This is a genomic window from Pseudomonas sp. WS 5071 (assembly GCF_012985765.1).
Classification (GTDB): Bacteria; Pseudomonadota; Gammaproteobacteria; order Pseudomonadales; family Pseudomonadaceae; genus Aquipseudomonas; species Aquipseudomonas lundensis_A.
The window spans coordinates 114,633-172,303 of the sequence record NZ_JAAQWY010000004.1 but is presented as its reverse complement, the minus strand read 5'-3'; the positions used below and the strand labels follow the sequence as shown (position 1 = coordinate 172,303).

The window sequence follows — 57,671 nt, the reverse complement described above, 5'->3', positions numbered from 1 at the left end:
ACACGGGTATCAAACTGGCGACCAACTGCTGATGGCTGTGGCTGATCGGCTGCGTGCACACAGCGGTCGGCTGGGCGCGCTCGCCCGCCTTGGCGGTGACCAATTTGCCCTGGTGCAGGCCGATATCGATCAGCCCTATCAGGTCGCGGAGCTGGCGCAAAGTATTCTCGACGACCTCGAAACCCCGTTCCTGCTGGCAGAGCAATCGATCCGGCTGAGGGCAACCATCGGTATCACGCTCTTCCCTGAAGACGGCGACTCCAGCGAAAAACTGCTGCAAAAAGCCGAACAAACCATGACCCTGGCCAAGTCGCGTTCGCGCAGCCGCTATCAGTTCTACATCGCCAGTGTCGACACTGAGATGCGCCGTCGACGCGAGCTGGAAAAAGACCTGCGTGACGCCTTGCAGAGTAACCAGTTGTACCTGGTTTACCAGCCGCAGATCCGCTACAGCGACCATGAGGTCGTGGGTGTTGAAGCGCTCTTGCGCTGGCAGCACCCCATTCACGGCATGGTGCCGCCGGATTTGTTTATCCCGCTGGCCGAGCAAAACGGCAGCATTATCGCTATTGGTGAATGGGTACTGGATCAAGCCTGTCGCCAATTGCGCGAATGGCACGATCAGGGGTTCACCGAGCTGCGCATGGCGGTCAATCTGTCGACCGTGCAGCTGCACCACGCTGACCTGCCGCGAATGGTCAACAACCTGCTGCAAATCTATCTTTTGCCACCCCGCAGCCTTGAACTGGAAGTCACTGAAACCGGCCTGATGGAAGACATCAGCACGGCCGCGCAACACCTGCTCAGCCTGCGTCGCTCCGGCGCCCTGATCGCCATTGATGACTTCGGTACCGGGTATTCATCGCTCAGTTACCTCAAAAGCTTGCCACTGGACAAAATCAAGATCGACAAGAGTTTCGTGCAGGACCTGATTGACGACGACGACGATGCCACCATCGTGCGGGCCATCATCCAGCTCGGCAGAAGCCTGGGCATGCAGGTAATTGCCGAAGGTGTCGAAACCGTTGAGCAGGAAATGTATGTCATCAACGAAGGCTGTCACGAGGGCCAGGGCTACCTGTACAGCAAACCTCTGCCAGCGCGGGAGTTGAGCATTTTTCTGAAGCAGGGCCAGCGCAACAATGCCGCCATTATGTAAATCCATATTTCAGGATTCGCGGTGTAACCGGGTTAGAAAGACGTAAATAGGAAATATTTACAACGCTAACCCTTTACACAAAATGCAAATCTTTCGCATCATGTCGCCATTGTTTTGTGCACTCGCACACGTGTCCCACCTCTCGAAGCAGGATGTTCGCCATGATTCGTTTGCCTCTGGCCTCCGCCAGTTTGCTGGCCATTGCTATTTCACTCGCCGGTTGTGGCGACAAAGACCAAGAAAAAAACACAGCAGCCCCAGCCCCTGCCGCGGCGACGACTCAGGCAACTCCCGCGGCTGACATCAGCGCTGTGAAAATCGACGAAGCGGCGGCCAAGGCCGTGGTTGCCCATTACGCCGACATGGTTCACGCCGTGTACAGCGACGCTCAAAGCACCGCAAAAAAACTGCAAACCGCCATTGATGCCTTCCTCGCCAACCCTAACGACGACACCCTGAAAGCCGCCAAGGCTGCGTGGGTAGAATCGCGCGTGCCTTACTTGCAGAGTGAAGTCTTCCGTTTCGGTAATACCATCATTGACGACTGGGAAGGTCAGGTGAACGCCTGGCCGTTGGACGAAGGCCTGATCGACTACGTTGACGCCAGCTACGCACACGCACTGGGCAACCCGGGCGCCAACGCCAACATCATCGCCAACACCCAAATTCAGGTTGGCGAAGACAAGGTCGACGTCACCGAAATCACCCCTGAAGTATTGGCCAGCCTGAATGAACTGGGCGGCTCGGAAGCCAACGTGGCCACCGGCTACCACGCCATTGAGTTCCTGCTGTGGGGCCAGGACCTGAACGGCACCGGCCCTGGCGCTGGCAACCGTCCTGCCTCTGACTACCTGGAAGGCGAAGGCGCCACCGGCGGCCACAACGACCGTCGTCGCGCTTACCTCAAAGCCGTGACCCAACTGCTGGTTAACGACCTGGACGAAATGGTCGGCAACTGGGCACCCAACGTGCCCGACAACTACCGCGCCTCGCTGGAAGCCGAGCCAGTACAGAACGGCTTGCGCAAGATGCTGTTCGGTATGGGCAGCCTGTCGTTGGGCGAATTGGCGGGCGAGCGCATGAAAGTGTCGCTGGAAGCCAACTCCCCTGAAGACGAGCAAGACTGCTTCAGCGACAACACCCACAACTCGCACTTCTACGATGCCAAAGGCATTCGTAACGTCTACTTGGGTGAGTACGTGCGCGCCGACGGCACTAAAATGATCGGCCCAAGCCTGTCGTCACTGGTGGTCGTGGTTGACCCTGCGGCTGACGCGACACTGAAATCAGACCTGGCTGACACTGAAGCCAAAATTCAGGTCATGGTGGATCGTGCTGCCAAGGGCGAGCACTACGACCAGTTGATCGCGGCAGGCAATGAGTCCGGCAATCAGGTGGTGCGTGATGCCATCGCCGCTCTGGTCAAGCAGACCGGTGCCATCGAACAGGCAGCAGGCAAACTGGGCATCAGCGACCTGAACCCGGACAACGCCGATCACGACTTCTGATCCGAAGGCTTTGCGCGCAAGACATAAGGCGACCTTCGGGTCGCCTTTTTACTGTCCGCCAGACCTTTGAAACGCTTTATGCCGCTCCCTTTTCCAGCTAGAAGACGCATTGACTGCCGCACGTCAAACCAAACGCTAATTCCTCTTATTTCAATTCTCCTTCCCTGCTAAACTTTGCGCCCTCGATTTTGCTCGTAGAACTGGACGCTGATGCCTTCGTTGCCTCTTCGCCTGTCACTGCTGCTCGTGGCCCTGAGCCTGGGCGGTTGTGATGATGCCCCGCGCTTTACCAAACCCGAGCCTGGCGAAGCCCGCTCCGGCGGGACCACGACGGTGCGCAAAACCGACCACAACGCCTTCTCCATGCCATCCGCCAATCTGGCGCCAAGTCGGCGTCTGGATTTCAGTGTCGGCAACAGCTTCTTCCGCAGCCCGTGGGTAATCGCCCCGTCTACCACCACGGCGCGCGACGGGCTTGGGCCGCTGTTCAACACCAATGCCTGCCAAAACTGCCACATCAAGGACGGTCGCGGCCATCCGCCAGCTCCCGGCGCCAAAAACTCAGTGTCGATGCTGGTTCGCCTGTCGATCCCGAATGAGCCGACGTTTGCCACGATGATCGAGCAAGCCGGGATCGTGCCCGAGCCCACTTACGGCGGCCAGTTGCAAGACATGTCGGTTCCGGGCGTCGTACCGGAAGGCAAAGTACGGGTCGAATACACGACAGTACCCGTCCGGTTCAAGGACGGCACCCACGTCGAGCTGCGCAAGCCCACCCTGCAGATCACCCAGTTGGGTTATGGCCCGATGCACCCCGACACACGCTTTTCTGCACGGATTGCCCCGCCCATGATCGGCCTCGGACTGCTCGAGGCCATTCCCGAAGCGGCGATCCTGGCCAATGTCAAAGACGACACGGCGGGCGGAGTGTCCGGGCGTCCCAATTGGGTCTGGGATGACGCGCAACAAAAAACGGTGTTGGGCCGATTCGGCTGGAAAGCCGGCCAACCGAACCTCAATCAACAAAATGTTCACGCCTTTTCTGGTGATATGGGGCTCACCACCTCGTTGAGACCCTTCGATGATTGCACCCGGTCGCAAACGGCATGCCTTGAAGCGCCCAACGGCAACGGCCCGGATGGCGAGCCCGAAGTCAGCGACAACATACTGCGTCTGGTCGAGTTCTATACCCGCAACCTCGCCGTGCCTGCGCGGCGCGATGTCGGTGCGCCCCAGGTGCTGGCCGGGAAGAACCTGTTCTACAAAGCTGGCTGTGTGGCGTGCCATACCCCAACATTCACCACCGCACACGACGCCGCCGAGCCTGAACTGGCCAATCAGGTCATTCACCCCTACAGCGACCTGCTGCTTCACGACATGGGCAAAGGCCTGGCCGACCACCGGACCGAGTTCACAGCCAGTGGTCGCGAGTGGCGCACACCGCCCCTGTGGGGGATTGGTTTGACGCAAAAAGTCAGTGGCCATACACAGTTTTTGCATGACGGTCGTGCCCGCAATCTGCTCGAGGCCGTGCTGTGGCATGGCGGCGAGGCCGAACCGGCGCGCCAGCAGGTTTTACAGTTCAATGCCGAGCAGCGCGCTGCGTTGCTGGCGTTCCTGAATTCTCTTTAAACGCCTACACGATCGGGGACCCCGACATGTTTCGACCCAAGTTGTTGTTCACCAGCCTTGCCGCCCTTGCCTTGGGTGCGTGTGCGCCCCAAGACCCGCAAGCTGTCACCTCGGCTGCGATCGCCAAACAGGTGATCCTGCCCACGTATAGCCGTTGGGTAGACGCTGACCGTCAACTGGCCGTCAGTGCTCTGGCTTATTGCCAAGGCAAGGAAAGCCTGGACACCGCGCGTGCCGACTTCCTGCACGCTCAGAAAGCCTGGGCCGAACTGCAACCCTTGCTGATCGGGCCGCTGGCTGAAGGCAACCGCTCGTGGCAAGTGCAGTTCTGGCCCGATAAAAAGAACCTGGTTGGCCGTCAGGTCGAGCAGTTGGTGATCGCCCAGCCGCAGATCGATGCGGCTGCGCTGGCCAAGTCGAGCGTTGTGGTGCAAGGGTTGTCCGCTTATGAGTACATCCTGTTCGACAGCAAGATCGACCTCGCAGACGAGACCACCAAAGCCCGTTACTGCCCCCTGTTGACCGCCATTGGCGAACGTCAGAAGCAACTGGCCGAAGAGATTCTCGCGAGCTGGAACAGCACCGACGGCATGCTGGCGCAAATGAGCAAGTTCCCGAACCAGCGCTATGCCGACTCCCACGAGGCCATCGCTGACCTGTTGCGGGTTCAGGTCACGGCACTCGACACCTTGAAGAAAAAACTCGGCACCCCGATGGGCCGTCAGAGCAAAGGCATCCCGCAGCCCTTCCAGGCAGACGCATGGCGCAGCGAGTCGTCGCTCAAGAGCCTGGCCGCCAGCCTCGCTGCGGCGCAGACGGTGTGGGTCGGTGTCGATAACAAGGGCCTGCGCGGCCTGCTGCCTGCCGATCAAAAGCCGCTGGCTGACAAGATCGACGCCGCCTATGCGGCCTCGCTCAAACTGTTCAATGACAACACCCGGTCGCTCAATGAGCTGCTCGCTGACGACGCCGGTCGCGCTCAACTGGATGCGATCTACGACAGCTTGAACGTGGTTCACCGCTTGCACGAAGGTGAGCTGGCCAAAGCACTGGGCATCCAATTGGGCTTTAACGCCAACGACGGCGATTAATGAAGGAAGGTTCGATGATGCGCAGGCAAGCTCTGAAACTTGGCGGGTTACTGCTCAGCGCCGTCACGCTGGGCGGTTGGTCGCTGTTCAAACAGAAAGGCCAAAGCCCGCTGTTGCTCAGCGCCCGGGACGATGTGGACGGCAATCACTTCGCTGTCGGCTACACGCTCGACGGCACGCAGGTGTTCAATACCCAGGTCAAGCAACGCTGTCACGACATCATCAACCACCCGACGTTACCCATTGCGCTGTTCGTCGCCCGTCGGCCCGGCACCGAAAGCTACCTGATCAGCCTCAAGGACGGGGCACTGCTGCAAACCGTCACGTCGCTGCCCAACCGCCACTTTTATGGCCACGCCGTGATTCACAAGGACGGTGAATGGCTCTACGCCACTGAAAACGACACAACCGATCCGGGCCGCGGGTTGCTGGGGGTTTACCGCTTTGCAGGCGACCGGCTGATTCACAGCGGCGAGATCCCGACCCATGGCGTCGGCCCGCATCAAGTGTCGTGGATGCCTGACGGCGAAACCCTGGTAGTGGCCAACGGCGGAATTCGTACCGAAGCCGAAAGCCGTGTCGAAATGAACCTCAACGCCATGGAACCCAGCCTGGTGCTGATGCACCGCGACGGCACCCTCCTAAGCAAAGAGACTTTGAGCCAGCAGATGAACAGTGTGCGGCACTTGGGTATTGCCAGCGATGGCACCGTGGTGGCCTGCCAGCAGTTCATGGGTGATGCCCACGAGTTGTCGGAGTTACTGGCAATCAAGCGCCCGGGCCAGCCATTTGAGCCTTTCCCTGTGGCTGAGCAACAGCTACGCGCGATGGGCCATTACACGGCCAGCGTGGCGGTGCACAGTGATCTGCGGCTGGTGGCATTGACGGCGCCGAGGGGCAATAGATTCTTTGTCTGGGATCTGGACAGTGGCGCGGTGCGGCTGGATGCACCGTTAGCAGATTGCGCGGGTGTAGCGGCTGTGAAGGACGGGTTTGTAGTGACCTCGGGGCAAGGACGGTGCCGGTTCTATGATTGCCGACAACCCCAATTGACTGCCAAACCGCTGGATCTACCGGCCGGGCTTTGGGACAACCACCTGCACGTGATGTAACGCAGGCCCGGTGTAGCAACTGTCGGAGAGAGCGTCGCCGAAGGCCGGTCCGGCGACTGCTATCAAGCCCTCTGACATGTTTTCAACCCTGTGGACGTAAACCCTGGGACATACCAAACATGAACAACAGCAGGTCATGATCGGGCGTGGCCACGTTTTGAACCTTGGCCACCCTCGGCAACGGGCAATGATTGCCACTGAGGGTAGCGCTCAATACCTGTGGCCTGGGCTGCTCCCAGGCGGCCAGCGCCACTGACGCAATGGCCAGTGCCGCCAGCAAAAACAAACCTCGTGCAATTTCTCGCTTCATCACCGTAACCCTTTGATGGCGCTGCCAAACACCGTTTCGTAAAAGTAGATGAGTTTGCGCCAGTCGGTATCGCTCCACGACGAATGGCGTCGTAACTGTTTCAGATCGTGTGAGGCAGCTTTATAAGGTGTCAGACGTTGCCTGCATTTCTCCAGATCAAGCAGAGCGACATCTACCTGTGCAGCCTGGGCGGTGCCAGTGACCCGCACAAAAACGTGTTTGATATACAGACAGCCATGCTGCCAGCGCCCCAGGTGCATACGCGCAAGGTTCTGTGCGACTGCTTCCAGTACACGCTCATGTACGGCTTCACCGAACCGTTCACGACCGCCCGCGGCGTACCATTTTTCAATTTCGATATAGCCGTCCAATGACGCCGTGACCAACAAGGCACGCCATTGTTTGTCGCCCGCCTGTTTCGCGCCGCAAAACACCAGCTCGGGCACGTTTACATTAAGTTCGCGCAGCCCGAGCAATGCATCACGTTCTCGCAGCACTGTCGGCCGTCCCTGCGGGTACCGCCAGCTGCGGTAAATATGACCCACTTGACGCTTGGCATAGAGCAACTTGCCGCCTTCATAAATCCTTTGTACGCCACTTTCCCCGCCCCGCCGCTGGTTGGGCTCTTCAACCCATTCACCTTCCTGGCGCCAGTAATGTTCAAAACAATCTTCAGTGGACATCGGGGGTTGCTGTACAAAATCAACAGTCATGAGTTATCTCTTGCGTAGTACGTAAACCCGCCACATCGCGTACAGCGGAATAAAATCCAGATGTTTCTGGATGGTGAAACCAGCCTTTTTAAACTCTTGCTCAACCGTAACAACGGGTAACACAAACCGATTTTGGTAACCCTCCTGCACAGTTGAAGCGCCGCGCCGATGCTCAAGGCGCTTACGTCTCCACGCCTTGAAATTGCCATCGACCCACAGGGAAATAATCACACTGTCGCGGCTGACACGATGAAACTCCCGCAATAGAGCCATCCGGTGACTTGCGTCACCGATATGGTGGAGCAGGCGCATGCAAAAAATGCTGTCGACTGCGTTATCTGGCAGGTCGATATCAAAAGCAGAGGTCTGCAAACGGCGTACCCGTTTTACCACCGAGGCGGGCTGCGCATTTGAAGCCACATCAAGCATAGACGCCGAATTGTCCGCGCCAATGATTTCGCGATTATGTCTTTGTGCCAGCAGCGGCCAGAAACGCCCCGCACCGCACGGCAAATCCAGCACCACAGCAAGCTCACCGGCCAACGCCAGCGCATGGCGAGCCAGTTGCTCATCCCGGGCATGGGACAAGCGGCGTGCCAAACCGTTCTGGTGCTTTAACAGATAATCCGAGGCGTGCTGCTGGTCGTACTTTTCAGAAAACTTGAGTTTGATCGCGGGGCTCATGATGGCTCTCCTGAAGCGTGTAGCCATCACCTTAATCAGGCAGCTGTGAGCTTCAGGTCATCAACGAGTGAAAAAAATGTGGTGTAAACCCGGCAATGTTTGCGAGGTTTTACAGGCTAGAAATGGTGGCGCAGGGCCACTTCACGACTAAAAACGCTCGTTTTACGACAACCTGCCGGGCGCAGGCTGTCGTAAAAGAAGGATTAGTCTGAAGGATTAAGTTCTACGCGGAAGCGGCATCCATTGGGCTCCATGGTCGTCAGCGTCACGCGCCAGCCCTGGCTGTCACAGATTCGCTGCACCAGGGATAGCCCCAGGCCGAGCCCTTCTCCGCGTTTTTCACTGCCGCGCACGAAAGGCTGGAACATCGCCTGACGTTTCTCTTCCGGGATGCCTACGCCACTGTCTTCCACCACAAACCCGGCGGGTTTCAGGGTGAGGCGAATGAAACCCGTGTCGGTGTAGTGCAAGGCATTGCGCAGCAGGTTGCCCATCACCGCATGCAGAAAAGTCGCGTTGTAGAGCGTATCGAGTGGTTCGCCCGGCTGATAGATCAATTCCAGCCCTTTGGCTTCGATTGGCCCGCGCCACAGACTGATCAAGCCTTCAGCCACCGTCGAGAGGTTGACCTTAGGCGACATGCTGGCGTCCTCATGCTGCGCACGCGCCAGCATCAGGAAGGTTTGCACCAGTTCACGCATTTCTTCACAGGCACGGGAAATTCGCTCAACCTGCGAGCGGCTGCGCTGATCCAGGCCCGGACTTTCGAGCAACAGCTCGCAGGAACTGGCCAGCACCATCAATGGCGTACGCAACTCATGGCTGACGTCACTGGTAAACAACCGCTCACGCGTCAGGGTGGCACGCAGTCGGCCCAACGTGGCGTCAAAGGCCACGGCCAGCTCACCCACTTCGTCAGCCGCGTAATCGGGCGCCAGCGGCGGCGCCAGCCCAAGGAGCTGGTCGCGATGACGCACCTGCCGCGCCAGCCTCACCACGGGAGCCATCACCCGCCGAGCCAGCACCCACCCCAGAAACACTGCCAGCGCCAGTGCCAGCACAAAGCCCACCAGCACCACGGCAAACAGCACCCGCTCGCGCTCTTCAAAGTCACTCTGGTCTTGCAGCAACACGTAGCGACGACCGTCCACCACTTCCACCATGGCGTGATACGACAGCTGATCGCGGAATACCTCGTGGAAGCCGGGTTCCAGATGGCGCAAGTCCTTGGGCAAGGCAAAGTCGCCGCGACCGCCACTGTAATAAAACAGCTGATCGGGTTCGGGGCGGTGGTTCCAGTCCGCGACGTTGTCCATCAGCAACAGGCGCTGCAAGTCGCCGCCAAGGCCGGCCGAGATGAGCTTCTCTTCCACCAAATGCACAGTGGCCACGATGCCCATGGCAAAGGTACCCGCCACCAGCGCGCTCATCAGCGCAAAAGCAATGATGATTCGCTGGGCGAGGCTTTGCTTAAACTCCATCGCGCGCCTCGGCGAGGCGGTAGCCCACGCCATGCACGGTTTGCAGCAGCGGCTTGTCGAACGGTTTGTCGATCACTTGGCGCAATTGATGAACATGGCTGCGCAAGCTGTCGCTGTCCGGGCAATCATCGCCCCACAACGCTTCTTCCAGCACTTCACGGCGCAACACATGGGGGCTTTTCTGCATCAGCACGGCCAACAACTTCAGGCCCACAGGGTTGAGCTTAAGCAAACGCCCGTCACGGGTGACTTCCAGGGTGTCGAGGTCGTATTTCAAATCCGCTACTTGCAACTCGCGGCGCCCTCCGCCCTGCGCACGGCGCAGCACCGCTTCAATGCGGGCCGCCAGCTCAGACAGTGCGAACGGCTTGAGCAGGTAATCGTCGGCTCCCGACTTGAAACCTTGCAAACGGTCGTCCAGTTGATCGCGCGCGGTAAGCATGATCACCGGCGTATCACGACGGGCATCTTCACGTAGGCGTTTGCACAAAGTGTAGCCGTCGATACCGGGCAACATGATGTCGAGCACGATCAGGTCGTAATGCTCGGTGGCCGCCAGGTGCAACCCCGACAAGCCGTCTTGCGCACAATCGACGGTATAGCCCTTAAGGCCCAGATAATCGGCCAGATTGGCGAGGATATCGCGGTTGTCTTCAACCAATAGAATTCGCATGGGCACTATCTCCGTACGCAGTTACGGCCGTCTTGGCCCGCGCAGCTTAGTGCGAACAACGCCGCAGGGCTAGCGCCACAAGGCGTTCGAAGGATTTAGTTGGACGGCTGACGCCCTTAACATTTTTTTCACTTACGGTTCACAAGTGGCCGACAGCCCTCTGAGCAGACTTGCGCACCCCACGGGTTTAAGGAAAACCGACCATGCGTCTGCTGCACACTGCGCCAATGCGCTATCTCCTTCTGTTGACTGGCTGTTGGCTGGCGACCTTTCTCATCACTCGTGGCGTTTTACTGGCCACTCACGTGGGTGAGGCGGGCAATCAGTGGCTGCCCGTATTCGGCATCGGACTGCTCTACGACCTGGGCTTTTTAGCTTATGCCGCGTTGCCGCTGGGCCTTTACCTGTTGCTCTGCCCGCCTGCGCTGTGGCGCCGACGCGGACATCGCTGGTTCCTGCAAGGGCTGTTGAGTGTCAGTTTATTCGCCATGCTGTTCACCGCCGTGGCGGAGTGGTTGTTCTGGGATGAGTTCGGCGTGCGCTTCAATTTCATCGCCGTCGACTATCTGGTTTATTCGGACGAAGTGCTTAATAACGTGCTGGAGTCCTACCCGATTGGCGCCCTGCTCAGCACCATCGCAGCCGTGGCCATCGCCCTGAGCGTTGCCCTGCGCAAGCCCTTCAAGGCAGCCATGAATGCGCCATTACCTGCTTTACGCGATCGCGCGGTTAGCCTGGCCGGTTTGTTGTTAATCGCAGGGCTAAGCCTGCAACTGCTCAATCAGGACAGCCCCCGCGGCCAAGGTGGCAATGCTTACCAGCATGAACTGGCGAGCAACGGGCCGTATCAATTCTTCGCGGCATTTCGCAACAACGAACTCGATTACCAGCAGTTCTATGCCAGCCTGCCTACCGAGGTCGTGGCCAAACAGATACGCGCCGAGTTGACGGAGCCCAACGCATCTTTCGTGGGCCAGGACCCGTTGGATATCCGCCGCACTATCGACAACCCCGGTTCGCCCATCCAGCCCAATATCGTGCTGGTGACCATTGAAAGCTTGAGTGCCAAATACCTGGGCAGCAACGGTGATGATCGCAATCTCACGCCGAACCTTGATCAATTGCGCAAAGAGAGCCTGTACTTCAACAACTTTTACGCCACCGGCACCCGCACCGATCGCGGCCTGGAAGCCATTACCTTGGCCATTCCCCCTACCCCAGGACGTTCCATCGTCAAGCGCATAGGACGGGAAAGCGGCTTCGCCAGCCTGGGCCAGCAACTCAACGCCGTCGGTTATGACAGTGTGTTTGTGTACGGCGGCCGTGGTTACTTTGACAACATGAACGCGTTTTTCAGCGGTAACGGCTACCGCGTGGTGGACCAAAGCAGCGTGAACGAAGCTGACATTCACTTCAAAAACGCTTGGGGCATGGCCGATGAAGATCTGTACCGTGAAACCCTGAAACTGGCAGACGCCGACTTCGCCAAGAACAAGCCGTTCTTGCTGCAATTGATGACGACGTCAAACCATCGTCCCTACACCTACCCTGACAACCGCATCGATATCAAGTCAGGCAATGGCCGTGACGGTGCGGTGAAATACACCGACTACGCTATCGGCCAATTCCTGAACGATGCTCGGAAGAAACCATGGTTCGACAACACGATCTTTGTCTTTGTGGCCGATCACACTGCCGGCAGCGCAGGTAAAGAAGATCTGCCAATCAGCAATTACCAGATTCCCTTGTTCATCTATGCCCCAAAGATGATCCAGGCACGGGAAAGCGCACAATTGGCCAGCCAGATTGACTTGGCTCCGACGTTGCTGGGCCTGTTGAACCTGGATTATCAGTCCACCTTTTTTGGCCGCAACTTGCTGCAAGACAACCCGCTGCCGCCACGGGTGGTGGTGGGCAACTACCAGCATTTAGGATTATTCGATGGCAAAGATCTGGCCATTCTGAGCCCGCGTCAGGGCCTGCGTCGCCACGATCAGGCGCTGACCGACAGCATTGAATCCCGCGCTCCGGCAACCGATGCGTTAATTGAGCGGGCGATCACCTACTACCAAACTGCCAGTTATGGCTACAAACAGCAGTTATTGAGCTGGAAACCCGTGCAGGCAGTGCCTGAGCAGATCACGAAACGCTGAACTCGACGGATAACTGCGGTCTTGGTGAAGGACCGCAGCGGTGGGCTTGAGTGGCACGACATCGTTTGCCACTCACCCGCTTGGCCAACGTGGTGTGCTACATGCCCAAACGCGAGGCAATAAAAAGCCCCGCCTGATTACTCAGGCGGGGCTTTTGCGTATCGGGGTAAGGCTGGCTTACATCATGCCGCCCATACCACCCATGCCGCCCATGTCTGGCATGCCGCCGCCAGCTGGTTTGTCTTCCTGGATCTCGGCGATCATCGCTTCAGTGGTGATCATCAGGCTGGCAATCGACGAAGCCGCTTGCAGAGCCGAACGAGTCACTTTAGCCGGGTCAAGGATACCCATTTCGATCATGTCGCCGTATTCGCCAGTGGCAGCGTTGTAACCGTAGTTACCCGAACCCTGCTTCACTTTGTCGACCACTACGCTTGGCTCGTCACCGGAGTTGGCAACGATCTGACGCAGAGGCGCTTCAACTGCACGACGCAGCAGCGCGATACCGACGTTTTGATCAGCGTTGTCGCCTTTCAATTCAGAGATAGCTTGCAGAGCGCGAACCAGTGCCACGCCACCGCCAGGTACCACGCCTTCTTCAACGGCTGCACGGGTAGCGTGCAGGGCGTCTTCAACGCGGGCTTTCTTCTCTTTCATTTCAACTTCAGAACCGGCGCCAACCTTGATCACAGCAACACCGCCGGACAGTTTGGCCAGACGCTCTTGCAGTTTTTCACGGTCGTAATCAGAGGTGGTATCAGCCACTTGTGCACGGATCTGAGTCACACGTGCCTGGATGTCCGCATCGTTGCCAGCACCATCGATGATGGTGGTGTTTTCTTTGGACAGGATCACGCGCTTGGCGTTACCCAGGTGCTCCAGGGTTGTGCTTTCCAGGCTCAGGCCGATCTCTTCGGAGATCACAGTACCGCCAGTCAGAACAGCGATGTCCTGCAGCATGGCTTTGCGACGGTCGCCGAAGCCAGGTGCTTTAACAGCAGCCACTTTCACGATACCGCGCATGTTGTTCACAACCAGCGTCGCCAAGGCTTCGCCTTCAACGTCTTCGGCCACGATCAGCAGTGGACGGCCGGCTTTGGCTACGGCTTCCAGTACTGGCAGCATTTCGCGGATGTTGGAGATCTTTTTGTCAACCAACAGGATCAGCGGACCGTCCAGCTCAGCCACCATGGTGTCTGGCTTGTTCACGAAGTAAGGGGACAGGTAGCCGCGGTCAAACTGCATGCCTTCAACCACAGACAGTTCGTTTTCCAGGCCAGAGCCTTCTTCAACGGTGATCACGCCTTCTTTACCGACTTTTTCCATGGCTTCGGCAATGATGTCGCCGATGGAGTTGTCGGAGTTGGCAGAGATAGTACCTACCTGAGCGATCGCCTTGCTGTCAGCGCATGGCTTGGCCAGTTCACGCAGCTCTTTGACGATAGCGATGGTCGCTTTGTCGATACCGCGCTTGAGGTCCATCGGGTTCATGCCGGCAGCGACGGCTTTCAGGCCTTCGTTGACGATCGATTGAGCCAGAACGGTTGCAGTCGTAGTACCGTCACCGGCGTCATCGTTGGCACGGGAAGCAACGTCTTTAACCAGTTGCGCGCCCATGTTTTCGAAGCGGTCTTTCAGCTCGATTTCTTTGGCAACGGACACGCCGTCCTTGGTGATGGTCGGAGCGCCGAAGCTCTTCTCGATGATCACGTTACGGCCTTTAGGGCCCAGGGTCGCTTTTACTGCGTCAGCCAGGACGTTTACACCGGCGAGCATTTTTTTACGGGCGGAATCGCCGAATTTAACTTCTTTAGCAGCCATGATCGTTCTTCCTTAAATACTGTGTAGTAACGGGAAAATGAGCGGGAAATCAGCCTTCGATAACAGCGAGAATCTCGTTCTCAGCCATTACCAACAGGTCTTCGCCGTCTACCTTCACGGTGTTGCTGCCGGAGTAAGGGCCGAACACAACTTTGTCACCCACTTTCACGGCCAGCGCACGCACTTCACCGTTGTCCAGAACGCGACCCGTGCCCACAGCGATCACTTCACCGCTGTTGGCTTTTTCAGCAGCCGAACCAGGCAGAACGATACCGCCAGCGGTTTTCTTTTCTTCTTCGCTGCGACGGATTACGACGCGGTCATGCAGAGGACGAAGCTTCATTGTCGATCTCTCCTAATTGTGGTGTTCATCGGCCGGTTTCATACCGGCTGGGTTTACAAGTCCGGAATTGCCGGGGGTGTTTCGCGGATAAGTGCTTGCTGTTGCCAGCAAAACCCTGCGGTGTCCGTTACATGAGGGCGGCCGTAGTGATTACAAGGGCCGACCCATGATTTTTTTTGCGAAGATCAGCCACTCAAAAACGAACACGGCACCGAAGTGCCGTGCTTTAAACGCTGAATCGCTTTACTTGTCGCGGTGCTCAAACTCACCCTCGATCACGTTCGGTTCGCGCCCCAGGGGCTGATGAGTGCCAGGGCGCACCGGCGCATCGAATTCATCGGCAAAGGCACGCTGACGCATGGCCTGTTCTTCCGCGCGTTTGCGCAGGCGCTTGACCAGCAGCCCCCGCACGGGAGGCAAAAGCAACAGCAAGCCTGCGATGTCGCTGATAAAACCGGGAAGCACCAGCAAGCCACCGCCCAACGCCATCATCAAACCGTGGAGCATTTGCTCGGCAGGCAACTCGCCGCGATTCAAGCTTTCGCGCGCGCTGAGTGCTGTCGCCAACCCGGCAACCCGCACCACAAGAATCCCCAGCATGGAGCCGGCAATGATCAGCAGCAACGCGGGGAAAAAACCGATCGCGGTGCTGACCTTGAAAAAGACGTACAGCTCTAGCACGGGAAACAACAGAAAGAGCAATAGAAAAGCGCGCATCAAATGATTCCTCTCCGGAAGAATATCTTCCAACCCAGCTTAGATGACGGCGCTTGGCGCTGAATTCAAGGTCAGGCTGGCTGTTTTTTCGGCCACTCACTGGCGCGGGCCAGAAAAACCAAGGCTTCGCGCGCTTGTATCGGAGTGTTACAAACCTGCGGAAAGCCTAGCCAATAAAGGCCCGCTCCGATGCGTAAATGCATACCTTCACTGTCTATTGCGACCAGCACGGCAGGTGCGGTTTGCGGCAATCGCGCTAATTGCACGTAATGCTGTATCGCATTGGCGTGATCATCATTCATGTGTTCAACCATGCGCCGCTCGGCTTGCCCGGCAAACGGGTTAGCCAAGGTCACCTGATCCAGCCAGTGAATGGCGCCAAACCCGCCGATATAACGATGCCGCACAGGTTTAAGCACCCAAAAGTCAAAATCGTGAGCCGTGTGGTAGCTCCGAGACTCGGGGAAGTAGCGGTAATAACGCTCGGCAGCCGCTTCAATGGCCGTGGCATCGCTCAATTGTTCGGCTTCAGCCATCACAGTTAAACGCCCTACTGCCTGAACATCCTCGGCCCCGCGCTCGCCGACCATCAAAGAGCATTTGGGATCTTGACGCAGGTTATGGGTGTGTTGGGCAATGCGACTGATGAGAATCAAGGGGCGGCCTTGATCATCCAGGCAATAGGGCACAACCGACCCGAACGGGAAACCCGGCATCGCTTTGGACTGCGTCGCCAGTGCTCCACGGTATTCCTTGAGCAGTAATTCTCGGGCATGCTTGGCAGCTTCAACGCTCAACGTGTGACTCCTTATAAAAAATCCGTCGAAAACGGACGAGTTCAGGGCATGCAGTACACCCGCACTCAGGGCTGTATTTGATAGACGACCGCTCCCCCGGCGTAGATCAAGGCTGTGTAAGGAATCACTCCGATAAATTGCTGCCGAGGGCTGTCATGCAACTTAAAGACAAAGTAATCATTATCACTGGCGGTTGCCAAGGACTAGGTCGTGCCATGGCCGAGTATCTGGCTGCCAAGGGCGCCAAACTGGCGCTGGTTGACCTCAATCCGGAAAAACTCGAGCTGGCTTTGACAGCCTGTCAGGCACACGGCGTCGAGGCACGCGCGTATTTATGCAATGTGGCGGATGAAGAGCAGGTCACACAAACGGTGTCACAGATTGCCGATGACTTTGGAGCGATCCACGGCCTGATCAATAACGCCGGTATTCTGCGCGATGGCATGTTGCTCAAGGTTAAAGACGGCGAAATCACCAAGATGAGCCTGGCGCAGTGGCAGGCAGTGATTGATGTGAACCTGACCGGCGTGTTCCTGTGCACCCGTGAAGTGGCAGCCAAAATGGTTGAGCTGAACAATCAGGGCGCGATTGTTAATATCTCGTCTATTTCGCGGGCCGGTAACGTGGGCCAGACCAACTACTCGGCGGCCAAGGCGGGCGTAGCCGCTGCGACCGTAACTTGGGCCAAGGAGCTGGCACGCTATGGCATTCGGGTCGCGGGGATTGCGCCGGGCTTCATCGAAACTGAAATGACCCTGGGCATGAAACCTGAAGCGCTGGAGAAAATGACCTCGTTTATCCCGCTTAAGCGCATGGGCAAAGTCGAAGAAATTGCTCATTCGGCGGCTTATATCCTTGAGAACGACTACTACAGCGGACGAATCCTGGAGCTCGATGGCGGGCTGCGGATCTAACCCGGCGTAGCGCAACCAACACTGGGGCAGTCGTTTCAGGCAATGCCTTTTAAGCGGCAATCATTAGCCCTGAAACCACTGCCATTGGCGCCGATACTGCATGCATATGCGGCTTTCGGCAGCCGATTCGCATCGGTTACCAGGTCACACCAAACCCTGCGGTGTAGCGGGTTTTGTTGAGGGTGTTGTCAGTACCGCTGCCACTGCCTACCAAGTCTTTCTCCGCCTTAAGATTGAGCGAAGCCCACTCAGTGACTTTGTAACGCAGGCCAATTTCGGCCTCAAGGCTGTAATCCGAGGCACTGGCCAACGGCTTGCCGACTTCGCCATTGGTGAAAAGCGACACCGTCTTGCCCAGCAAATAACGGTTGTAGTCCCAACGCATGGCCAAGGAGTAGAAGTTGTCCTTCTTGCCGTCCGAGTATTCGTAATCCGTGCGGTTCACCAGTGAACCGAGCGAGAACGCGCCAAGTTCGTCATCCCAAAACTGATAACCAGGCCCCGTACCCACGGTGCGCTGACGCGAGATGTCTTCGACCCTGTCACGCTTGTAAGTCAGGCGACCTTGCCAGTACCACTTTTCATCAAGGAAGTGGTCGAGGGCATATTCGGCACTCCAGTTGTCAGTGGTGACCACATCGTTCTGGAACTCGCGGTTGTACTCGCCTTCGGCATGATGACGCCACGCACCGTGACGGGCAGTGGTTTTAAAGTCGATGTCGTAATCGTCGGTGTCTTTGTCGGCGCGTTTGTAGTCGAGCGCTACATCTATATTGCCCTTCCAGACCAGATCTTCAATCACAGGCTTGGGTTTGATGATCTGTTGAATACTTGCCAGATCGACCGTCTTGGGTTCGTCGCCATTGGCCAGCGTGACCTTCCCGTCCTCGGCTGCTTTTAGCGATTTGGCTTTTTCGCCAGCATACGCATCCTGTTTGACCAATAATTCCTGATCGCTCTCAAGGGTTTTGACCTCTTTCCAATCAATTGGAATGGCCCCCGCGTACTTGGTTTGAATGAGTAACTTGCCGCCATCGAACACTTTAATTTTGCCGCTCAGGCGGTCGCCGTTTTTTAACCAGACCGTATCAGCAAGCAAAGGCGTGGACACATTCAACACAGCGAGGCATAACAGGGTTCTGGACAACATAAGCAGATGCGAAACTCAGGTTTGCGAAAGAATGCCGGCATTATCCAGATGGACACGCCCCAGGCAAAGAAAGACCGGCTGAAAAGGATGTAGTTCCTTCATTAGTCCAATTGACAGAAACGCCTTCAGCCCTCCACCCAAGCCATCTACCTGTAGAAACGTGCCGTGAATTGCGACCCATCTCCTGTTCAAACGCCCGCCGACGTCCGCCGTGAAGCGCTCTATTCAACGCTGATGCAGGTGCCCGCCGGGTATGTGGTCACTTATGGCCAGCTCGCCGAGCTGGCGGGCCTGGGCCGGGCGGCACGGTGGGTCGGGCGCACGCTCAGCCAGCTACCGGAAGGCTCACGCTTGCCGTGGCATCGCGTGATTGCAGCGGGCGGGCGTATCAGTTTGCCAGCAGGGTCGCCATCGGGAGATGAGCAGCGCGCGCGACTTCGCAGCGAAGGGCTGAGCATTTTGAATAATCGCGTGGATATACAACGCCATGGCTGGCGCCCGATAGAGCACTGCGGTTAGAGTGCGGCCTTTGTTTCCGTAACCTGAGGCAGACTCCAGCCCATGCCCCGTAAAACCTGGCGCGCCGCGCTCGCTGCCTATGCCAGCCCCTCGACTCTTGTGCTGTTGCTGCTCGGTTTTGCCGCCGGCTTGCCGTACATGCTGGTGTTCTCAACGCTTTCCGTCTGGTTGCGCGAGGCCGGTGTGGCCCGCGAAACCATTGGCTACGCCAGCCTGATCGGTCTGGCCTACGCCTTTAAATGGGTGTGGTCACCACTGCTCGACCAATGGCGCCTGCCTTTGCTGGGTAGACTCGGCCGCCGTCGCTCCTGGCTGGTGCTCGCGCAATCCCTGGTTATTCTGGGCCTGATCGGCATGGGGTTCTGTGACCCGCAAAAGCATCTTTCCTGGCTGATTGCCATTGCCGTCATCGTGTCTTTTGCCTCGGCCACCCAAGACATTGCCGTCGACGCTTACCGCCTGGAGATTGCAGAAGACAGCCGTCAAGCCGCACTCGCCGCCAGCTACATGTCCGGTTATCGGGTAGCCGCTTTGCTGGCCACGGCCGGAGCCCTGTTTTTCGCGGAAGGTTTCGGCTCCACCGGATTCAACTACAAACACTCGGCCTGGACCGGCACCTACGTGCTGTTCGGGTTACTGATGGTTCCGGCCCTGCTGACCACCTTTTTCATGCGCGAACCGCCCGTGCCCCTGCGCACTCAGTTGTCAGCCGGGCGATACAGCTTCGGCCATCAACTGGCATCGGTGTTTGTGCTGATTGTGCTGCTGGTCTCGGTCCCCGCGATGTTTACCCAGCTCTACAACACCGATTTCGCAAGCGTGCTCTTTGGTGACCAGACACCTCTGAATTTGCTGCTGGAAGACCGGGCGTTCCTGCGTGCGATCTTGTACACCTTACTCACCGTACTGTGCCTGTCTTCAATTGGACGACGCGGGTTGGCGCCCGTTCTCACACCCGTTAACGACTTTATCGTGCGCTACCGGTGGCAAGCCTTGTTGCTGCTCGGCCTGATCGCCACCTACCGAATGTCTGACACGGTCATGGGCGTCATGGCCAATGTGTTCTACATCGACCAAGGCTTCACCAAAGACCAGATTGCCGGTGTCAGCAAGATTTTCGGCCTGATCATGACCCTCGTCGGTGCAGGCATGGGCGGCCTGCTGATCGTGCGCTTCGGCATCCTGCCGATCCTGCTCATCGGCGGTGCTGCTTCGGCCGGGACCAACCTGCTGTTCATGCTGCTGGCTGACATGGGCCCGAATGTGCAGATGCTGATTGTCACGATATCACTCGACAACTTCAGCTCCGGCCTCGCCACATCGGCCTTCGTGGCCTACCTGTCGAGCCTGACCAACCTTAAGTTTTCCGCCACTCAATACGCCCTGCTCAGCTCCATCATGCTGCTGCTGCCGCGCCTGATGGGTGGGTACTCCGGCGTACTGGTCGAGAAGTTCGGCTATCACAACTTCTTCATCATTACGGCAGTGATGGGTATTCCCACGCTGCTGTTGATCAGCCTGCACTGGTATCAAGAGAGCCGCCGCGCACGACAAAAGCCCCCTGTCGATCTCGAAAAAGCGCCGTAAACACACGGGGGATCCAGCCTCCCCCGCCCGGCCTGTACGCAAGCACATCTCGCCCGTACAATGCCCAGTCATTTCTAGTCATCAGCAACGGCACCGGCTAACCATGCGCACCAGTCAATATTTGCTCGCCACACAAAAAGAAACGCCATCGGACGCGGTCGTTATCAGCCATCAGCTGATGCTGCGCGCAGGCATGATTCGCAAACTTGCTTCCGGCCTGTACACCTGGCTGCCCATGGGCCTGCGCATCATGCGCAAGGCCGAAGCCATTGTTCGTGAAGAAATGAACGCTGCAGGCGCTCTGGAAGTGCTGATGCCGAGCATCCAGCCGGCCGAGCTGTGGCAGGAATCCGGGCGCTGGGAAGAATACGGCCCTGAACTGCTACGCCTTAAAGACCGTCATGGTCGTGAATTCTGCGTGGGCCCGACCCATGAAGAAGTGATCACCGACCTGTGCCGCAACGAGTTGAACAGCTACAAGCAGCTGCCTATCAACCTGTATCAGATCCAGACCAAGTTCCGTGACGAGATCCGTCCCCGTTTCGGTTTGATGCGCGGCCGTGAATTCATCATGAAGGACGCGTATTCCTTCCACGCCGACGAAGCCTCGCTGCAGGTCACTTACGACCGCATGCACCAGGCATACTGCAACGTGTTCACCCGTCTTGGCCTGAACTTCCGCCCGGTCGAAGCCGACAACGGCTCAATTGGCGGCGCTGGCTCCCACGAATTCCACGTGCTGGCAGAATCGGGCGAAGACGACATCGTTTTCAGCAACGGTTCCGACTACGCGGCCAACATTGAAAAAGCCGAAGCCGTACCGACTGAAACCGCACGGCCTGCGGCCACTGAAGCACTACGTCTGGTCGACACCCCGGACGCCAAAACCATTCAGCAGTTGGTAGAAGGTCACAGCCTGCCAATCGAAAAAACCGTCAAGACCCTGATCGTTCACGCCGCCGAAGAAGGCAAGCTGATCGCGCTGGTGATTCGTGGTGACCACGAGCTGAACGAAATCAAAGCCGCCAACCACCCGTTGGTCGCCAGCCCGCTGGTCATGGCCGGCGATGCCGAGCTGCGCGATGCCATCGGTGCCGGCGCAGGCTCGCTGGGCCCGTTGAACCTGCCATTGCCTTGCATCATTGATCGCTCGGTCGAGATGATGAGCGACTTCGCCGTGGGTGCGAACATCGACGACAAGCATTACTTCGGTGTGAACTGGGAGCGTGACCTGCCCGTACCAACCGTTGCCGATCTACGTAATGTCGTCGCTGGCGACCCTAGCCCGGACGGCAAAGGCACACTGGAAATCAAGCGCGGCATCGAAGTGGGCCACATTTTCCAACTGGGCACCAAGTACAGCGAAGCCATGAAGTGCCAGGTATTGGGCGAGAACGGCAAGCCGGTCACGTTGAGCATGGGCTGCTACGGCATTGGTGTTTCCCGCGTGGTTGCTGCTGCCATCGAACAGAACAACGACGAGCGCGGCATTATCTGGAGCGATGCGTTGGCGCCGTTCCAGGTGGCACTGGTGCCACTGCGTTATGAAACCGAAGCAGTGCGCGAAGCCACGGACGCCTTGTACGCCCAGCTGACAGCCGCAGGCTTTGAAGTACTGCTGGACGATCGCGACAAGAAAACCAGCCCCGGCATCAAGTTCGCTGACATGGAGCTGATCGGCATCCCGCACCGCATCGTGGTCAGTGACCGAGGCCTGGCCGAAGGTAACCTGGAGTACAAGAGTCGCACTGAAGCAGAGCCGCAAGCACTGCCCGTGGCTGACGTCCTGGCATTCCTTCAGGCACGCATCCGTCGCTGAACCCGAATATAGAGACGCCATGTTCAATCGACGTACCTTAACCCTCGGGGGCACCGCCATGTGCGGCGCCCTGCTGTTGAGTGGCTGTGCCAACCACATGTCGCAACGCAGCGAGCACGAGGAGCGCATCGAGCGCAAACTGCTTTCCCACAGCCTGCTAATCGATGTGGGGTCGCCAGCTGTGCTGGAGTTACCGCAACGCCGTGTGCGCATCAATGAGCAAAAGACTTTCGAAGTCACCGAGTTCGATGTCACCCGTCGTTACGACCGCTACACCCCCTATCAACCCTGGAGAGAAATCTACGAGGTGCCATTAGGGGCCGTGGCAGTGGTTGCCGGGGTTGGCGCCAATGTGCTGAACATCTTCATGTTCGGGCAATTACCGGACAGCGTGACCCGAGATTGGCTGAGCTATGGCGTTGACGGGCTGAATCCGGCCATGAACGTGCAATCCAATGGCCGTGCCCAACAGAGCCTGGCCGGGATTGAAGACGTCCAGCGCGATTCGCGCCTGGAGTATTCGAGCCTGCCGTGGGCTGAACGCCCCGTGGCGGTGACGGCTGGTAAACAGACCCACGAATTGACCACGGACCGCAACGGCGTGTTACGCCTCAACCTGCTGGACGGCCCTTTTGCCGGACAGGATCTCAACCATGTCGGCAAGTTGACGATCACGGTCGAGGACGCACAGGACGAGACCCACTCCGACTCGACCCTCTCAATCAGCAGCAACTTGCGCGGCAAATTGCTGGAAGCGCATAACCTGATCTTCGACGACCTTGAGGGTGACGACGTCAACCAATGGGTTCATCGAGTTAAACGCTTGTCTGAACTGGGCCTTGAAGAGGAAGCCAGCGAACTCGAACAGAGCCTGATCGAACTCACCCGCAACGATCCCGAGTTGCAACGTGAATTCCTTCAGTCCCTGACCAAAAATGCGGGCCGGCTGGTCGCAGACCCCGGCGTAAGTTGAGGGGCGCGCTACGAGCGCCCGCCAAACAGCTCCAACTGCTCAAACCCGGTACTCAAATCCTGCAAGCGCACGCCAAGCCCGAGCAATCGAACGGGCTTGGCGCCGCGTGCAAAGGCCTGACTCAACAGGCCCTGATAACTTTCCAGATCCCTCCCGGCCCCTGACTGCTCCAATGTGGTTTGGGTGAAATCGTGAAACTTCACTTTGACGAACGGCTTGCCGGGACGGTAACTCGCATCCAGCCGCCCGATACGCCCATTCAGGGTGTCGAGAAGTTCGGGGAGTTTTTCAAGACAGGTCGCCAGATCCGGCAAGTCGACGTCGTAGGTATTTTCAACACTCACGGACTGACGGCGACTGTCGCTGTGTACCAAACGCTCATCAATGCCCCGCGCCAGCCCCCACAACCGCTCACCAAAGCTGCCGAACTCACGAACCAGCGCCAGCTTGCTCCAGTCGCGCAATTGCAGGCAGGTCTCGATCCCCAGCCGGGCCAGCTTGTCGGCGGTCACCTTACCCACCCCATGCAGTTTGTTGACCGTAAGCGCAGAAACAAAATCGTCTACTTGGTCCGGCGTAATCACGAACAGCCCGTTGGGCTTGCGCCAGTCACTGGCGATTTTTGCCAGAAATTTGTTGGGCGCTACCCCGGCCGATACCGTGATGTGCAACTGATTGGATACCCGACGCCGAATGTCCTGGGCAATGCGCGTGGCGCTGCCGGCAAAGTGCGGGCTGTCCGAAACATCCAGATAAGCCTCGTCCAGCGATAACGGCTCAATCAACTCGGTGTAATCGCGCAGAATGCCGTGAATCTCACGGGAGGCTTCTTTATAAGCGTCCATCCGCCCATGCACGATTACCAGGTCCGGGCACAACTTCAGCGCATGCCGCGATGACATGGCCGATCGCACCCCATACGCCCGCGCTTCATAGTTGCACGTAGAGATCACTCCCCGCCGATCCGCTGAGCCTCCGACCGCCATGGGCTTGTTTGCCAGGCTCGGATCATCACGCATCTCAATGGCGGCGTAGAAACAGTCACAGTCGACATGAATGATTTTTCGCTGCGTCATGTAGGGCGGCGTTCTATCTAAGGTTGAAAGCGGGTCGCCAGTATGTCATCCGCAACTGTATATAGCACCAGTAGTCTTCTGCATCCCCGACCAGCGTGGCTAGAGAGCCCTGCCTATTTGTTTTTCCAATCGAACCACCCTCTTTAATAGCGCATCGCCCATTCCACGCGGCCTACACTGCCACCCACCACCTCCCTACCAGGCTAACCAATTGAACCAGAACACTTTTTTCTAAATTAACATTTGACACACTCGCGTATCACTGTAGAATCCGCCCCACAGACGCGGGATGGAGCAGTCTGGTAGCTCGTCGGGCTCATAACCCGAAGGTCGTCGGTTCAAATCCGGCTCCCGCAACCAAACATCGAAGAAGGCCACTTGAAAAAGTGGCCTTTTTTGTGCGCGTCAGTTTTGTGTACGCTGCCGCGCTCTGGCACCGCACGTTTCATTGCCGCCTTTCATTCACGCAGACAACCTGCCGCATTTCAGCTAATTGCCTGCATTTATGCATTAAAGGTTGACTCCTCAGCTCATCACTGTAGAGTGCGCCCCACAGACGCGGGATGGAGCAGTCTGGTAGCTCGTCGGGCTCATAACCCGAAGGTCGTCGGTTCAAATCCGGCTCCCGCAACCAAATATCGAAGAAGGCCACTTGGAAAAGTGGCCTTTTTTGTGCGCGCATGTTTTTACCCCTTTTTTCACGCAAACGCAGCTATTTCGACCGCCGAGTCAATTAGGCGTTGACACATTTGAGTTCCTCTGTAGAATGCGCCCACACAGACGCGGGATGGAGCAGTCTGGTAGCTCGTCGGGCTCATAACCCGAAGGTCGTCGGTTCAAATCCGGCTCCCGCAACCAAACATCGAAGAAGGCCACTTGAAAGAGTGGCCTTTTTTGTGTGCGCTCAAAAAGTGAGCAACAGACGTTCATTGACATGAAACGACATATTTCTGAAAGTTCGGCCGCCTATACTCGGCACCAACAACTCCTCCTCTTTTCAACCTCTCAACCTGAACCTCAGGCAAACGGCTGAAAGTATTTCAAAATATTTTAACCAAAAGGATTGGTAACTTGAGTCGATGCATCCATCCTGTCGCGCACGATCCACGAGGTGATTGATGCTCGATAACTCGCCACTCCCAAAAGACTCCGTTACTGCAGCCCAGCCCATTGCTGCGGCACGTTTGCGCTGGCTGGATTTGCTGAGCAAATACCGCCAGCCCATTGGACTTGCGCTCACCCTGCTGTTATTCGCAATCGCCCTGATCGCGTGTCGACACTTGCTCAGTGAGCTTGACCTGAACGCATTGCACGACTCGATTCTGGAAGTCCCCAAACCCGCCCTGTTTGGCGCCGTGACCGCGACAGCCGTCGGCTTTTTTATCCTGCTGGGGTACGAGTGGTCAGCCAGCCGCTACGCAGGTGTCAAACTGCCACCCAAGACCTTGGCGCTGGGCGGGTTCACGGCCTTTGCAATCGGCAATGCCATCGGGCTGTCGCTACTCTCCGGCGGATCGGTTCGCTACCGTTTATATGCCCGCGAAGGCGTGGGCGCTTCAGAAGTCGCGCACATGACACTGTTCGCCAGCTTGTCACTGGGGTGCGCGTTGCCGCCGTTGGCAGCGTTGGCAACATTGAGCAACTTGCCCGCCGCCTCTGCAGCCTTGCACCTTCCTGCCTCTGTGCTAGGGGCGATTGCCGCCGCAGTGCTGGCGTTGTTCGGCTTGCTGGCGCTGGGTATTTATCGCCGGCGCCTGCCCGAGCAACCAATCCCGGACAATCTGCTGGTCAAAGCCGGCCGACGCACCCTGCGCCTGCCCAGCCCGCGCCTGACGCTGCTTCAACTGGTGATCACCGCACTGGACGTAGCTGCCGCCGCCACGGTGCTTTATCTGTTATTGCCCGAAGCACCGCCCTTCGGCGCCTTCCTGCTGGTTTACCTGCTGGCCCTCGCGGCAGGCGTGCTCAGCCACGTGCCGGGCGGTGTCGGCGTATTCGAAGCGATTCTGCTCGCTGCCTTTGCCAATCAACTCGGTGCTGCCCCACTGGCGGCGGCCTTGCTGCTGTATCGCATGGTCTATGTGATTTTGCCGCTGTTGATTGCCTGCTTGCTGCTGTTGATCAATGAAGCCCAACGCCTGATCCAGACCCGTCAAAGCCTGCGTGTAGCCTCTGGACTTGCAGCACCCATTCTGGCGATTCTGGTGTTTATGTCCGGCGTGGTGCTGCTCTTCTCTGGCGCCACACCTGAAATCGACACGCGTCTGGAGCATATCGGTTTTCTGATTCCCCATCGCCTGATTGACGCCTCGCACTTTGGTGCCAGCCTGATTGGCGTGCTTTGTTTATTGCTGGCTCAGGGCCTGCGCCGACGCCTGTCGGCGGCCTGGATGCTGACCACCATTTTGCTGCTGGTCGGTGCCGTGCTGTCACTGCTTAAAGGCTTCGACTGGGAAGAAGCCTGCATCCTGACCCTGACTGCCAGTTTGCTGGCCCTGTTTCGCCGCTCGTTCTACCGCCCGAGCCGTTTGACCGAATTGCCCTTCTCACCGCTTTATCTGGTCGCCAGCGTCTGCGTATTGGCGGCTTCGATCTGGTTGCTGCTGTTTGCTTATCAAGACGTGCCCTATAGCCATCAACTGTGGTGGCAGTTCACGCTGGACGCCGATGCGCCTCGCGGGTTGCGCTCGCTGTTGGGCGCCGCTGTGGTGCTGGTCATTGTGTCGCTGACCTGGTTGTTGCGCACGGCCCGGCCGGTGATCCACCTGCCGGATGCCAGCGAGCTGGAACGCGCAGAGAAAATCCTCCTCGCCTCCGACCAGCCAGACGGCGGCCTGGCCCTGACCGGCGATAAAGCGCTGCTGTTCCACCCGGACAACAATGCTTTCCTGATGTATGCCCGACGCGGTCGCAGCCTTGTTGCCCTGTATGACCCTATCGGTCCCAATCAGCAACGCGCCGAGTTGATCTGGCAGTTCCGCGACCTGTGCGACACCTTCCACGCCCGACCGGTGTTTTATCAGGTGCGCGCTGAAAACCTGCCCTTCTACATGGACATCGGCCTGACGGCGATCAAGCTCGGCGAAGAAGCCCGGGTCGACCTGCATCGCTTCGATCTCGAGGCTAAAGGCAAAGAGATGAAGGACCTGCGCTACACCTGGAACCGCGGCACCCGCGACGGGCTGTCACTGGAGATCCACGAGCCAGGAGAGGCGCCAATGGCCGAGCTGAAGGTGATTTCTGATGCTTGGCTCACCGGCAAAAATGTGCGCGAGAAAGGCTTCTCGCTGGGGCGTTTCAGCGAGGACTACATCCGCCACTTTCGGGTGGCGATCATTCGTTTCGAAGGCAAACCGGTGGCCTTCGCCAACCTGCTCGAAACCCACAGCCATGAGCTGTCGAGCCTTGACCTGATGCGCGCGCACCCGGACGCACCGAAGCTGACCATGGAATTCATGATGGTCGGCCTGATTCAGCACTATAAGAAGCACGGATACGCCCGCTTCAGCCTGGGCATGGTGCCGTTGTCCGGCCTACAGCCCCGGCGCGGCGCGCCCTTGACCCAACGCCTGGGCTCAATGCTGTTTCAGCGCGGCGAGCACCTGTACAACTTCCAGGGATTGCGCCGCTTTAAAGACAAATTCCAGCCCGACTGGGAACCTCGATATATGGCCGTGCCTGCCGGGCTTGATCCGCTGGTGGCACTGGCTGATACCGCCGCCCTGATTGCGGGCGGCTTGACTGGATTGGTGAAACGTTAATGAAACATCGTTCCTGGCGGTTTTTGCTGGTAACTCTAGTGGTCGTTGTAGCACTGGCTGCAAGCGGTTATGCGTGGTGGAACCGCCCTGCGCCTGAACCGACAATCGAGCACGTCAGTCAAACGGATGGATCCACACTGACGAACGTCATGCCGGGCGAAAAGGCCAGGGCGCACGTCGTTATCGCCACGCCCGCTGACGAAGCACTGAATGACAAACAACTGCTGGCATTGAGCCGTGGTGGTGCCGCACAGCTGGTTCAGGTGATCCTGCCCAAGGATGACTGCACACTGCAACAGCAAGCCCTGCAACGCGCGCTGAGCCAACTCAAAGGGCCTGCCACGCTGGTCAGCGGCATTGGTCCCGGTGCCAGCCTGGCGTGGCGTTGGTTGGCCGGGCAAACCAGTGACAATGCCCGGGCGGTGTCAGTGGACTTCAAATTGGAGCAGCCGGGATGCCCTCAGCCATTACCCACCTCAGCGGCCCATGGCAACTGGCTGGTCGCCTGGAACGATAATCCCGATGACCCGAGCGCTGCGTTTGTACGCGATCAACCGAACGCCCAGACCAGCATCAGCGATTACGACATCCACTTCCCGCAGGTATTGAGCAACGAACTGCGCAAGCTTCTCGTCGGCAACCAAAATGGCGGCCTGAACATGCCCGTGGTTGAGGTGCCTGCAGGTCAACAAAACAACACCGTGACCCTGTTTCTGTCCGGTGACGGCGGTTGGCGTGACCTGGACCGCGACGTGGCGGGCGAAATGGCCAAAATCGGTTACCCGGTGGTGGGCATCGACATGCTGCGCTACTACTGGCAGCACAAAACTCCGGAGCAAAGCGCCACCGATCTGACAGAACTGATGCAGCACTATCGTCAGAAATGGGGCACACAACGCTTTGTATTGGTCGGCTACTCCTTCGGCGCTGACGTACTGCCCGCCACTTACAACCGTTTACCGGAAGCCGAGCAGAATCGTGTCGATGCCATTATGTTGCTGGCTTTCGCGCGCAGCGGCAGTTTCGAAATCCATGTCGATGGCTGGCTCGGTAAAGCTGGCGCAGAAGCCGATACCGGCCCGGAGATGGCCAAACTGCCCGCGGCCAAAGTGGTGTGCATCTATGGCGAAGAGGAAGTAGACGAAAGCGGCTGTACGGCCAAAACGACCGTGGGCGAAGGCCTGAAGCTGCCCGGCGGGCATCACTTTGATGAAAACTACCCGGCCCTGGCCCAACGCCTGGTGAACCTGATCAAGAAACATCAGACCGCCGCGCAATAACGTTAATAACGCCGACAGCCGCACACAAAAAAGCCCGACCGCTTACGAGGTCGGGCTTTTTTTGTCAGGCTAGATCTCGACCTGGGTGCCCAGTTCGATCACCCGGTTAACCGGCAGCTTGAAAAACCTCAGATTTCCGTTGGCGTTTTTCAACATGAACGCAAACAACCCTTCGCGCCAGCGCGCCATGCCCACCAGTTTGGAGGGAATAACGGTCTCGCGACTGAGGAAGTAAGTGGTGCGCATCGGGCTGAAATCCAGCTCATCGAGATGACACAGCTTCAATGCTTGCGGCACATCGGGCTCGTCCATGAAGCCAAAATGCAGGATCACCCGAAAAAAACCATCGCCATACGCGTCCACTTCAAAACGCCGTTCTGCTGGCACTCGCGGCGAGTCTTCGTTGACCACCGTTAACAGCACCACTTGCTCATGCAATACCTGGTTATGCAGCAGGTTGTGCAGTAGCGCGTGGGGCACGGCGTCCGGCCGTGCAGTCAGGAACACCGCCGTGCCTTGCACGCGGTGCGGCGGCTGCACGCGAATGCTGCTGATGAACAACGGCAACGGCAACGCGTTTTCGTCCAGCCGGTCCACCAGCAATTGTTTGCCGCGCCGCCACGTGGTCATGAGCACGAACAATACGATACCTGCCAGCACCGGAAAGGCCCCGCCCTGTACGATTTTTGGAACGTTGGCAGCGAAAAACAGACCGTCCACCAACAGAAAACCCACCAAAATCGGCACCGTGAGGACCGGCGGCCACTTCCACAGCAACAGCATCACTGCCGACACCAGAATGCTGGTAATCAGCATGGTGCCGGTCACCGCCACGCCATAGGCTGACGCCAGCGCGCCCGAGGACTCAAAGCCCAGCACCAGCAGAATCACACCGACCATCAATGACCAGTTCACGGCGCCAATGTAGATTTGGCCCTGTTCGTCACTCGACGTGTGCTGGATATGCATGCGCGGGATGTAACCCAACTGAATGGCCTGCCGGGTCAAGGAGAACGCCCCGGAAATCACCGCTTGCGACGCGATCACCGTGGCCAGCGTGGACAGCACTACCAAAGGAATCAGCGCCCAACTCGGGGCCAGCAGATAAAACGGGTTACGCGCAGCTTCCGGGTTTTCCAACAGTAGCGCACCCTGACCGAAGTAGTTCAGCGCCAGCGCGGGCAACACCAGAATGAACCAGGCCCGGGCAATCGGCTTGCGCCCGAAGTGCCCCATGTCGGCATACAGTGCTTCGGCACCGGTCAAGGCCAGTACCACCGCGCCCAGAATGGCCACGCCCATGCCCGGGTGCGACACAAAGAAACGCACGCCCCATATCGGGTTAAGCGCGTGGAGTACTTCAGGGTGTTGCGCAATTCCGTGGATGCCCAGCCCGCCCAGCACCACAAACCACACCACCATCACCGGACCAAACAGCTTGCCGATACTGGCCGTGCCATGGCGCTGAATCAAAAACAGTAACACCAGCACAATCAAGGCCAGCGGCACCACCCAGTGCTCCAGCCCGTCAAATGCCAATTCAAGGCCCTCGACCGCCGACAATACGGAAATGGCCGGGGTGATCATGCTGTCGCCGTAAAACAGCGACGCACCGATCAGCCCAAGGATCACCAGCATCGTGCGCAGTTTCGGATAGGGCGATGCGGCCCGACGCGCCAGTGCTGTCAGGGCCATGATGCCGCCCTCGCCCTGGTTGTCGGCGCGCAAAATGAACAGCACGTACTTGATCGACACCACCCAGATCAGCGACCAGAGGATCAGCGCCAAAATTCCGAATACGCCGTCGTGGTTGACTTGAACCCCGTAAGCACCAGAAAACACCTCTTTGAGGGTATACAACGGGCTGGTACCGATGTCGCCGTACACCACCCCGACTGCCGCAACCAGCATCCCAATCGGCCGGGCAGCTGAGTGCCCGCCTTCTGCCGCCTGACTACTTGCCTGCCCCATCAACCACTCCTACAACTCTGGTCTACGTTTCTTAATGGCGAGCGCTACGCTTGATCGGCAGCATGCGCTGATTGTCTGACTGTTATCTACGAAAAATCGCAGGTTAAAAACCCTACTTTCGCAACGGCGCGCAGCATAGCGCAGCACTCGTCGTAAATCCCCGTATAACGCTGGTCAACTGCGTAGACCATAGCTAAAATTGCGCACTTTTTTCACTAGAGGCGCATCAAGCGTCCGTTCGTCGTGCAGCCTTTACGGGCATGTAACGTCACTACATACCGAGGTTCGCCATGTCCACCGTTACCACGCCAGCCAACCCCAAGGTTGGCTTCGTCTCTCTGGGTTGCCCGAAAGCGCTGGTCGACTCCGAGCGCATCCTGACGCAGCTGCGTATGGAAGGCTACGATGTCGTTTCAACTTACCAAGACGCCGACGTCGTGGTGGTCAACACCTGCGGCTTCATCGACAGCGCGAAAGCTGAATCGCTGGAAGTCATCGGCGAAGCCATCAAGGAAAACGGCAAGGTCATCGTGACCGGCTGCATGGGCGTCGAAGAAGGCAACATCCGTAACGTGCACCCAAGCGTGCTGGCCGTAACGGGCCCTCAACAGTACGAGCAAGTGGTCAACGCCGTGCACGAAGTCGTGCCACCGCGTCAGGATCACAACCCGCTGATCGATCTGGTGCCGCCACAAGGCATCAAGCTGACCCCGCGTCATTATGCGTACCTGAAGATTTCCGAAGGCTGCAACCACAGCTGCAGCTTCTGCATCATTCCCTCGATGCGCGGCAAACTGGTCAGCCGTCCGGTCGGCGACGTACTGGACGAAGCTCAGCGCCTGGTCAAGTCCGGGGTTAAAGAGTTGCTGGTCATCTCCCAAGACACCAGCGCATACGGCGTGGACGTTAAATACCGCACCGGCTTCTGGAATGGCGCTCCCGTCAAAACCCGCATGACCGAGCTGTGCGAGGCCTTGAGCACGCTGGGTGTCTGGGTGCGCTTGCACTACGTCTACCCGTACCCGCACGTGGACGAGCTGATTCCTTTAATGGCGGCGGGCAAAATCCTGCCGTATCTGGACATTCCGTTTCAGCACGCCAGCCCTAAAGTGCTCAAGTCGATGAAGCGCCCGGCGTTCGAAGACAAGACCCTGGCACGCATCAAGAACTGGCGCGAAATCTGCCCGGACCTCATTATCCGCTCTACCTTTATTGTCGGCTTCCCAGGCGAGACCGAAGAAGACTTCCAGTACTTGCTGAACTGGCTGACTGAAGCACAACTGGACCGCGTAGGTTGCTTCCAGTACTCGCCGGTAGAAGGCGCACCGGCCAATGATCTGGACCTGGACGTCGTGCCGGACGAGATCAAGCAGGATCGATGGGATCGTTTCATGGCGCACCAGCAAGCCATTAGCGCTGCACGCCTGCAGATGAAAATCGGCAAGGACATTGAAGTCCTGATCGACGAAGTGGACGAGCAAGGCGCGGTTGGCCGCTGCTTCTTCGATGCACCGGAAATCGACGGCAATGTGTTTATTGCCACCGAAAAAGACATCAAGCCGGGTGACAAGATCATGTGCCGCGTCACGGATGCGGACGAATATGACTTGTGGGCTGAAGCGCTGTAACACGCAATCAGCCCTCAAAAAGCCCTGCCGCGCTCGCGTCAGGGCTTTTTTTACGACTATTGTTTAGTGATCAACTTCATCATGGATGGGAGACACGCGCAGAATGAAGCCGACTTGGGTCGTTCAAACACCGGGGCTTAAAGATTTCAACGAACTTGCCACTGTATGGGAAGCATCCGTTCACGCTACCCATGACTTTTTGCCCCGCAGCTACATTCAAGAACTCAGAGAACTGGTGGAGCATCGTTACCTGGATGCGGTGATGCTCATTTGCTGCCGCGACCCAGTGCATAAACGCATTGCGGGGTTTGCCGGGGTAGCTGCACGCAAGGTCGAAATGCTGTTTATTCACCCGGATTATCGGGGGCTCGGCGTGGGAAAAAGCCTGTTGATGTATGCCATCAATGAACTGAACGCGTCCGAACTCGACGTGAATGAGCAAAATCCGCAGGCCCTCGGTTTTTACCTGAATCAGGGCTTTGAAATCATCGGCCGCAGTGAAACGGACGGTCTGGGCGAACCTTATCCACTGCTGCACCTGCGATATAAGCGCGCAACCCGGACCCAGAACAAATGTTGCCGGGCTTAACCGGCCCGAGGCGGGTACAATAGTCGCCCAATTACATTACGGCCCTTGTCATGTCTGAACCGATACGTCTCTCCAAACGCCTCATCGAACTCGTCGGCTGCTCCCGCCGTGAGGCCGAACTGTTCATTGAAGGTGGCTGGGTCACGGTAGATGGCGAAGTCATCGACGAACCGCAGTTCAAAGTCGACAACCAAAAAGTCGAGCTGGATCCGCAAGCCAAGGCGACCGCGCCGGAGCCCGTAACCATCCTGCTGAATGCCCCCGCCGGTCTCGACACTGACAGTGCCATGGCCCTGATTGGTCCGGACTCACTGAGCGAAGAACACCGGTATGGCAAGCGCCCGCTCAAGGGGCACTTCCTGCGCCTGAGCGTTGGCAATGAGCTACAGGCCAATGCCAGTGGTCTTCTGGTGTTCACTCAGGACTGGAAAATCGTCCGCAAACTGACTGCCGACGCGAGCAAGATCGAGCAGGAATACGTGGTCGAAGTCTCGGGTGAAATGGCGCCTCATGGCTTGAATCGTCTCAACCATGGCATGACCTACAAGGGTCGCGAGCTGCCTGCCGTCAAAGCCAGCTGGCAAAGTGAAAACCGCCTGCGCTTTGCGATGAAAAACCCGCAGCCGGGGGTGATCGCCCTGTTTTGCCAGGCCGTGGGCCTGACCGTGATTTCAATGCGCCGCATCCGTATTGGTGGAGTGTCCATGGGCAAGCTGCCCGTCGGGCAATGGCGCTACATGACAGCCAAAGAAAAGTTTTAAATACTGCTAAAGCCTCACATTTCGACACCGCAGCACGCCTGCGGTGCTCACTGCTGAATATCAGGATTGCCCACATGATTCATAACGACGTACTGCGCAGCGTGCGCTACATGCTCGACATCAGCGACAACAAGGTGGTCGACATCATCAAGTTGGGTGGTCTGGACGTCACCAAAGAAGACGTGCTGACTTACCTGAAGAAAGACGAAGAAGAAGGTTTTGTGCGTTGCCCGGACAACGTCATGGCGCATTTTCTGGATGGACTGGTGATCTTCAAGCGCGGTAAGGATGAAAGCCGCCCGCCAGTACCGGTGGAACTGCCCGTGACCAACAACACGATTTTGAAAAAGCTGCGCGTGGCCTTCGAACTGAAAGAAGACGACATGCACGCTATCTTGAAGTCAGCCGGTTTCCCGGTGTCCAAACCAGAACTGAGCGCGCTGTTCCGCAAGTTTGGTCACACCAATTACCGCACCTGTGGCGATCAGTTGCTGCGCAACTTCCTCAAGGGCCTGACCTTGCGTGTGCGCGGCTAAACACTGACGTGTAAACAGCCCATGTCACCGTTGCCCAGGGTTTCAACTTCATGACCTACAGCGTTTCCCCCATCGGCTATGTGCGCTCCTGCTTCAAGGAGAAATTCGCCATCCCGCGCCAGCCACAACTGGCGCCTGCTGCCCGTGGCGTACTGGAACTGGTCGCCCCGTTCAATCAGGGTGAGGCTGTACAAGGTCTCGAACAGGTCAGCCACGTCTGGTTACTGTTCGTGTTCCATCAGGCCCTGGAGGATAAGCCACGACTCAAGGTGCGCCCGCCGCGCCTGGGGGGCAACACCTCGATGGGGGTCTTCGCGACCCGCGCTACGCATCGTCCGAATGGTATTGGCCAGTCCGTGGTCAAGCTGGACAAGGTCGAAGCTGACCGGCTGCATATCTCGGGCATCGACCTGCTTGATGGCACACCGATTCTCGATATCAAACCCTATGTCCCATACGCAGACATCATCGCCAGCGCCAGTAACTGCATGGCCAGTGCTGCGCCGGTGCTGATTCCCGTGATCTGGACCGACACCGCGCTGCAGCAGGCGCATACCCATGGTCTACGTCTTCAGGAACCGCTGGTGGAACTGATTGAACAGTGCCTGGCCCAAGACCCGCGTCCGGCTTACCAGACGCCAACAGCGCAACGTGAATACGGTGCACAGTTTTGGGACCTGGATGTGCGCTGGCACTATCCCGAGCCCGGCAAAATCTGTGTGCTAGAGGTCATTGCCGCCGGTTAAGCGCCAGACAGCAAAAAGCCCGCGCAGTCTTTTGGACCCCGCGGGCTTTTTGTTGAACGAAACGGGTTACTTCTCGACGAAGGCGCGCTCGATCAGGTAATCACCCGGCTCGCGCATGCGCGGCGAGACTGTCAGGCCGAAGCTGTTCAGCACTTCACTGGTTTCGTCCAGCATGCTCGGGCTGCCGCACAGCATGGCGCGGTCGTCCTGCGGATTGATTGGCGGCAGGCCGATGTCACTGAACAGTTTGCCACTGCGCATCAGGTCAGTCAGACGGCCCTGGTTTTCAAACGGCTCGCGAGTAACCGTCGGGTAGTAGATCAACTTTTCGCGTACTGCCTCACCGAAAAACTCGTTCTGTGGCAAGTGCTCGGTGATGAATTCGCGGTAAGCGACTTCGTTCACATAGCGCACACCGTGGCACAGAATGACCTTTTCAAAACGCTCGTAGGTTTCCGGGTCTTGAATCACACTCATGAAGGGCGCAAGGCCCGTGCCGGTGCTCAGCAGGTAGAGATGCTTGCCCGGCTTCAAATCGTCCAGCACCAGCGTACCGGTAGGCTTTTTGCTGATGATGATCTCATCGCCTTCCTTCAAGTGCTGCAACTGGGAGGTCAGCGGGCCATCCGGCACCTTGATGCTGAAGAATTCCAGATGCTCTTCCCAATTGGGGCTGGCGATCGAATAGGCGCGCATCAGCGGACGGCCGTTGGGTTGCATCAGGCCGATCATCACGAACTGACCGTTCTCAAAGCGCAGGCCCGGGTCGCGGGTGCACTTAAAGCTGAACAGGGTGTCGTTCCAGTGGTGAACACTGAGGACACGTTCGTGGTTCATGTTGCTCATCTACGGGGCTCCTAATTTCGCCTGCGCTGATTATGGGCGCGATTGCATAGCATTCTAATGGCGAGGACAATATCTGTTAACTGAATTATCAAGATAAGGGTTATCGGTTATATCGATATGCGATTTACTCTCAGACAACTCCAAGTGTTCGTCACAGTCGCCCAACAAGAGAGCGTGTCGCGCGCTGCTGGCTTGTTGGCCCTTTCACAATCGGCTGCCAGTACCTCGATTACCGAACTGGAGCGCCAGACCAGCTGCCAACTGTTCGACCGCGCCGGCAAGCGCTTGAGCCTCAACGCGTTGGGGCGCCAATTGCTGCCCCAAGCGGTCGCGCTGCTGGATCAGGCCAAAGAAATCGAAGACTTGCTCAACGGCAAATCCGGTTTTGGCTCACTGACTGTGGGCGCAACCCTGACCATTGGTAACTATTTGGCCACGTTGCTGATCGGCAGCTTCATGCAGGCCCATCCCGAGAGCCAAGTGAAACTGATCGTACAAAACACGGCGCATATCGTGCAGCAAGTAACCCACTATGAAATTGATCTGGGTCTAATTGAAGGCGACTGTAGCCATCCGGACATCGAAGTACAGAGCTGGGTGGAAGATGAACTGGTGGTATTTTGTGCACCGCAGCATCCGTTGGCTACCCGGGGTCATGCCACCCTGCAGGAGCTGACCCGCGAAGCATGGATCCTGCGTGAGCAAGGGTCCGGCACACGCCTCACCTTCGATCAGGCGATGCGCCATCACCAAAGTGCGCTCAACATTCGCCTTGAGCTGGAGCACACCGAAGCGATCAAGCGCGCCGTCGAATCGGGGCTAGGCATTGGTTGCATCTCCCGCTTGGCACTGCGCGACGCCTTTCGACGTGGCAGTTTGGTTGCGGTTGAAACCCCCGAACTGGACCTTGCGCGGCAGTTTTACTTCATCTGGCATAAAAAGAAGTACCAGACCTCTGCCATGCGCGAGTTTTTGGACCTGTGCCGCGCATTCACCGCCGGCGTACACCGCAGCGACGAGATCGTACTGCCTAATATTGCTTAAAGCAGGATCACCGCCCACACCACTGCAATCAGGGTCAGCACCACAAACTGCGCGGCGCTGCCCATGTCTTTGGCGTTTTTCGACAGCGGGTGCAAGTCGAGGGAGATACGGTCGATCGCCGCTTCGATGGCCGAGTTAATCAACTCAACAATCAGGGCCAACAAGCAAACCGCAATTAATAACGCGCGCTCTACCCGACTGACACTCAGGAAAAACGTCAACGGGATCAGCACCACGTTGAGCAACACCAACTGACGAAACGCTGCTTCGCCGGTAAAGGCCGCACGCAGGCCGTCCAGCGAATAGCCGCCAGCGTTCAAAATCCGTTTAAAACCGGTTTTCCCTTTAAAAGGCGACATAGATAAGTAACTGCGTAAGAAATGAGAAAAGGACGCTAGATCACGCATCGTCAAAAAAGCGTGAAGAGCGGCCGATTAATGGCTCGAAATTGACTCCAGTTGTTGCAAAAGCAACGCCGCCTGGGTGCGAGTTCGTACCCCCAGTTTGCGGAAAATCGCCGTCACGTGAGCCTTGATGGTCGCTTCCGACACGCTCAGCTCATAAGCAATCTGCTTGTTCAACAAACCTTCACAGACCATGGTCAGCACTCGAAACTGCTGCGGCGTCAAACTGGCTAACCCTTCGCTGGCCGCTTTGGCTTCAGCAGACACTTGAACCTCTTCAAATGCCTGGGGCGGCCACGACACATCGCCATCCAGCACCACGCGCACGGCTTGTTGAATCTGTTCCAGAGAGCTGGACTTCGGAATAAATCCGCTGGCACCGAACTCTCGGGAGCGCACCATCACCGACGCATCTTCCTGGGCAGAGACCATGACCACAGGGATTTGCGGGTATTGCCCGCGCAACAGTACCAACCCGGAAAACCCGTAGGCACCCGGCATGTTCAAATCGAGTAGCACCAGATCCCAATCCGCCTTGATGGCCAGCTGTTTTTCCAGCTCGGCAATACTGGCGACCTCTACCAGACGAACATCCGGTCCCAGCCCCAATGTCACCGCCTGATGCAAGGCGCTGCGGAACAAGGGATGGTCGTCGGCAATCAGGATTTCGTATGTGGCCATTTTTTAAATGATCCCGTTTCAGGCGAGTACTGAGTCATTCCAGTATCCGCTAAGGCAACTTGAGCAACAGTGTCAACACAGTGCGTCAAAGGGCGCGTTTTACGCTAAACGTCGCGAAATATAAGGGTTTGAACAGCAACAGCGCCCGAATCGGCGCCAAGCATGCCCAGCGAATGCAAGAGGGTCAAGGATAAAACCGATGTCGTCTTTGAGCCCTGTCAGACATTCAGCATACCTGCAAGGCCGCGACTCTTTGACACACCCTGTCATTGCCGAAAATTGTAGCGCTACTTCTTTAGTCTATTGAGAGCGATTCTGACGAAGGTCTTTTACAGAAAACGTCCAGCTCACGATGCGCTGCGCTGCTTTCGTTGATCGGCAACTGATTGCGGGCATCGAGATAGTGCTGACTGAACACATCGAAGTAAGCGTCAAGCGCAGTGGAGGCCTGGGTGTCGCCGGCCAGATCAAGGCACAGACTCGCGACTTCGGCGGTGCATAAATGCTCGCTGCGGGTAGAGCGGCGCAGCCGGTAGCGCGACAAACGTTCGGGCAACAGGCTCAGGATCGGCAACCGATCAAAGTAAGGGCTTTTGCGAAAGATCTTGCGTGCTTCCGTCCAGGTAGCATCCAGCAGGATAAACAACGGACGCTTGGCAGTGTCGAGTTTAACGCTGTGGGTCACGCGTTCAGGCTCTACATATTCCCCAGGAAACACCAGATAAGGTTGCCATTGCGGGTCGGACAGTAATGCCAGCAAGCCTGGATCGGTGTCAGTGCGCGACCAAATGAAGGCATAGTTATCGCTCACCACATCCGCAATCAACCACCCGGTATTACTCGGCTTGAACACTTCCTTTTTGGTCATGATCAGGCACACGCCCGCCCGCGTGCTGACCTGCGGTCGCCAACGGCACAAGCAATGACTCGCGATCACGCGGCAGGTATGGCAACGGGGCGCGCGCGAGCCGCGTGACAAGTAGGGTTTGGTGCTTTCCTCTTCTCGCTCGTCTCGTAAACGGGCGACTGCATTCGGGGAAAAAGTCATCAGGGTCATGTTTTTTACTTAGGGGGGGCAGATCGTCCGTCGCCTCGGGTGAGCGCAGGAACCGATTCGCTGAACAAAGGCGCGCAGTCTAACAGAGGCCATGCCCTGACGGAGCCGCCCCATGACGTGAGGCATTTCCTGACAGCGCAGGCTGACCTATACTCCCGCGCCACTGAACGCATAGACCTGTGGCGGGTCAAAGCCTGCGTCACTGAATCAGGAGAGTTTCATGCTGCGCTATATCATTCCGACCGTTGCTCTATTGCTCGCACTGCCTTTGGGCGCACAAGCGGCCTCTCTTGCAGAATTCAACCTGAACAAAAACCTGCTCAAAGTTGCCGAAAAAAATAACGAAGGCAAACCACGGGCAATCAACGCCGACTTGCTGGACAAAGGTTTCACCGTTAAAGGCAAGGTACTGATCAACAACCTTGAAGCAAGTCCGAACCTCGCAGCCCAGATGCGCTCCGCACCTGAAGCGGCCATCCCCCAACTGGGCCGCAGTGTTTGCAGCAATCCAGGCTTCCGCAAGCTGATGGCCAAGGGGGCAATCATGCGTTTCAACATCAGGGAATATAAAACCAACAAGCCCGTGTTGGTTCAGGACATCGGCGCCGACAACTGTCAGCGCAAGAAATAACGGTTTAGCACTGTATCCCCGCACGCCGTACTCCGATACGGCGTGATCACTCCCTGCGTTTTTAACGATTCTTCATGCGCTTCAAGTAATTAGCGGTTGCCAGCCTCAGCGGTGCAAGACCATCATCAGGCCATCACTTTTGACACTGTGTGTCTGCGCTGTCTCATTCGCAGCGCCCAAAGGATGTTGTGCTGAAGGAGTCGTACATGCCTGATCAATCCCATGAGCCCCAGCCTTTCGAATCTGAGCACTTGAGCTTTGAAATTGCGGCGCAAGTAGACGCTCAACTGCAGTTGATAGCCCCTGAGAGCCCAAACCGCGCGCTCTATCGCGAAATGCTGATGACCGTGTTGCGCATGGCACACGACGACCTTAATCGCTGGAATGCCAAAATCACACTGCAAGCCATACGCGAACTGGAAAAGACTTTCCGGGTACTGGAGCAGTTCCGGGGCCGACGCAAAGTGACAGTCTTTGGTTCTGCGCGAACCCCCATTGAAGATCCGCTGTATGCATTAGCCCGAGAAGTAGGGGCCACGCTTGCCCGATCAGACTTCATGGTCATCACCGGCGGCGGTGCTGGCATCATGGCAGCCGCCCATGAAGGCGCAGGCGCTGATCACAGCCTGGGCTTCAACATCACCCTGCCCTTCGAACAGCGCGCCAACCCCACCATTCTCGGCACGCCCAATCTGCTGGCGTTTCACTTCTTCTTCACGCGCAAACTGTTCTTCATCAAAGAGGCAGACGGGCTGGTAATGTGCCCAGGAGGTTTCGGCACGCTGGATGAAGTGCTGGAAGTGCTGACGCTGATTCAAACGGGAAAGACGCCGCTTGTACCTGTGGTGCTGCTGGACATACCAGGCGGAACCTTCTGGCAAAGCGCGCTGGACTTCGTTCGCGACCATCTCGAAGCCAATCATTACATCTTGCCCAACGATCTCAAACTGATGCGACTGGTTCACACCCCTGAAGAAGCCGTGGCGGAGATCAATCAGTTCTATAACAACTTCCACTCCACCCGCTGGCTGAACAAAATATTTGCCGTGCGCATGAAACGTCCGCTTACTGAAGAGGCGTTGCATGAAGTTCAACAAGCGTTTGCAGACATTTGCCTGAGCGATGGTTTCCACCAGCAGATTGACGATGAGCCGGACTTCAACCATTTGACTCGTTTAAGTTTTGCGTTCAGTGGCCGCAATCAAGGCCGCCTGCGTGAATTGGTTGATTTTATAAACCTGTCACGCAACTGGGCTGAACAACGGAATGCTGACTGTAGCCAAGGGATGGGAACAACCTGCATTTAACGCAATGCAGTGGAACCGGGGGACTTACCGCTCAACACTGCCTTTGCCAGCGACAGCAGCTGTTATCTGTCGCTGGCAAGGGGGGGGGGGACGCGTGCTAATCATCACACTCCCGACCGCTAAGCAGTCGGCTAATCATTTCAAGCGAATAGCCGCGATAGCTCAAGAAACGCCCCTGACGAGCGCGCTCCTTGAGGTCTTCGGGCATGCACCCTGAAAACTTTCGCTGCCACGTATCCTTTAGCTGCTCCTGCCAGTTGATTTCAGACTCACGTAATGCTTCTTCCACATCCCCACGCGATAACCCCCGCTGGTTAAGCTCTTCACGAATACGTAAAGGGCCGTAACCGGAACGGGCGCGATAGCGGATATAGCTTTCGAGGTAACGCGACTCTGACAACAGCCCCTCTTCCGTTAAACGGTCGAGGGCGATGTCGATCATCTCAGGACAAGCGCCGCGCTGACGCAACTTGCGCGTCAGCTCAACTCGACCGTGCTCGCGGCGGGCGAGCAGGTCCATTGCGGATCGCCGAATGGCGGTGAGGTCTTCCAGAACAGCTGTCATGGCTCAATCAGTTGCTGTCGTCGTCCGAACCGGTGTTTTCAAGCTCCATCTCGGCCGCTTCCTGCTCCGCAGCCGCTTGCTTGGCCGCCTTGCTCATTTTTGGCATGACTTTCATTTCAGCCAGTTCGCTTTCAGTCTTAGGGCCAAGCAGCTTGTCCCGCAGTTGTTTCTCAAGAGTGGCCTTGATGTCCGGGTTCTCATCGAGGAACTTGGCCGAGTTGGCCTTGCCCTGACCGATTTTGCTGCCCTGGTAGCTGTACCAGGCACCGGCTTTTTCAACGAAACCGTGCAATACGCCCAGCTCGATCATCTCGCCATTGAGGTAGATACCCTTGCCATACAGAATCTGGAATTCTGCCTGGCGGAAGGGTGGCGCCACTTTGTTCTTGACCACTTTGACCCGGGTTTCGCTACCGACTACCACGTCGCCTTCTTTCACCGCACCGGTACGACGGATGTCCAGTCGAACCGAAGCGTAGAACTTCAGGGCGTTACCACCGGTAGTGGTTTCCGGGCTACCAAACATCACACCGATTTTCATACGGATCTGGTTGATGAAGATCACCAGGCAGTTGGCGTTTTTGATGTTGCCGGTAATTTTGCGCAGGGCTTGCGACATCAAGCGGGCTTGCAGACCCACGTGGGTATCGCCCATGTCGCCTTCAATTTCTGCTTTAGGTGTCAGTGCCGCCACGGAGTCGATAATGATCACGTCAACCGCATTGGAGCGCACCAGCATGTCGGTGATTTCCAGTGCCTGTTCGCCGGTATCAGGCTGCGAAACCAGCAGATCGTCAACGTTCACGCCAAGCTTGGCGGCATACTCAGGGTCCAGTGCATGCTCGGCATCGACGAATGCGCAGGTGGCGCCCGCTTTTTGAGCTTGTGCGATAACGGACAGGGTCAAGGTCGTTTTACCGGAAGACTCCGGACCGTAGATCTCAACAATACGGCCCTTTGGCAGACCGCCAATGCCCAGCGCGATGTCCAGACCCAGCGAACCGGTAGAGATAGCCGGAATGGCCTGGCGGTCCTGATCACCCATCAGCATCACGGCGCCTTTGCCGAATTGACGTTCGATCTGACCCAAGGCCGCAGCCAAGGCTTTCTTCTTGTTGTCGTCCATTAAAGTCCTCTCGTAATCAATAAGGCCTGGCGGCCGATAACTGTATAAGTAGCCAGTATTATTCCACAGGGTTTCAGGATCGCCTACCCCTGATTTTTTATTTCGCTTACCGTTCGGCGTATTAACCCTTCCAGAGCCGCTTTAACAGTTTGTCGGCGGACGTCGTCGCGATCTCCCGGGAAGTGCCTGCACTCGGCAGAAACTTCACTGCCAACCCCCCACGCCAACCAGACGGTGCCTACCGGTTTGTCCGGAGAACCGCCGCCCGGCCCGGCAACACCGCTGACCGCAACGGAAAAACGCGCGCCACTCTGCGCTTGTGCGCCACGTGCCATGGCCTCTACCACTTCACGGCTGACAGCGCCGACTTGGCCGAATAATGGCTCGGGCACTTGCAATTGCCTGGTTTTCTGCTGATTGGAATAGGTCACAAACCCGGCTTCAAACCAGGCCGAACTGCCTGCGATACGGGTAATGGCTTCTGCAATTGCACCACCGGTGCATGATTCGGCCGTCGTGACCTGCGCATTAAGAACCTGCAACTGACGCCCAAGTTCAGCCGCAAGCTGAGTTAATTCGTCCACGATCGCCTCCTTTTAAGCGCTCACTCGGGCCACTAAGCTACACGACCCACATTCGGCTCGCCACGGGCCGGGCATGACCTCAGGAAGTGGATGTCACACAGCTCGCCAAGGCTAGCCGTCAACCCCCAAACGCTTTGCGGCCCAACGCTGATACAGGCTGATGGCAGCATCTGCACCCGCCAACGCGGTCAAACATCCCAAGGCGCCTGCCGCCCACACCGACATGCCTGCCGAATAAAGCAGCATGAACGTCGAGACACCGCACACCATGCAAGCTCCAGAGCGCAACGCCAGGCGGCGCACCAGCGGCCAACCGCTGGCGCCTTCTTTGTCTGCGCGCCACATTTCTCCAAAAATACCGCCTACCAGTGCCAGAAGAATGACCAGCAACACCGGCATATCCAACAAAACTTGCGGATCATTCATCGCTTCATCACTCCTGAGTCCTTATCGAAAAGCGTCAATGTCTGACTTTTAGGCTGAACACTTGACGCTCCTCTCGCACCACATCCTTGCGTAAGGTCGACCTCTGCAGCCAGAAACCAAGACTATGCCTGTATGAATATACAGTCAATGCACTGATGCATATTTCTTGTTTTCACTTATCTGAGTCAGCACGAATCGCTGGACGGGCAGGAAATATCCTTAGGATAGAAAAGGCCTATTGACAGTAGGCCTTGGCGGGGAAACAGGTCTAACGGGCGTACATGCCCCACCAAAACACATGACCGAGAATCACCAGTTGCTCGTCCTCAAGGTCGGCATAGTGATAATCCTCATCCGGATACTCGTCGCGGTTAAAGCTGCGCAAACGCAGACCTGATGCCAGGCGGTACAGCTGTTTTACCCGAAGCTCGCCATTGTGGTTGATTGCATAAAGATCGCCATCCACGACATCGTCCATTGAACGTTTCCCGGCGTTGACCCCAACTGTTGCGCCGTCACGCAGGACCGGCAGCATACTGTCGCCGCGAACCGTTACACATTTCGCTTGATCGAACTGCACGCCATTATGGCGCAGGCTGCGCTTCCCAAAACGCAATTTGGCCCGCTCACTTTCCTCGATGGCAAAACGCCCCGAACCTGCCGCGAGCTCAACTTGGCGCAAGAACGGAATCGATACCTCATCGTCAGCCACGGGGGTATCGTCATCCCACAGGCAAATATCACGCAGCTCCGGATGCAGCGGCTCGGCGTAAGGCGCAGGGTCCTCACGACCGCGCAGACGGTCGGTGCTGATATTGAAATAAGCGGCTATTTTTGAAAGATGACGGTCAGACGGTTCGGCAATCTTGCCACTCAAAATTCTGGACAACGTGGATTGCGGGACACCCGTGATGCGGTGCAACGCCATGGCACTGATGTGGTGCCGCGCGAGCAACTCTTTAAGGACGATTGAAACAGTACGTTTAGGCATGCGCGGAATATTGCTGGGCAAGCACCCGGTTGGCAAATCCTAATTCTTCTCTTTATAGCAACACGCCGGACTGACCCCAGCATGCCTGTAGATGCAAGGCGCTGGCATGTTAACCTTGCGCCCATTGCCATAAAGCTGTGCCTGGCACCCGCTTTTCACTCCTCTCTATAAATGAATCCGCCTAAGCCCTGATGAGTAAAAATACTTCCGACCTGTCCTCTCACACACCGATGATGCAGCAGTACTGGCGCCTGAAAAACCAGCACCCTGATCAGCTGATGTTCTATCGCATGGGCGACTTTTACGAGATCTTCTACGAAGATGCGAAGAAGGCCGCCAAGCTGCTGGACATCACCCTCACGGCACGTGGGCAGTCGGCGGGGCAGGCGATTCCGATGTGCGGCATTCCTTACCACGCGGCTGAAGGTTATCTGGCCAAACTGGTCAAGCTTGGCGAGTCAGTGGTGATTTGCGAACAGGTTGGCGACCCAGCCACCAGCAAAGGGCCGGTCGAGCGTCAAGTGGTGCGGATCATCACGCCGGGAACTGTCAGCGATGAGGCGCTGCTAGACGAGCGCCGTGACAATTTGATTGCCGCAGTGCTAGGCGATGAACGTTTGTTTGGACTGGCCGTCCTGGATATCACCAGCGGCAATTTTTCGGTGGTGGAAATCAAGGGCTGGGAAAACCTGCTGGCTGAGCTGGAGCGCATCAATCCGGTGGAGCTGATGATCCCGGATGACTGGCCTCAAGGCCTGCCTGCCGAGAAGCGCCGCGGTGTTCGTCGTCGTGCACCGTGGGATTTTGAACGCGACTCGGCACTCAAAAGCCTGTGTCAGCAGTTCTCCACCCAAGATCTCAAGGGTTTTGGCTGCGAAAACCTGACCTTGGCCATCGGCGCGGCCGGTTGCTTGCTCAGCTACGCCAAGGAGACCCAACGCACTGCCCTGCCCCATTTACGCAGTCTGCGTCATGAGCGCCTGGACGACACCGTGGTGCTGGATGGCGCCAGCCGCCGTAATCTTGAGCTGGACACCAACCTTGCGGGCGGCCGCGACAACACACTGCAATCGGTAGTCGATCGTTGTCAGACGTCCATGGGCAGCCGCTTGCTGACGCGCTGGCTGAATCGTCCATTGCGCGATTTGCCGGTGTTGCTGGCACGCCAGACCTCGATTACTTGCCTGCTGGACGGCTATCGCTTCGAGCGCCTGCAGCCTCAGCTCAAGGAGATAGGCGATCTGGAGCGCATTCTGGCGCGTATCGGCCTGCGTAACGCAAGGCCCCGCGATTTGGCGCGTCTGCGTGACGCGCTGGCCGCACTGCCTGAACTGCAAGACGCCTTGCTCGATCTGCACGCGCCGCACTTGCAGCAACTGGCTGTTACCACCAGCACGTACCCCGAATTGGCAGCGCTGCTCGACAAAGCGATTATTGATAATCCGCCTGCGGTCATTCGCGACGGCGGCGTGCTGAAAACCGGCTACGATGCCGAGCTGGATGAACTCCAAGCCCTCAGTGAAAACGCCGGTCAATTCCTGATTGATCTGGAAGCCCGTGAAAAAGCCCGCACCGGGTTGGCCAACCTCAAGGTCGGCTACAACCGCGTGCACGGTTATTTCATCGAACTACCTAGCAAACAGGCGGAACAGGCGCCCGCGGATTACATCCGCCGTCAGACTCTCAAAGGTGCCGAGCGGTTTATCACCCCCGAACTGAAAGCCTTCGAAGACAAGGCCCTGTCAGCCAAAAGCCGGGCGCTGGCTCGCGAAAAAATGCTCTACGAAGCACTTCTCGAGACTTTGATCGGGGAGCTGCCGCCGCTGCAAGACACCGCCGCCGCACTGGCCGAACTGGACGTGCTGAGCAACTTGGCCGAGCGCGCACTGAACCTCGACCTCAATTGCCCGCGGTTTGTTGAAGAACCGTGCATGCGTATTCAACAAGGCCGTCATCCGGTGGTGGAGCAAGTATTGACCACCCCTTTTGTGGCCAACGACTTGGCGCTGGATGACAACACACGCATGCTGGTCATTACCGGGCCGAACATGGGTGGTAAATCCACTTATATGCGGCAAACCGCATTGATCGTGCTGCTGGCGCACATTGGCAGTTTTGTGCCCGCCGCCAGCTGCGAACTGTCGCTGGTCGACAGGATTTTCACGCGCATTGGTTCCAGCGACGACCTGGCCGGTGGCCGTTCTACCTTTATGGTGGAAATGAGCGAAACTGCCAATATTCTGCACAACGCCACTGAGCGCAGTTTGGTGCTGATGGATGAAGTTGGACGAGGCACAAGCACCTTCGACGGTTTGTCGCTGGCTTGGGCTGCGGCAGAACGTCTCGCTCAATTACGCGCCTATACGCTATTCGCTACGCACTATTTCGAACTGACAGTACTGCCAGAAAGCGAGCCGCTGGTGGCCAACGTGCATTTGAGTGCCACCGAGCACAACGAACGCATTGTTTTCTTGCACCACGTATTACCCGGCCCCGCGAGTCAAAGCTACGGCCTGGCGGTCGCCCAGCTGGCGGGGGTTCCGGCGAATGTCATCACCCGCGCCCGCGAGCATTTGAGCCGCCTGGAGACCACCAGCCTGCCCCATGAAGTGCCTGCCCCGACTCCTGGCAAACAATCAGCGCCCCAGCAAAGCGATATGTTTGCTAGCCTTGCGCATCCGGTGCTGGACGACCTTGCCAAGCTTGATCTTGACGAGATGACGCCACGCAAAGCCCTTGATTTGCTCTACACATTAAAGACACGCATCTAACCATGCGATAGAATCGCGCGCGGTTCGGGTTGCTACTGGCCTTTTAGCCTGGTCAATAGATACCACTCCCGAACCTGGCGAACCCGACCTGGAAGGGCTTCGCTGCCGCCGCCTGAGGAGAAAATTAGAAATGACCTTCGTCGTCACCGACAACTGCATCAAGTGCAAGTACACCGACTGCGTAGAAGTCTGTCCGGTGGACTGCTTTTACGAAGGCCCGAACTTCCTGGTGATTCACCCGGACGAGTGCATTGACTGCGCGCTTTGTGAGCCTGAATGCCCGGCGCAAGCCATCTTCTCGGAAGATGAAGTGCCAGCGGGTATGGAAAATTTCATTCAGTTGAATGTCGAGCTGGCGGAAATCTGGCCAAACATCACTGAGCGTAAAGACCCTCTGCCTGACGCTGCCGAGTGGGATGGCAAAAAAGGCAAGATCGCTGATCTAGAGCGCTGATTCACGCTGCACTAAAAAGCCCCGACTCATATGAGCCGGGGCTTTTTACGTTTCAGCGTTTCTTGCAGTTTTCTCGCTATCCCAGGTTGCAGCTTCGTGTCTCGTCAGCGACTGCAGCGCATGCCTGACTTGTCGCTGACGAGCAGGCCAAAGGGTTTAGCCTGCGATGTCGCACCCCGTGGCTTCTTGCAATTGCTCACGGGTAACGCCCGACGCAAGCTCTACCAGCTTAAGACCTTGGTCGGTGACATCCAGAACCCCCAAATCGGTGATGATACGATCCACTACACCCACACCGGTCAGCGGTAAATCGCACTGTTTGAGCAATTTATGGGCCCCGCCTTTGGCAGTGTGCTCCATCAGCACCACCACGCGCTTTACCCCAGCCACCAGATCCATGGCACCTCCCATGCCCTTGACCATCTTGCCGGGAATCATCCAGTTGGCCAGATCACCGTTCTCGGACACTTGCATCGCACCCAGGATCGACAGATTGATGTGGCCACCGCGAATCATCGCGAAAGAGTCGGCACTGTTAAAGAAGCTGCTACCAGGTAGCGTAGTGATGGTTTGCTTGCCGGCGTTGATCAAGTCGGCATCGACTTCATCTTCAGTGGGAAACGGGCCGATACCTAACAAACCGTTCTCACTTTGTAGCCACACATCCATGCCTTGCGGAATATAGTTGGCAACCAGTGTCGGCAAACCGATTCCCAGGTTGACGTAAAAACCATCCTGCAATTCTTGGGCGGCGCGGTGCGCCATTTCTTCACGAGTCCAGGCCATGATCAGGCGCTCCGCACAGTGCGTTGTTCGATGCGTTTCTCCGGGGCGGCATTGAGAATCAACCGCTGCACGTAGATCCCGGGCAAATGAACCTGATCGGGGTCGATTTCGCCAATTTCAACGATTTCTTCCACCTCGACCACGCACACTTTGGCCGCCATCGCCGCCAGCGGATTGAAATTGCGCGCGGTCTTATTGAACAGCAGATTGCCTGATTTATCGGCTTTCCAGGCTTTGACCAGCGCAACGTCTGCCCGCAATGAGCGTTCCATGACGTACCACTCGCCATCGAACTCGCGGGCTTCCTTGCCTTCGGCCACCAGGGTTCCGTAGCCGGTTTTAGTGAAGAACGCCGGAATGCCTGCACCACCGGCACGGAGTTTTTCAGCCAGCGTGCCTTGCGGGGTGAACTCAAGCTCCAATTCGCCCGCCAGGTACTGACGCTCGAACTCCTTGTTTTCGCCTACGTAAGAAGAAATCATTTTGCGGATTTGCCGCGTGGTCAACAGCTGGCCCAAGCCAAACCCGTCAACACCGGCGTTGTTGCTGATGACAGTCAGTTCGCGCTTGCCGGTGTCACGCAATGCAGCGATCAACGCCTCTGGAATCCCGCACAGTCCAAACCCCCCCACGGCCAGGGTCATGCCGTCTTCGACGAGCCCCTGCAAGGCGGATTCAGCACTCGAGTAAATCTTATTCACTTGTTATTCCTCGAATTCACCACGGCGCGCCTGGCGCCGATGGCCTGCTTGCTTTAGTCGAGGGCGGGCACCGCTGAAAACGGCTGTTGCCGACCCTCCGATCTTGGCTGCTCCAGCCTTTGGCCAGAGCGTTGCCCGAGTGTAGGGGAAGGCGACGCGGGAACTCTAGCCATGAGTGACCATGGCATCGAAATAAATGCAGGGCGTGTCGCGCTGGTACAACTCTTTGACGGACCAATCCGCTCAGGACTACAGCCGTTAACCAACTGGTAACAATTGACCTACAAAATACGTAGCTCGCTAACTTTAAACCCACGGCCTAGACGTATATAAAGACCGCCGCGGTTCTAAAAGTCTTACAGACAAAATCTTCTCTCACCTTATGGCTGTAGAGAACTAGACTCAGATTCGGTTTTGTCTGATGTTCGCAAGCCAGGGTTCAGACGCAACATATCCAGACCCACGTCGACCCAGGACTCTGCCTCTTTATGAAGCTCAAAACTGTCGGGAACCAGCAGCCATTGCCCGAGAAGACCGTCGATATAGGCGTGAAAACAAATGGCAGCACGGCGCACGTCGAGTGTTTTGGGGAGTTGCTGTCGATGAATCGCATTGCTCAAGGTCAGCTCGATCCGAGTATTGCAGTCGATCATCGCCACTTGGCGCTGACGGCGCAAATCGCACATTTCGTCAGTGAATTCGCACTTATGAAACAAAATCTCATTAATCCGCCGAGTTTTTGGATCAATTGCCACTTGGTGAAACAAATGGATCAACAGCATGCGCATGCAGCCAAGCGGGTCGACTTCGTCCTGATTCTCACAGGCCTCGGCCAGCGCATCCAAAGGCTCGTGCAAGCTGTCCAGCATGGCTTGAACCACATCAGCCTTATTGCTGAAGTGCCAGTAGATCGCGCCTCGGGTCACCCCGGCCAACGTTGCGATATCCGCCAGCGTGGTGCGCGCAACGCCTCGCTCATAAAAAGCCCTTTCGGCCGCTTCGAGGATCGCACTGCGGGTTTCCTGAGCTTCTTCTTTGGTACGACGCACCATGGCAATAAAAACCTCAATCAGGGTGGTCTTGACGACTCTGAAAAGCCCTCAAAACCTATATCGGGTGGCGTTTGTTGTGCCTTATCCCGGCCTACACTTCACGCATTGAAAGGGGTTGCGGCATGCCTTTAACGACACAACCCCGCTATTTACAAACAGACACGAATGTAAGTATATTCCTTAGCAAGCTACTTATCCACCCGGAACAGCTTTCTTTACCCTTCCACTATTCTTGTGCGCTTTCGCGTGCCTGACCCGAGGATTTTCATGCAATTCAAGCCAGCTGTTACCGCTCTGGTTGCCGCCGTCGCCCTTGCATCGCTGCTCAGCGGATGCAAAAAGGAAGAAGCGGCACCTGCCCCACAAATCCCTCAGGTCGGTGTTGTCACGCTGAAAGCTCAGCCCTTTACCTTGACCACCGATCTTCCAGGCCGAACGACGTCTTACCGTTCTGCGGAGGTTCGCCCACAGGTAAACGGGATTATTCTCAAGCGTTTGTTCAAGGAAGGCTCTGACGTCAAAGTCGGTCAACAGCTGTATCAAATTGACCCGGCCATCTATGAAAGTGCCGTTTTAAGCGCACGCGCGACGTTACAATCGGCCAAATCCCTGGCTGACCGCTACAAGCAATTGGTCGCAGAACAAGCCGTCAGCCGTCAGGAATACGACAACGCTGAAGCTGCGCGCCTTGAAGCGGAGGCCACGCTGAACACAGCCCAGGTCAACCTGCGTTACACCAAGGTATTGGCACCTCTGACGGGGCGCATCGGCCGCTCGCTGTATACCGAAGGTGCATTGGTCACCAGCGGTCAGGCGAATGCGCTGGCAGTGATCACCCAACTTGACCCGATCTATGTCGACGTGACTCAGTCTTCGGTTGAAATGCTGGAGCTGCGCAAAGATTTGGCCGATGGCCGCCTCAAGAAAGCCGGCGAAAACGCCGCCAAGGTCAAACTGACACTGCCGGACGGCAGTGAATATGGTCGTGAAGGTCGCCTTGAATTCAGCGAAGTCTCGGTCGATGAAACCACTGGTTCCGTGACCTTGCGCGCGGTGTTCCCGAACCCTGATGAAATCCTGTTGCCGGGCATGTTCGTGCACGCACAATTGGAAGCCGGTATCGACAGCAATGCGATCCTGGCGCCTCAAGTGGGCGTGACCCATAACCTTAAAGGCCAACCGACAGCATTGATCGTCGGCCCGGACAACAAGGTTGAGTTGCGCGTGCTTGAAGCATCCCGCACCGTGGGCAGCGACTGGTTGGTCGAGAAAGGCCTGAACCCGGGCGACCGCCTGATTACTGACGGCCTGCAATTCATCAAGCCTGGCGTTGAAGTCAAAATCATGGAAAAACCACAAGGCACAACCCCGGCATCTGCCCCGGCAACAGAAAAAGCTGCAGGCAGTAAAGGGGAGTAAACCATGTCGAAATTTTTTATCGACCGTCCGATTTTCGCTTGGGTAATCGCCCTGGTGATCATGTTGGTCGGGGCACTTTCGATACTGAAACTGCCAATTAACCAGTACCCGAGCATTGCGCCACCGGCAATCTCGATCTCCGTGACCTATCCGGGTGCTTCGGCACAAACCGTACAGGACACCGTGGTTCAGGTGATTGAGCAGCAGCTCAACGGTATTGACCACCTGCGTTATGTGTCGTCTGAAAGCAACTCCGACGGCAGCATGACCATCACCGCGACCTTCGAGCAAGGCACTGACCCTGACACCGCTCAGGTGCAGGTGCAGAACAAGCTCAACCTGGCGACCCCGCTGCTGCCTCAAGAAGTTCAGCAGCAAGGTATCCGTGTGACCAAGGCAGTGAAAAACTTCCTGATGGTTATCGGTGTGGTGTCTGAAGACGGCAGCATGAACAAGGATGACTTGTCCAACTACATTGTCTCCAACATGCAGGACCCGATCTCCCGTACCGAAGGTGTGGGTGACTTTCAGGTGTTTGGTGCCCAGTACGCCATGCGTATCTGGCTCGACCCGGCCAAGCTGAATAAGTACAACCTGACCCCGGTGGATGTTAAGTCCGCCATTTCCTCGCAGAACGTACAGGTGTCTTCCGGACAACTGGGCGGCCTGCCAGCGGTCAAAGGTCAGGAGCTGAACGCCACCATCATCGGCAAAACGCGCCTGCAAACAGCCGAAGAGTTCAAAAAGATCCTGCTCAAGGTCAACACCGACGGCTCGCAAGTGCGCCTGCACGATGTTGCCGAAGTCGGTCTGGGCGGCGAAAACTACAGCATCAGCGCACAGTACAACGGCAAGCCATCTTCTGGCCTTGCAATTAAGCTGGCGACCGGTGCCAACGCCCTGGACACCGCCAAGGCACTGCACAAAACCATCGACGACCTGGCTCCGTTTTTCCCGCCTGGCATGAAAGTGGTTTACCCGTACGACACTACACCCGTGGTATCGGCCTCGATCAAAGGTGTGGTTGAAACGCTGGTTGAAGCAGTTGCGCTGGTGTTCCTGGTAATGTTCCTGTTCCTGCAAAACTTCCGCGCCACCATCATCACCACGATGACAGTGCCGGTGGTATTGCTCGGTACATTCGGGATCCTGGCTGCGGCCGGCTTCAGTATCAACACATTGACCATGTTCGGCATGGTACTGGCCATCGGCTTGCTGGTGGACGACGCCATCGTGGTGGTGGAAAACGTCGAACGGGTCATGAGCGAAGAAGGGCTGCCGCCCAAAGAAGCCACCAAAAAGTCCATGGAGCAAATCCAGGGTGCACTGGTCGGTATTGCGTTGGTGCTGTCGGCGGTACTGCTGCCTATGGCGTTCTTCAGCGGCTCTACCGGTGTGATTTACAAACAGTTCTCGATCACTATTGTTTCGGCGATGGCGCTGTCGGTACTGGTTGCCCTGATCTTCACCCCGGCCTTGTGCGCCACCATGCTCAAGCCGGTCAAGAAAGGCGATCATGGCGAAAACAAGCGCGGCTTCTTCGGCTGGTTCAACCGCACTTTCGACAGCGGCGTAAAACGCTACGAGAAAGGCGTGGGCAGCATCTTGCGTCACAAGGCGCCGTATTTGCTGGCGTACGTGTTGATCGTCGTAGGCATGGTGTTCCTGTTTACGCGCATTCCGACTTCGTTCCTGCCGGAAGAAGACCAGGGCGTGCTCTTCGCCCAGGTGCAAACCCCGGCCGGCACGACTGCAGAACGCACTCAACTGGTCATTGACCGTATGCGTGAGTACTTACTGACCGATGAATCGGCGGCGGTATCCTCTGTCTTTACCGTAAACGGCTTTAACTTTGCGGGCCGCGGTCAAAGCTCCGGTCTGGCGTTCATCATGCTCAAACCGTGGGGCGAGCGTGATGCCGACAACAGCGTGTTTGCCCTGGCTGCACGTGCTCAGGCGCACTTCTCCACCTTCCGCGATGCGATGGTGTTCGCTTTTGCCCCGCCCGCGGTGATGGAGCTGGGTAACGCCACCGGTTTTGACGTTTACCTGCAAGACCGCGCCGGTATCGGCCACGAAAAACTGATGCAAGCCCGTAACCAGTTTTTGGGTATGGCTTCGCAGAGCAAAATCCTGGCAGGCGTGCGCCCTAACGGCTTGAACGATGAGCCTCAGTACCAACTGGAAATCGATGATGAAGCGGCCCGCGCCCTGGGTGTAGGCCTGAGCGACATCAACAACACCTTGTCCATCGGTCTGGGTGCCAGCTACGTCAACGACTTCATCGACCGTGGTCGTGTGAAGAAGGTCTATCTGCAAGGCGAAGCTGACTCGCGGATGAACCCGGAAGACTTGAAAAAATGGTACGTGCGCAACGATGAAGGGACCATGGTGCCGTTCTCGGCATTCGCCAAGGGCAAGTGGATCTACGGTGCGCCGAAACTCTCGCGTTACAACGGCGTAGAGGCGATGGAAATTCTCGGTGCTCCGGCACCCGGCTACAGCAGTGGTGAAGCCATGGCTGAAGTCGAAGCGCTGGCCAAGAAGTTGCCAGCTGGCGTGGGCATCTCCTGGACCGGCTTGTCTTACGAGGAACGTCTGTCAGGTTCGCAAGCACCTGCCTTGTACGCCATTTCCTTGTTGATGGTCTTCCTGTGCCTTGCGGCGCTGTACGAAAGTTGGTCGATTCCGATTGCCGTGATGCTGGTTGTGCCTCTGGGGATCATCGGTGCATTGCTGGCCACCAGTCTGCGGGGCCTGTCCAACGACGTGTACTTCCAAGTGGGCTTGCTGACGACCATCGGTCTGGCTTCAAAAAACGCCATTCTGATCGTCGAGTTCGCCAAAGAGCTTCACGAACAAGGGCGAACACTGACTGAAGCCGCCATTGAAGCCTGCCGTATGCGTCTGCGTCCGATCATCATGACGTCGCTGGCATTCGTACTGGGTGTTATCCCGCTGGCCATTTCCTCCGGCGCAGGGTCGGGCAGCCAGCACGCCATTGGTACAGGCGTGATCGGCGGCATGATCACTGCAACTGTGCTGGCTGTGTTCTGGGTGCCGCTCTTCTTCGTAGCCGTTTCGTCTTTCGGCAGCGGTAAGGACAAAGACGCGAAACAGAAAGTGGACCTGACTAAAACTCCAAATCAAGAGGCTGGCCAATGAGCAAGTCGCTTCTCGCAGTCGCCGTAGCAGCGTTTACGCTGGGCGGCTGCTCGCTGATCCCTGACTACCAGCGCCCTGAAGCGCCGGTAGCAGCGCAGTACCCGCAAGGCCCGGCCTACAAGCCTAATGAAGCACCTGCTCAGGCCGCCGCGGAACAAGGCTGGCGTCAGTTCTTCCATGACCCGGCCCTGCAGCAGTTGATCCAGACAGCGCTGGTGAACAACCGCGACCTGCGTGTCGCGGCCCTGAACATCGATGCGTATGCCGCGCAGTACCGCATCCAGCGTGCGGATCTGTTTCCGGCAGTCACGGCAAATGCCAGTGGCAGCCGTCAGCGGACACCAGCGCGCCTGTCGCAAACCGGCGAGTCCGGCATCACCAGCCAATACTCGGCGACCCTTGGGGTCAGCGCATATGAGCTGGATCTGTTCGGCCGCATCCGCAGCCTGAGCGATCAGGCACTGCAAAATTACTTTGCAACCGAAGAAGCCCGTCGCACTACGCAGATCAGCCTGGTTGCCAGTGTCGCGAATGCCTACTTGACCTGGCAGGCCGACAAAGAGCTGCTCAAGCTGACCGAAGACACACTCAGAGCGTTTGACGAGAGCTACAAGCTCACCCTGCGCAGCAATGAAGTCGGTGTGGCTTCAGCGCTGGAAGTCAGCCAGTCGCGTACCTCGGTGGAAAACGCCAAGGTGCAACTGGCGCGCTACACGCGTCAGGTGGCTCAGGATCAGAACAGCCTGGCACTGCTGCTCGGCACGAGCATTCCGCAGGACCTGCCAGCGAGCAAACCACTCGCGGCAGATCTGCTGACAGAAGTACCCGCCGGCCTGCCTTCTGACTTGCTGCAACGCCGTCCGGACATTCTGGAGGCCGAGCACAAGTTGTTGGCCGCCAATGCCAACATCGGCGCTGCCCGTGCAGCGTTCTTCCCAAGCATCAGCCTTACGGCCAATGCCGGGACCTTGAGCCCAGATCTGTCGGGGCTGTTTAAAGGAGGCTCGGGCACCTGGCTGTTCTCGCCGCAAATCAACCTGCCGATCTTCAACGCAGGGGCTTTGCGTGCCAGCCTGGACTACTCGAAAATCCAGAAGGACATTACCGTCTCGCAGTATGAGAAGGCGATCCAGACCGCTTTTCAGGAAGTGTCTGACGGTTTGGCAGCACGCCAGACCTACAGCCAGCAGCTGCAAGCTCAAACGGACTTCGTGAATGCCAACCAGGATTACTACCGGTTAGCCGAACGCCGTTACCGTATCGGGGTCGACAGCAACCTGACGTTCCTCGATGCCCAACGCTCGCTGTTCAGTGCGCAACAATCATTGATCAGCGACCGTCTTTCGCAGCTGACCAGCGAGGTCAATCTGTACAAGGCGCTGGGTGGTGGCTGGTACGAACAGACCGGGCAAAACCGCCCGATCTCGTCCGAGCCGCCAAAAGCCTGATCACGGCACCGTTAGATAACAAACCCGCCTGATGGCGGGTTTGTTCGTTTTAGGCAACAGAGCGCTTCAAGCACACGCACGGACACGCGAATCAAGCGCCCCACTCGTCCGAATGAAACCCATCATTTAAGGCCACAAGCCTCTCTCTATATACGCAGCCACTGCTGCAGCCGTTGTACTGTTCCCGCAAAAACTGCTTAGCCCGTAACGCGTTGGACACGCTAATTGGCAGCCACTAAGTACCAGTCAATTATCCATCTGTTTTTTTGCGCCCCGTCGGCACTGGCTAAAACAGCGGCAGCGCATACAGTCTTCATCGATAACCGGATTTTGTATGCGTGTTTATTACAACAGGCCAGCCAGCGATTCAGGTGATTCGAACCGCTTGGCTGACCCGACCACGGAGGTCATGCAATGGTTCAGAAGATCATCATCGTAGGCGGTGGTGTGGGAGGCACATTACTGGCCAATCAACTGGTCACAAAGCTCTACCCGGAAATACTCCGCGGCGATGTGCAATTGACGTTGCTCTCCAACTCGCCCGATCACTACTACAAGCCCGCCTTCCTGTACGTCGCATTCCACCTGTTTTTCAATGACGAACTCAAACGCGCTGAGCGCTCCTTGTTAAGACCTGAAATTGATTTTCGGGTTGAAGAGGTCACCCGCTTCAACTTCAACGATCAAATGCTAGAAACTGCAAGTGGAA

Annotated in this window: 51 protein-coding genes and 3 tRNA genes (2 of these 54 cut by a window edge); 30 read left to right on the top strand and 24 right to left on the bottom strand. The window is 57.2% G+C overall.

The window, feature by feature from the left end; translation table 11 throughout:
* The 5 genes from HBN61_RS03905 to HBN61_RS03885 all read left to right on the top strand — a co-directional run.
* Window positions 1-1,159, top strand: the 3' portion of a protein-coding gene (locus tag HBN61_RS03905) for a putative bifunctional diguanylate cyclase/phosphodiesterase (RefSeq protein ID WP_170046214.1). Its footprint begins 893 nt before the window's first position; 1,159 of the gene's 2,052 nt are visible here — the last part of the coding sequence; the start codon falls outside the window, past its left edge; its stop codon occupies window positions 1,157-1,159.
* Window positions 1,160-1,320: 161 nt separating this feature from the next.
* Entirely contained in the window at window positions 1,321-2,667 is a 1,347-nt protein-coding gene (locus HBN61_RS03900; RefSeq protein WP_170046213.1) for an imelysin family protein, read from the top strand.
* 210 nt (window positions 2,668-2,877) lie between these two features.
* The gene (locus tag HBN61_RS03895) at window positions 2,878-4,299 is read left to right on the top strand and encodes a di-heme oxidoreductase family protein (protein ID WP_170046212.1); all 1,422 of its coding nucleotides are present in this window, start codon (window positions 2,878-2,880) and stop codon (window positions 4,297-4,299) included.
* Window positions 4,300-4,325: 26 nt separating this feature from the next.
* Complete coding sequence (locus HBN61_RS03890; RefSeq protein WP_094994845.1) at window positions 4,326-5,390, top strand: imelysin family protein; 1,065 nt, start codon at window positions 4,326-4,328, stop codon at window positions 5,388-5,390.
* A 14-nt stretch (window positions 5,391-5,404) separates the two neighbouring features.
* Entirely contained in the window at window positions 5,405-6,502 is a 1,098-nt protein-coding gene (locus HBN61_RS03885; RefSeq protein WP_170046211.1) for a DUF1513 domain-containing protein, read from the top strand.
* Between the two features lie 82 nt (window positions 6,503-6,584).
* Here the strand turns inward: HBN61_RS03885 and HBN61_RS03880 are convergent, their stop codons facing one another.
* The 5 genes from HBN61_RS03880 to colR form a co-directional block, all read right to left on the bottom strand.
* On the bottom strand, window positions 6,585-6,812 hold the full coding sequence (locus tag HBN61_RS03880; RefSeq protein WP_094994847.1) for a hypothetical protein: 228 nt from the start codon (window positions 6,810-6,812) through the stop codon (window positions 6,585-6,587).
* Window positions 6,812-7,525 (bottom strand): lipopolysaccharide kinase InaA family protein, encoded by a 714-nt coding sequence (locus HBN61_RS03875; RefSeq protein WP_094994848.1) that lies wholly within the window; start codon window positions 7,523-7,525, stop codon window positions 6,812-6,814. The genes HBN61_RS03880 and HBN61_RS03875 overlap by 1 nt, the downstream gene beginning before the upstream one ends.
* A 3-nt stretch (window positions 7,526-7,528) precedes the next feature.
* Window positions 7,529-8,209: a class I SAM-dependent methyltransferase gene (locus HBN61_RS03870; RefSeq protein ID WP_170046210.1), complete on the bottom strand. Its 681-nt coding sequence runs from the start codon at window positions 8,207-8,209 to the stop codon at window positions 7,529-7,531.
* 203 nt (window positions 8,210-8,412) lie between these two features.
* Entirely contained in the window at window positions 8,413-9,690 is a 1,278-nt protein-coding gene (locus HBN61_RS03865) for a sensor histidine kinase (protein WP_170046209.1), read from the bottom strand.
* Window positions 9,680-10,363: a two-component system response regulator ColR gene (colR, locus tag HBN61_RS03860; protein ID WP_048362807.1), complete on the bottom strand. Its 684-nt coding sequence runs from the start codon at window positions 10,361-10,363 to the stop codon at window positions 9,680-9,682. The genes HBN61_RS03865 and colR overlap by 11 nt, the downstream gene beginning before the upstream one ends.
* A gap of 203 nt (window positions 10,364-10,566) precedes the next feature.
* Between colR and HBN61_RS03855 the strand changes: the two genes are divergently transcribed.
* On the top strand, window positions 10,567-12,516 hold the full coding sequence (locus HBN61_RS03855; RefSeq protein ID WP_170046208.1) for an LTA synthase family protein: 1,950 nt from the start codon (window positions 10,567-10,569) through the stop codon (window positions 12,514-12,516).
* Between the two features lie 177 nt (window positions 12,517-12,693).
* Here HBN61_RS03855 and groL read toward each other — a convergent pair whose 3' ends face one another.
* The 4 genes from groL to HBN61_RS03835 form a co-directional block, all read right to left on the bottom strand.
* Window positions 12,694-14,337: a chaperonin GroEL gene (gene groL, locus HBN61_RS03850; RefSeq protein WP_047274181.1), complete on the bottom strand. Its 1,644-nt coding sequence runs from the start codon at window positions 14,335-14,337 to the stop codon at window positions 12,694-12,696.
* Between the two features lie 49 nt (window positions 14,338-14,386).
* Window positions 14,387-14,680 (bottom strand): co-chaperone GroES, encoded by a 294-nt coding sequence (locus HBN61_RS03845; protein WP_016779794.1) that lies wholly within the window; start codon window positions 14,678-14,680, stop codon window positions 14,387-14,389.
* A gap of 243 nt (window positions 14,681-14,923) precedes the next feature.
* Window positions 14,924-15,397: an FxsA family protein gene (locus HBN61_RS03840; RefSeq protein ID WP_169963305.1), complete on the bottom strand. Its 474-nt coding sequence runs from the start codon at window positions 15,395-15,397 to the stop codon at window positions 14,924-14,926.
* A gap of 71 nt (window positions 15,398-15,468) precedes the next feature.
* On the bottom strand, window positions 15,469-16,194 hold the full coding sequence (locus HBN61_RS03835; RefSeq protein ID WP_094995274.1) for a HugZ family pyridoxamine 5'-phosphate oxidase: 726 nt from the start codon (window positions 16,192-16,194) through the stop codon (window positions 15,469-15,471).
* Between the two features lie 155 nt (window positions 16,195-16,349).
* Here HBN61_RS03835 and HBN61_RS03830 point away from each other — a divergent pair, with 155 nt between their 5' ends.
* On the top strand, window positions 16,350-17,108 hold the full coding sequence (locus tag HBN61_RS03830; RefSeq protein WP_170046207.1) for an SDR family oxidoreductase: 759 nt from the start codon (window positions 16,350-16,352) through the stop codon (window positions 17,106-17,108).
* A gap of 136 nt (window positions 17,109-17,244) precedes the next feature.
* On the opposite strand, the gene HBN61_RS03825 is transcribed toward HBN61_RS03830, so the two are convergent.
* Window positions 17,245-18,258 carry a DUF481 domain-containing protein gene (locus tag HBN61_RS03825; RefSeq protein WP_169963301.1) on the bottom strand — a complete coding sequence of 338 codons (1,014 nt, stop codon included), beginning with the start codon at window positions 18,256-18,258 and terminating at the stop codon, window positions 17,245-17,247.
* Between the two features lie 165 nt (window positions 18,259-18,423).
* Here HBN61_RS03825 and HBN61_RS03820 point away from each other — a divergent pair, with 165 nt between their 5' ends.
* From HBN61_RS03820 to HBN61_RS03805, 4 genes are all read left to right on the top strand, one after another.
* A complete protein-coding gene (locus HBN61_RS03820; protein WP_094995277.1) occupies window positions 18,424-18,777 on the top strand; it encodes an MGMT family protein in 354 nt (117 codons plus the stop codon).
* 42 nt (window positions 18,778-18,819) lie between these two features.
* Complete coding sequence (locus HBN61_RS03815) at window positions 18,820-20,364, top strand: AmpG family muropeptide MFS transporter (RefSeq protein WP_170046206.1); 1,545 nt, start codon at window positions 18,820-18,822, stop codon at window positions 20,362-20,364.
* Window positions 20,365-20,467: 103 nt separating this feature from the next.
* Entirely contained in the window at window positions 20,468-22,183 is a 1,716-nt protein-coding gene (locus tag HBN61_RS03810) for a proline--tRNA ligase (RefSeq protein WP_170046205.1), read from the top strand.
* A 19-nt stretch (window positions 22,184-22,202) separates the two neighbouring features.
* Entirely contained in the window at window positions 22,203-23,156 is a 954-nt protein-coding gene (locus tag HBN61_RS03805; RefSeq protein WP_170046204.1) for a hypothetical protein, read from the top strand.
* Window positions 23,157-23,164: 8 nt separating this feature from the next.
* Here the strand turns inward: HBN61_RS03805 and dinB are convergent, their stop codons facing one another.
* Window positions 23,165-24,232: a DNA polymerase IV gene (dinB, locus tag HBN61_RS03800; RefSeq protein ID WP_094995281.1), complete on the bottom strand. Its 1,068-nt coding sequence runs from the start codon at window positions 24,230-24,232 to the stop codon at window positions 23,165-23,167.
* A 283-nt stretch (window positions 24,233-24,515) separates the two neighbouring features.
* Here dinB and HBN61_RS03795 point away from each other — a divergent pair.
* The 5 genes from HBN61_RS03795 to HBN61_RS03775 all read left to right on the top strand — a co-directional run bounded on the left by HBN61_RS03795 (window position 24,516) and on the right by HBN61_RS03775 (window position 29,273).
* Window positions 24,516-24,592: transfer RNA gene (locus tag HBN61_RS03795), tRNA-Met, on the top strand.
* A gap of 197 nt (window positions 24,593-24,789) precedes the next feature.
* Window positions 24,790-24,866, top strand: a tRNA-Met gene (locus HBN61_RS03790).
* Between the two features lie 147 nt (window positions 24,867-25,013).
* Window positions 25,014-25,090, top strand: a tRNA-Met gene (locus HBN61_RS03785).
* 260 nt (window positions 25,091-25,350) lie between these two features.
* Complete coding sequence (gene mprF, locus HBN61_RS03780) at window positions 25,351-27,993, top strand: bifunctional lysylphosphatidylglycerol flippase/synthetase MprF (protein ID WP_170046203.1); 2,643 nt, start codon at window positions 25,351-25,353, stop codon at window positions 27,991-27,993.
* Window positions 27,993-29,273, top strand: coding sequence for a virulence factor family protein (locus HBN61_RS03775; protein ID WP_169893468.1), 1,281 nt, complete (start codon window positions 27,993-27,995; stop codon window positions 29,271-29,273). Before mprF ends, HBN61_RS03775 begins: the two co-directional genes overlap by 1 nt.
* Before the next feature lie 69 nt (window positions 29,274-29,342).
* On the opposite strand, the gene HBN61_RS03770 is transcribed toward HBN61_RS03775, so the two are convergent.
* Entirely contained in the window at window positions 29,343-31,244 is a 1,902-nt protein-coding gene (locus HBN61_RS03770) for a potassium transporter Kup (RefSeq protein WP_170046202.1), read from the bottom strand.
* Window positions 31,245-31,534: 290 nt separating this feature from the next.
* On the opposite strand from HBN61_RS03770, the gene rimO reads away from it, so the two are divergent.
* The 5 genes from rimO (at window position 31,535) to tsaA (ending at window position 35,504) form a co-directional block, all read left to right on the top strand.
* Window positions 31,535-32,872 carry a 30S ribosomal protein S12 methylthiotransferase RimO gene (gene rimO, locus HBN61_RS03765; RefSeq protein WP_169963289.1) on the top strand — a complete coding sequence of 446 codons (1,338 nt, stop codon included), beginning with the start codon at window positions 31,535-31,537 and terminating at the stop codon, window positions 32,870-32,872.
* A gap of 103 nt (window positions 32,873-32,975) precedes the next feature.
* Complete coding sequence (locus HBN61_RS03760; protein WP_170046201.1) at window positions 32,976-33,461, top strand: GNAT family N-acetyltransferase; 486 nt, start codon at window positions 32,976-32,978, stop codon at window positions 33,459-33,461.
* A 50-nt stretch (window positions 33,462-33,511) separates the two neighbouring features.
* Window positions 33,512-34,222, top strand: coding sequence for an rRNA pseudouridine synthase (locus HBN61_RS03755; protein ID WP_047274154.1), 711 nt, complete (start codon window positions 33,512-33,514; stop codon window positions 34,220-34,222).
* A 74-nt stretch (window positions 34,223-34,296) separates the two neighbouring features.
* Window positions 34,297-34,758, top strand: coding sequence for a YehS family protein (locus HBN61_RS03750; protein WP_169963286.1), 462 nt, complete (start codon window positions 34,297-34,299; stop codon window positions 34,756-34,758).
* Between the two features lie 50 nt (window positions 34,759-34,808).
* Window positions 34,809-35,504, top strand: a complete 696-nt coding sequence (tsaA, locus tag HBN61_RS03745) for a tRNA (N6-threonylcarbamoyladenosine(37)-N6)-methyltransferase TrmO (protein WP_094995215.1) — start codon at window positions 34,809-34,811, stop codon at window positions 35,502-35,504.
* Between the two features lie 66 nt (window positions 35,505-35,570).
* Here the strand turns inward: tsaA and fpr are convergent, their stop codons facing one another.
* A complete protein-coding gene (fpr, locus tag HBN61_RS03740) occupies window positions 35,571-36,350 on the bottom strand; it encodes a ferredoxin-NADP reductase (RefSeq protein ID WP_169963284.1) in 780 nt (259 codons plus the stop codon).
* A gap of 117 nt (window positions 36,351-36,467) precedes the next feature.
* Between fpr and HBN61_RS03735 the strand changes: the two genes are divergently transcribed.
* Window positions 36,468-37,394 carry a LysR family transcriptional regulator gene (locus tag HBN61_RS03735; protein ID WP_094995213.1) on the top strand — a complete coding sequence of 309 codons (927 nt, stop codon included), beginning with the start codon at window positions 36,468-36,470 and terminating at the stop codon, window positions 37,392-37,394.
* Here the strand turns inward: HBN61_RS03735 and HBN61_RS03730 are convergent.
* From HBN61_RS03730 to HBN61_RS03720, 3 genes are all read right to left on the bottom strand, one after another.
* Window positions 37,391-37,753 (bottom strand): diacylglycerol kinase, encoded by a 363-nt coding sequence (locus HBN61_RS03730; RefSeq protein WP_047274143.1) that lies wholly within the window; start codon window positions 37,751-37,753, stop codon window positions 37,391-37,393. The two genes, HBN61_RS03735 and HBN61_RS03730, sit on opposite strands and share 4 nt — an antisense overlap.
* Window positions 37,754-37,828: 75 nt before the next feature.
* Complete coding sequence (gene erdR, locus HBN61_RS03725; RefSeq protein ID WP_094995212.1) at window positions 37,829-38,479, bottom strand: response regulator transcription factor ErdR; 651 nt, start codon at window positions 38,477-38,479, stop codon at window positions 37,829-37,831.
* 295 nt (window positions 38,480-38,774) lie between these two features.
* Window positions 38,775-39,527 carry a tRNA-uridine aminocarboxypropyltransferase gene (locus tag HBN61_RS03720; RefSeq protein WP_170046229.1) on the bottom strand — a complete coding sequence of 251 codons (753 nt, stop codon included), beginning with the start codon at window positions 39,525-39,527 and terminating at the stop codon, window positions 38,775-38,777.
* Window positions 39,528-39,756: 229 nt separating this feature from the next.
* Here HBN61_RS03720 and HBN61_RS03715 point away from each other — a divergent pair, with 229 nt between their 5' ends.
* Entirely contained in the window at window positions 39,757-40,167 is a 411-nt protein-coding gene (locus tag HBN61_RS03715; RefSeq protein ID WP_170046200.1) for a PA3611 family quorum-sensing-regulated virulence factor, read from the top strand.
* Window positions 40,168-40,373: 206 nt separating this feature from the next.
* Window positions 40,374-41,474: an LOG family protein gene (locus HBN61_RS03710; protein ID WP_170046199.1), complete on the top strand. Its 1,101-nt coding sequence runs from the start codon at window positions 40,374-40,376 to the stop codon at window positions 41,472-41,474.
* A 97-nt stretch (window positions 41,475-41,571) separates the two neighbouring features.
* Here the strand turns inward: HBN61_RS03710 and recX are convergent, their stop codons facing one another.
* The 5 genes from recX to HBN61_RS03685 form a co-directional block, all read right to left on the bottom strand.
* Window positions 41,572-42,039, bottom strand: coding sequence for a recombination regulator RecX (gene recX, locus HBN61_RS03705; protein WP_094995209.1), 468 nt, complete (start codon window positions 42,037-42,039; stop codon window positions 41,572-41,574).
* A 7-nt stretch (window positions 42,040-42,046) separates the two neighbouring features.
* Window positions 42,047-43,165 carry a recombinase RecA gene (gene recA / locus HBN61_RS03700; RefSeq protein ID WP_047292548.1) on the bottom strand — a complete coding sequence of 373 codons (1,119 nt, stop codon included), beginning with the start codon at window positions 43,163-43,165 and terminating at the stop codon, window positions 42,047-42,049.
* Between the two features lie 83 nt (window positions 43,166-43,248).
* Window positions 43,249-43,749, bottom strand: a complete 501-nt coding sequence (locus HBN61_RS03695; RefSeq protein ID WP_094995208.1) for a CinA family protein — start codon at window positions 43,747-43,749, stop codon at window positions 43,249-43,251.
* A 111-nt stretch (window positions 43,750-43,860) separates the two neighbouring features.
* Window positions 43,861-44,175 (bottom strand): phage holin family protein, encoded by a 315-nt coding sequence (locus HBN61_RS03690; protein ID WP_094995207.1) that lies wholly within the window; start codon window positions 44,173-44,175, stop codon window positions 43,861-43,863.
* 268 nt (window positions 44,176-44,443) lie between these two features.
* Entirely contained in the window at window positions 44,444-45,166 is a 723-nt protein-coding gene (locus tag HBN61_RS03685) for a LexA family transcriptional regulator (RefSeq protein ID WP_094995222.1), read from the bottom strand.
* 191 nt (window positions 45,167-45,357) lie between these two features.
* Between HBN61_RS03685 and mutS the strand changes: the two genes are divergently transcribed.
* Window positions 45,358-47,937 carry a DNA mismatch repair protein MutS gene (gene mutS / locus HBN61_RS03680; RefSeq protein WP_170046198.1) on the top strand — a complete coding sequence of 860 codons (2,580 nt, stop codon included), beginning with the start codon at window positions 45,358-45,360 and terminating at the stop codon, window positions 47,935-47,937.
* 130 nt (window positions 47,938-48,067) lie between these two features.
* The gene (gene fdxA / locus HBN61_RS03675; RefSeq protein ID WP_169963280.1) at window positions 48,068-48,391 is read left to right on the top strand and encodes a ferredoxin FdxA; all 324 of its coding nucleotides are present in this window, start codon (window positions 48,068-48,070) and stop codon (window positions 48,389-48,391) included.
* A 156-nt stretch (window positions 48,392-48,547) separates the two neighbouring features.
* On the opposite strand, the gene HBN61_RS03670 is transcribed toward fdxA, so the two are convergent.
* From HBN61_RS03670 to HBN61_RS03660, 3 genes are all read right to left on the bottom strand, one after another.
* On the bottom strand, window positions 48,548-49,177 hold the full coding sequence (locus HBN61_RS03670) for a CoA transferase subunit B (RefSeq protein WP_094993592.1): 630 nt from the start codon (window positions 49,175-49,177) through the stop codon (window positions 48,548-48,550).
* Window positions 49,178-49,179: 2 nt separating this feature from the next.
* Window positions 49,180-49,878, bottom strand: coding sequence for a 3-oxoacid CoA-transferase subunit A (locus HBN61_RS03665; protein ID WP_170046197.1), 699 nt, complete (start codon window positions 49,876-49,878; stop codon window positions 49,180-49,182).
* A gap of 380 nt (window positions 49,879-50,258) precedes the next feature.
* Window positions 50,259-50,930, bottom strand: coding sequence for a TetR family transcriptional regulator (locus HBN61_RS03660; RefSeq protein ID WP_170046196.1), 672 nt, complete (start codon window positions 50,928-50,930; stop codon window positions 50,259-50,261).
* 267 nt (window positions 50,931-51,197) lie between these two features.
* On the opposite strand from HBN61_RS03660, the gene HBN61_RS03655 reads away from it, so the two are divergent.
* The 4 genes from HBN61_RS03655 to HBN61_RS03640 form a co-directional block, all read left to right on the top strand.
* Entirely contained in the window at window positions 51,198-52,349 is a 1,152-nt protein-coding gene (locus HBN61_RS03655) for an efflux RND transporter periplasmic adaptor subunit (protein WP_094993595.1), read from the top strand.
* Between the two features lie 3 nt (window positions 52,350-52,352).
* On the top strand, window positions 52,353-55,514 hold the full coding sequence (locus HBN61_RS03650; RefSeq protein WP_094993596.1) for an efflux RND transporter permease subunit: 3,162 nt from the start codon (window positions 52,353-52,355) through the stop codon (window positions 55,512-55,514).
* Entirely contained in the window at window positions 55,511-56,962 is a 1,452-nt protein-coding gene (gene adeC, locus HBN61_RS03645) for an AdeC/AdeK/OprM family multidrug efflux complex outer membrane factor (protein ID WP_094993597.1), read from the top strand. Before HBN61_RS03650 ends, adeC begins: the two co-directional genes overlap by 4 nt.
* A 414-nt stretch (window positions 56,963-57,376) precedes the next feature.
* Window positions 57,377-57,671: the start of an NAD(P)/FAD-dependent oxidoreductase gene (locus tag HBN61_RS03640; RefSeq protein WP_170046195.1), read on the top strand. It continues 896 nt past the right edge of the window; the window shows 295 of its 1,191 coding nt (coding positions 1-295); it begins with the start codon at window positions 57,377-57,379; the stop codon falls past the right edge of the window.

Bases quoted from the DNA above. Each gene is read 5' to 3' on its own strand.
- HBN61_RS03855 (WP_170046208.1), top strand. From the start codon at position 10,567: ATGCGTCTGCTGCACACTGCGCCAATGCGCTATCTCCTTCTGTTGACT.
- HBN61_RS03750 (WP_169963286.1), top strand. From the start codon at position 34,297: ATGATTCATAACGACGTACTGCGCAGCGTGCGCTACATGCTCGACATC.
- fpr (WP_169963284.1), bottom strand. From the start codon at position 36,350: ATGAGCAACATGAACCACGAACGTGTCCTCAGTGTTCACCACTGGAAC.
- HBN61_RS03775 (WP_169893468.1), top strand. From the start codon at position 27,993: ATGAAACATCGTTCCTGGCGGTTTTTGCTGGTAACTCTAGTGGTCGTT.
- HBN61_RS03710 (WP_170046199.1), top strand. From the start codon at position 40,374: ATGCCTGATCAATCCCATGAGCCCCAGCCTTTCGAATCTGAGCACTTG.
- HBN61_RS03885 (WP_170046211.1), top strand. From the start codon at position 5,405: ATGATGCGCAGGCAAGCTCTGAAACTTGGCGGGTTACTGCTCAGCGCC.
- HBN61_RS03880 (WP_094994847.1), bottom strand. From the start codon at position 6,812: ATGAAGCGAGAAATTGCACGAGGTTTGTTTTTGCTGGCGGCACTGGCC.
- HBN61_RS03840 (WP_169963305.1), bottom strand. From the start codon at position 15,397: ATGCGCGCTTTTCTATTGCTCTTTCTGTTGTTTCCCGTGCTAGAGCTG.
- recA (WP_047292548.1), bottom strand. From the start codon at position 43,165: ATGGACGACAACAAGAAGAAAGCCTTGGCTGCGGCCTTGGGTCAGATC.
- HBN61_RS03895 (WP_170046212.1), top strand. From the start codon at position 2,878: ATGCCTTCGTTGCCTCTTCGCCTGTCACTGCTGCTCGTGGCCCTGAGC.
- HBN61_RS03755 (WP_047274154.1), top strand. From the start codon at position 33,512: ATGTCTGAACCGATACGTCTCTCCAAACGCCTCATCGAACTCGTCGGC.
- HBN61_RS03845 (WP_016779794.1), bottom strand. From the start codon at position 14,680: ATGAAGCTTCGTCCTCTGCATGACCGCGTCGTAATCCGTCGCAGCGAA.
- HBN61_RS03805 (WP_170046204.1), top strand. From the start codon at position 22,203: ATGTTCAATCGACGTACCTTAACCCTCGGGGGCACCGCCATGTGCGGC.
- HBN61_RS03825 (WP_169963301.1), bottom strand. From the start codon at position 18,258: ATGTTGTCCAGAACCCTGTTATGCCTCGCTGTGTTGAATGTGTCCACG.
- dinB (WP_094995281.1), bottom strand. From the start codon at position 24,232: ATGACGCAGCGAAAAATCATTCATGTCGACTGTGACTGTTTCTACGCC.
- HBN61_RS03875 (WP_094994848.1), bottom strand. From the start codon at position 7,525: ATGACTGTTGATTTTGTACAGCAACCCCCGATGTCCACTGAAGATTGT.
- recX (WP_094995209.1), bottom strand. From the start codon at position 42,039: ATGACAGCTGTTCTGGAAGACCTCACCGCCATTCGGCGATCCGCAATG.
- HBN61_RS03735 (WP_094995213.1), top strand. From the start codon at position 36,468: ATGCGATTTACTCTCAGACAACTCCAAGTGTTCGTCACAGTCGCCCAA.
- HBN61_RS03650 (WP_094993596.1), top strand. From the start codon at position 52,353: ATGTCGAAATTTTTTATCGACCGTCCGATTTTCGCTTGGGTAATCGCC.
- HBN61_RS03870 (WP_170046210.1), bottom strand. From the start codon at position 8,209: ATGAGCCCCGCGATCAAACTCAAGTTTTCTGAAAAGTACGACCAGCAG.
- HBN61_RS03810 (WP_170046205.1), top strand. From the start codon at position 20,468: ATGCGCACCAGTCAATATTTGCTCGCCACACAAAAAGAAACGCCATCG.
- HBN61_RS03655 (WP_094993595.1), top strand. From the start codon at position 51,198: ATGCAATTCAAGCCAGCTGTTACCGCTCTGGTTGCCGCCGTCGCCCTT.
- HBN61_RS03670 (WP_094993592.1), bottom strand. From the start codon at position 49,177: ATGGCCTGGACTCGTGAAGAAATGGCGCACCGCGCCGCCCAAGAATTG.
- mutS (WP_170046198.1), top strand. From the start codon at position 45,358: ATGAGTAAAAATACTTCCGACCTGTCCTCTCACACACCGATGATGCAG.
- HBN61_RS03660 (WP_170046196.1), bottom strand. From the start codon at position 50,930: ATGGTGCGTCGTACCAAAGAAGAAGCTCAGGAAACCCGCAGTGCGATC.
- fdxA (WP_169963280.1), top strand. From the start codon at position 48,068: ATGACCTTCGTCGTCACCGACAACTGCATCAAGTGCAAGTACACCGAC.
- HBN61_RS03815 (WP_170046206.1), top strand. From the start codon at position 18,820: ATGCCCCGTAAAACCTGGCGCGCCGCGCTCGCTGCCTATGCCAGCCCC.
- HBN61_RS03865 (WP_170046209.1), bottom strand. From the start codon at position 9,690: ATGGAGTTTAAGCAAAGCCTCGCCCAGCGAATCATCATTGCTTTTGCG.
- HBN61_RS03730 (WP_047274143.1), bottom strand. From the start codon at position 37,753: ATGTCGCCTTTTAAAGGGAAAACCGGTTTTAAACGGATTTTGAACGCT.
- groL (WP_047274181.1), bottom strand. From the start codon at position 14,337: ATGGCTGCTAAAGAAGTTAAATTCGGCGATTCCGCCCGTAAAAAAATG.
- HBN61_RS03685 (WP_094995222.1), bottom strand. From the start codon at position 45,166: ATGCCTAAACGTACTGTTTCAATCGTCCTTAAAGAGTTGCTCGCGCGG.
- adeC (WP_094993597.1), top strand. From the start codon at position 55,511: ATGAGCAAGTCGCTTCTCGCAGTCGCCGTAGCAGCGTTTACGCTGGGC.
- HBN61_RS03770 (WP_170046202.1), bottom strand. From the start codon at position 31,244: ATGGGGCAGGCAAGTAGTCAGGCGGCAGAAGGCGGGCACTCAGCTGCC.
- HBN61_RS03715 (WP_170046200.1), top strand. From the start codon at position 39,757: ATGCTGCGCTATATCATTCCGACCGTTGCTCTATTGCTCGCACTGCCT.
- HBN61_RS03690 (WP_094995207.1), bottom strand. From the start codon at position 44,175: ATGAATGATCCGCAAGTTTTGTTGGATATGCCGGTGTTGCTGGTCATT.
- mprF (WP_170046203.1), top strand. From the start codon at position 25,351: ATGCTCGATAACTCGCCACTCCCAAAAGACTCCGTTACTGCAGCCCAG.
- HBN61_RS03720 (WP_170046229.1), bottom strand. From the start codon at position 39,527: ATGACTTTTTCCCCGAATGCAGTCGCCCGTTTACGAGACGAGCGAGAA.
- HBN61_RS03890 (WP_094994845.1), top strand. From the start codon at position 4,326: ATGTTTCGACCCAAGTTGTTGTTCACCAGCCTTGCCGCCCTTGCCTTG.
- HBN61_RS03900 (WP_170046213.1), top strand. From the start codon at position 1,321: ATGATTCGTTTGCCTCTGGCCTCCGCCAGTTTGCTGGCCATTGCTATT.
- colR (WP_048362807.1), bottom strand. From the start codon at position 10,363: ATGCGAATTCTATTGGTTGAAGACAACCGCGATATCCTCGCCAATCTG.
- HBN61_RS03830 (WP_170046207.1), top strand. From the start codon at position 16,350: ATGCAACTTAAAGACAAAGTAATCATTATCACTGGCGGTTGCCAAGGA.
- HBN61_RS03760 (WP_170046201.1), top strand. From the start codon at position 32,976: ATGAAGCCGACTTGGGTCGTTCAAACACCGGGGCTTAAAGATTTCAAC.
- erdR (WP_094995212.1), bottom strand. From the start codon at position 38,479: ATGGCCACATACGAAATCCTGATTGCCGACGACCATCCCTTGTTCCGC.
- rimO (WP_169963289.1), top strand. From the start codon at position 31,535: ATGTCCACCGTTACCACGCCAGCCAACCCCAAGGTTGGCTTCGTCTCT.
- tsaA (WP_094995215.1), top strand. From the start codon at position 34,809: ATGACCTACAGCGTTTCCCCCATCGGCTATGTGCGCTCCTGCTTCAAG.